Annotated in this window: 42 protein-coding genes, 1 tRNA gene and 9 pseudogenes; 31 read left to right on the forward strand and 21 right to left on the reverse strand. The window is 55.9% G+C overall.

Annotated features, from left to right (window positions below; genetic code table 11):
- On the forward strand, window positions 1-1,331 hold a 1,331-nt coding region (locus C444_RS09520; protein ID WP_004592534.1), incomplete at its 5' end, for an AMP-dependent synthetase/ligase.
- A 30-nt stretch (window positions 1,332-1,361) separates the two neighbouring features.
- Here C444_RS09520 and C444_RS09525 read toward each other — a convergent pair.
- The 6 genes from C444_RS09525 to C444_RS09550 all read right to left on the reverse strand — a co-directional run bounded on the left by C444_RS09525 (window position 1,362) and on the right by C444_RS09550 (window position 10,681).
- Window positions 1,362-1,754 (reverse strand): secondary thiamine-phosphate synthase enzyme YjbQ, encoded by a 393-nt coding sequence (locus C444_RS09525; RefSeq protein ID WP_004592536.1) that lies wholly within the window; start codon window positions 1,752-1,754, stop codon window positions 1,362-1,364.
- 38 nt (window positions 1,755-1,792) lie between these two features.
- Window positions 1,793-2,842: a DUF4097 family beta strand repeat-containing protein gene (locus C444_RS09530; RefSeq protein WP_152420800.1), complete on the reverse strand. Its 1,050-nt coding sequence runs from the start codon at window positions 2,840-2,842 to the stop codon at window positions 1,793-1,795.
- Window positions 2,843-2,983: 141 nt separating this feature from the next.
- Window positions 2,984-5,023: a SpoVR family protein gene (locus tag C444_RS09535; protein WP_004592539.1), complete on the reverse strand. Its 2,040-nt coding sequence runs from the start codon at window positions 5,021-5,023 to the stop codon at window positions 2,984-2,986.
- Window positions 5,020-6,336 carry a YeaH/YhbH family protein gene (locus C444_RS09540; RefSeq protein ID WP_004592540.1) on the reverse strand — a complete coding sequence of 439 codons (1,317 nt, stop codon included), beginning with the start codon at window positions 6,334-6,336 and terminating at the stop codon, window positions 5,020-5,022. Before C444_RS09540 ends, C444_RS09535 begins: the two co-directional genes overlap by 4 nt.
- Window positions 6,327-8,609, reverse strand: a complete 2,283-nt coding sequence (locus tag C444_RS09545) for a PrkA family serine protein kinase (protein ID WP_004592541.1) — start codon at window positions 8,607-8,609, stop codon at window positions 6,327-6,329. Before C444_RS09545 ends, C444_RS09540 begins: the two co-directional genes overlap by 10 nt.
- The gene (locus C444_RS09550) at window positions 8,609-10,681 is read right to left on the reverse strand and encodes a PrkA family serine protein kinase (RefSeq protein WP_004592542.1); all 2,073 of its coding nucleotides are present in this window, start codon (window positions 10,679-10,681) and stop codon (window positions 8,609-8,611) included. The genes C444_RS09545 and C444_RS09550 overlap by 1 nt, the downstream gene beginning before the upstream one ends.
- A 611-nt stretch (window positions 10,682-11,292) precedes the next feature.
- Between C444_RS09550 and C444_RS09555 the strand changes: the two genes are divergently transcribed.
- From C444_RS09555 to C444_RS09575, 5 genes and pseudogenes are all read left to right on the forward strand, one after another.
- Complete coding sequence (locus C444_RS09555) at window positions 11,293-11,670, forward strand: DUF5820 family protein (RefSeq protein WP_004592543.1); 378 nt, start codon at window positions 11,293-11,295, stop codon at window positions 11,668-11,670.
- A gap of 32 nt (window positions 11,671-11,702) precedes the next feature.
- Window positions 11,703-12,152 carry a UPF0179 family protein gene (locus tag C444_RS09560; RefSeq protein WP_004592545.1) on the forward strand — a complete coding sequence of 150 codons (450 nt, stop codon included), beginning with the start codon at window positions 11,703-11,705 and terminating at the stop codon, window positions 12,150-12,152.
- Between the two features lie 244 nt (window positions 12,153-12,396).
- The gene (locus C444_RS09565) at window positions 12,397-12,639 is read left to right on the forward strand and encodes a hypothetical protein (protein ID WP_004592546.1); all 243 of its coding nucleotides are present in this window, start codon (window positions 12,397-12,399) and stop codon (window positions 12,637-12,639) included.
- Window positions 12,636-14,566, forward strand: a pseudogene (locus C444_RS09570) (VirB4 family type IV secretion system protein). The gene C444_RS09565 and the pseudogene C444_RS09570 overlap by 4 nt, the downstream one beginning before the upstream one ends.
- A gap of 162 nt (window positions 14,567-14,728) precedes the next feature.
- Window positions 14,729-14,941: a hypothetical protein gene (locus C444_RS09575; RefSeq protein ID WP_152420801.1), complete on the forward strand. Its 213-nt coding sequence runs from the start codon at window positions 14,729-14,731 to the stop codon at window positions 14,939-14,941.
- Window positions 14,942-15,416: 475 nt separating this feature from the next.
- Here C444_RS09575 and C444_RS21215 read toward each other — a convergent pair whose 3' ends face one another.
- Entirely contained in the window at window positions 15,417-16,757 is a 1,341-nt protein-coding gene (locus C444_RS21215; RefSeq protein WP_004592548.1) for a sulfatase-like hydrolase/transferase, read from the reverse strand.
- A 324-nt stretch (window positions 16,758-17,081) separates the two neighbouring features.
- On the opposite strand from C444_RS21215, the pseudogene C444_RS21220 reads away from it, so the two are divergent.
- The 3 genes and pseudogenes from C444_RS21220 to C444_RS21805 form a co-directional block, all read left to right on the forward strand.
- A pseudogene (locus C444_RS21220) lies at window positions 17,082-17,860 on the forward strand (IS4 family transposase); the annotation flags it as partial.
- Between the two features lie 228 nt (window positions 17,861-18,088).
- A complete protein-coding gene (locus C444_RS09595; RefSeq protein ID WP_394324810.1) occupies window positions 18,089-18,322 on the forward strand; it encodes a hypothetical protein in 234 nt (77 codons plus the stop codon).
- Between the two features lie 103 nt (window positions 18,323-18,425).
- Window positions 18,426-19,346: an alkaline phosphatase family protein gene (locus C444_RS21805; RefSeq protein ID WP_004592552.1), complete on the forward strand. Its 921-nt coding sequence runs from the start codon at window positions 18,426-18,428 to the stop codon at window positions 19,344-19,346.
- 360 nt (window positions 19,347-19,706) lie between these two features.
- Here C444_RS21805 and C444_RS21810 read toward each other — a convergent pair.
- Window positions 19,707-19,852 (reverse strand): annotated as a pseudogene (locus C444_RS21810) (IS1595 family transposase); the annotation flags it as partial.
- Between C444_RS21810 and C444_RS21815 the strand changes: the two are divergent.
- The 4 genes and pseudogenes from C444_RS21815 to C444_RS09605 form a co-directional block, all read left to right on the forward strand.
- Window positions 19,827-19,976, forward strand: a pseudogene (locus C444_RS21815) (IS1595 family transposase); the annotation flags it as partial. The pseudogenes C444_RS21810 and C444_RS21815 sit on opposite strands and share 26 nt — an antisense overlap.
- 124 nt (window positions 19,977-20,100) lie before the next feature.
- On the forward strand, window positions 20,101-21,027 hold the full coding sequence (locus C444_RS21230) for a glycosyltransferase family 2 protein (protein ID WP_004592553.1): 927 nt from the start codon (window positions 20,101-20,103) through the stop codon (window positions 21,025-21,027).
- Between the two features lie 142 nt (window positions 21,028-21,169).
- Window positions 21,170-22,156 (forward strand): annotated as a pseudogene (locus C444_RS21235) (IS630 family transposase).
- Between the two features lie 3 nt (window positions 22,157-22,159).
- Window positions 22,160-23,201: pseudogene (locus C444_RS09605) on the forward strand (IS4 family transposase); the annotation flags it as partial.
- 15 nt (window positions 23,202-23,216) lie between these two features.
- Here C444_RS09605 and C444_RS09610 read toward each other — a convergent pair.
- Together C444_RS09610 and C444_RS21240 are read right to left on the reverse strand one after the other, a co-directional pair.
- Window positions 23,217-24,683: an oligosaccharide flippase family protein gene (locus C444_RS09610; RefSeq protein ID WP_080509697.1), complete on the reverse strand. Its 1,467-nt coding sequence runs from the start codon at window positions 24,681-24,683 to the stop codon at window positions 23,217-23,219.
- A gap of 8 nt (window positions 24,684-24,691) precedes the next feature.
- Window positions 24,692-24,916, reverse strand: a pseudogene (locus tag C444_RS21240) (nucleotidyltransferase family protein); the annotation flags it as partial.
- Between the two features lie 220 nt (window positions 24,917-25,136).
- On the opposite strand from C444_RS21240, the pseudogene C444_RS21245 reads away from it, so the two are divergent.
- Together C444_RS21245 and C444_RS09615 are read left to right on the forward strand one after the other, a co-directional pair.
- A pseudogene (locus tag C444_RS21245) lies at window positions 25,137-25,552 on the forward strand (IS1595 family transposase); the annotation flags it as partial.
- Between the two features lie 104 nt (window positions 25,553-25,656).
- Window positions 25,657-26,834: pseudogene (locus C444_RS09615) on the forward strand (ISH3 family transposase).
- A 233-nt stretch (window positions 26,835-27,067) separates the two neighbouring features.
- On the opposite strand, the gene C444_RS21250 reads toward C444_RS09615, so the two are convergent.
- Window positions 27,068-28,144, reverse strand: a complete 1,077-nt coding sequence (locus C444_RS21250; RefSeq protein ID WP_004592562.1) for a glycosyltransferase family 4 protein — start codon at window positions 28,142-28,144, stop codon at window positions 27,068-27,070.
- A 334-nt stretch (window positions 28,145-28,478) separates the two neighbouring features.
- On the opposite strand from C444_RS21250, the gene C444_RS21820 reads away from it, so the two are divergent.
- Entirely contained in the window at window positions 28,479-29,831 is a 1,353-nt protein-coding gene (locus C444_RS21820) for a hypothetical protein (protein WP_152420803.1), read from the forward strand.
- 74 nt (window positions 29,832-29,905) lie between these two features.
- Here C444_RS21820 and C444_RS09630 read toward each other — a convergent pair whose 3' ends face one another.
- The 4 genes from C444_RS09630 to C444_RS09645 all read right to left on the reverse strand — a co-directional run bounded on the left by C444_RS09630 (window position 29,906) and on the right by C444_RS09645 (window position 33,758).
- Window positions 29,906-30,985 (reverse strand): glycosyltransferase family 4 protein, encoded by a 1,080-nt coding sequence (locus tag C444_RS09630; RefSeq protein WP_004592564.1) that lies wholly within the window; start codon window positions 30,983-30,985, stop codon window positions 29,906-29,908.
- Window positions 30,986-30,989: 4 nt separating this feature from the next.
- Window positions 30,990-32,171: a glycosyltransferase family 4 protein gene (locus C444_RS09635; protein ID WP_004592566.1), complete on the reverse strand. Its 1,182-nt coding sequence runs from the start codon at window positions 32,169-32,171 to the stop codon at window positions 30,990-30,992.
- Window positions 32,168-33,430, reverse strand: a complete 1,263-nt coding sequence (locus C444_RS09640; RefSeq protein ID WP_004592569.1) for a sulfatase — start codon at window positions 33,428-33,430, stop codon at window positions 32,168-32,170. Before C444_RS09640 ends, C444_RS09635 begins: the two co-directional genes overlap by 4 nt.
- Window positions 33,431-33,521: 91 nt before the next feature.
- Window positions 33,522-33,758 (reverse strand): hypothetical protein, encoded by a 237-nt coding sequence (locus C444_RS09645; RefSeq protein ID WP_004592570.1) that lies wholly within the window; start codon window positions 33,756-33,758, stop codon window positions 33,522-33,524.
- Window positions 33,759-34,097: 339 nt separating this feature from the next.
- On the opposite strand from C444_RS09645, the gene C444_RS21255 reads away from it, so the two are divergent.
- From C444_RS21255 to C444_RS09670, 5 genes are all read left to right on the forward strand, one after another.
- Complete coding sequence (locus tag C444_RS21255) at window positions 34,098-35,069, forward strand: endonuclease I-EndH (RefSeq protein WP_004592571.1); 972 nt, start codon at window positions 34,098-34,100, stop codon at window positions 35,067-35,069.
- An 84-nt stretch (window positions 35,070-35,153) separates the two neighbouring features.
- Window positions 35,154-36,293: a glycosyltransferase family 4 protein gene (locus tag C444_RS09655; RefSeq protein WP_049909390.1), complete on the forward strand. Its 1,140-nt coding sequence runs from the start codon at window positions 35,154-35,156 to the stop codon at window positions 36,291-36,293.
- A 962-nt stretch (window positions 36,294-37,255) separates the two neighbouring features.
- Entirely contained in the window at window positions 37,256-38,518 is a 1,263-nt protein-coding gene (locus tag C444_RS09660) for an RNA-guided endonuclease InsQ/TnpB family protein (protein ID WP_004592573.1), read from the forward strand.
- Between the two features lie 578 nt (window positions 38,519-39,096).
- The gene (locus C444_RS09665; protein ID WP_004592574.1) at window positions 39,097-39,612 is read left to right on the forward strand and encodes a metal-dependent hydrolase; all 516 of its coding nucleotides are present in this window, start codon (window positions 39,097-39,099) and stop codon (window positions 39,610-39,612) included.
- A gap of 306 nt (window positions 39,613-39,918) precedes the next feature.
- Window positions 39,919-40,686: a LolA-like protein gene (locus C444_RS09670; RefSeq protein ID WP_004592575.1), complete on the forward strand. Its 768-nt coding sequence runs from the start codon at window positions 39,919-39,921 to the stop codon at window positions 40,684-40,686.
- 51 nt (window positions 40,687-40,737) lie between these two features.
- Here the strand turns inward: C444_RS09670 and C444_RS09675 are convergent, their stop codons facing one another.
- Complete coding sequence (locus C444_RS09675) at window positions 40,738-41,304, reverse strand: hypothetical protein (RefSeq protein WP_004592576.1); 567 nt, start codon at window positions 41,302-41,304, stop codon at window positions 40,738-40,740.
- Between the two features lie 234 nt (window positions 41,305-41,538).
- Here C444_RS09675 and C444_RS09680 point away from each other — a divergent pair, with 234 nt between their 5' ends.
- Window positions 41,539-41,799: a ubiquitin-like small modifier protein 1 gene (locus C444_RS09680; RefSeq protein ID WP_004592577.1), complete on the forward strand. Its 261-nt coding sequence runs from the start codon at window positions 41,539-41,541 to the stop codon at window positions 41,797-41,799.
- 21 nt (window positions 41,800-41,820) lie between these two features.
- Here C444_RS09680 and C444_RS09685 read toward each other — a convergent pair whose 3' ends face one another.
- Window positions 41,821-43,125 carry an acetamidase/formamidase family protein gene (locus C444_RS09685; protein WP_004592578.1) on the reverse strand — a complete coding sequence of 435 codons (1,305 nt, stop codon included), beginning with the start codon at window positions 43,123-43,125 and terminating at the stop codon, window positions 41,821-41,823.
- 278 nt (window positions 43,126-43,403) lie between these two features.
- Here C444_RS09685 and C444_RS09690 point away from each other — a divergent pair, with 278 nt between their 5' ends.
- The 5 genes from C444_RS09690 to C444_RS09710 are packed head-to-tail and all read left to right on the forward strand — an operon-like array spanning window position 43,404 to window position 49,797.
- Window positions 43,404-45,296, forward strand: coding sequence for an ABC transporter substrate-binding protein (locus tag C444_RS09690; protein ID WP_080509698.1), 1,893 nt, complete (start codon window positions 43,404-43,406; stop codon window positions 45,294-45,296).
- Window positions 45,293-46,261 (forward strand): ABC transporter permease, encoded by a 969-nt coding sequence (locus C444_RS09695; RefSeq protein ID WP_004592580.1) that lies wholly within the window; start codon window positions 45,293-45,295, stop codon window positions 46,259-46,261. Before C444_RS09690 ends, C444_RS09695 begins: the two co-directional genes overlap by 4 nt.
- A complete protein-coding gene (locus C444_RS09700; protein WP_004592581.1) occupies window positions 46,261-47,436 on the forward strand; it encodes an ABC transporter permease in 1,176 nt (391 codons plus the stop codon). Before C444_RS09695 ends, C444_RS09700 begins: the two co-directional genes overlap by 1 nt.
- Window positions 47,433-48,488, forward strand: coding sequence for an ABC transporter ATP-binding protein (locus C444_RS09705; protein WP_004592582.1), 1,056 nt, complete (start codon window positions 47,433-47,435; stop codon window positions 48,486-48,488). The genes C444_RS09700 and C444_RS09705 overlap by 4 nt, the downstream gene beginning before the upstream one ends.
- A complete protein-coding gene (locus C444_RS09710) occupies window positions 48,481-49,797 on the forward strand; it encodes an ABC transporter ATP-binding protein (RefSeq protein WP_004592583.1) in 1,317 nt (438 codons plus the stop codon). The genes C444_RS09705 and C444_RS09710 overlap by 8 nt, the downstream gene beginning before the upstream one ends.
- A 30-nt stretch (window positions 49,798-49,827) precedes the next feature.
- Here the strand turns inward: C444_RS09710 and C444_RS09715 are convergent, their stop codons facing one another.
- Window positions 49,828-50,616, reverse strand: coding sequence for a M14 family metallopeptidase (locus C444_RS09715; RefSeq protein WP_004592584.1), 789 nt, complete (start codon window positions 50,614-50,616; stop codon window positions 49,828-49,830).
- Between the two features lie 45 nt (window positions 50,617-50,661).
- Complete coding sequence (locus C444_RS09720; RefSeq protein WP_004592585.1) at window positions 50,662-51,144, reverse strand: DUF309 domain-containing protein; 483 nt, start codon at window positions 51,142-51,144, stop codon at window positions 50,662-50,664.
- Window positions 51,145-51,346: 202 nt separating this feature from the next.
- Here C444_RS09720 and C444_RS09725 point away from each other — a divergent pair.
- The 4 genes from C444_RS09725 (at window position 51,347) to C444_RS23050 (ending at window position 55,772) form a co-directional block, all read left to right on the forward strand.
- Window positions 51,347-51,430 (forward strand) — tRNA-Leu (locus C444_RS09725).
- A gap of 785 nt (window positions 51,431-52,215) precedes the next feature.
- On the forward strand, window positions 52,216-53,490 hold the full coding sequence (locus tag C444_RS09730; protein ID WP_004592586.1) for a hypothetical protein: 1,275 nt from the start codon (window positions 52,216-52,218) through the stop codon (window positions 53,488-53,490).
- A gap of 333 nt (window positions 53,491-53,823) precedes the next feature.
- Window positions 53,824-55,440 carry a PGF-CTERM sorting domain-containing protein gene (locus C444_RS09735; protein ID WP_239641284.1) on the forward strand — a complete coding sequence of 539 codons (1,617 nt, stop codon included), beginning with the start codon at window positions 53,824-53,826 and terminating at the stop codon, window positions 55,438-55,440.
- Window positions 55,441-55,631: 191 nt separating this feature from the next.
- Window positions 55,632-55,772, forward strand: coding sequence for a hypothetical protein (locus tag C444_RS23050; RefSeq protein WP_004592588.1), 141 nt, complete (start codon window positions 55,632-55,634; stop codon window positions 55,770-55,772).
- Window positions 55,773-55,899: 127 nt separating this feature from the next.
- Here C444_RS23050 and C444_RS09740 read toward each other — a convergent pair whose 3' ends face one another.
- Window positions 55,900-56,433, reverse strand: a complete 534-nt coding sequence (locus C444_RS09740) for a metal-dependent hydrolase (protein ID WP_239641285.1) — start codon at window positions 56,431-56,433, stop codon at window positions 55,900-55,902.
- Window positions 56,434-56,549: 116 nt separating this feature from the next.
- On the reverse strand, window positions 56,550-57,563 hold the full coding sequence (locus C444_RS09745) for a DUF1616 domain-containing protein (protein WP_004592590.1): 1,014 nt from the start codon (window positions 57,561-57,563) through the stop codon (window positions 56,550-56,552).
- Window positions 57,564-57,671 lie beyond the last annotated feature (108 nt).

A 57,671-nucleotide genomic window follows, 5' to 3' on the forward strand; every position in this document is an offset into this window, starting at 1 on the left:
CCTCCGGGACGACGGGCCAGCCGAAAGGGGTCCAGCTTACCCACCGCAACTTCCGGGCGAACGTCAATCAGACGCGCAGGCGAATCGGGCCACGACCCGACAAGCCTTCGGATTTGCCGACCGTTACCGCCGAGACGCGTTCGATAGCGTTCCTCCCGCTGGCACACGTGTTCGAACGCCTCGCGGGGCATTTCTTCATGTATGCATCCGGCGCGGCTGTGAGTTACGCTGAAAGCCCGGATACGCTGGCCGACGACCTCCAGACTGTCAAACCGATGACCGGGCTGAGCGTTCCCAGAGTCTACGAGCGGATTTTCGACAATATGCGAACGCAGGCCAGCGAGTCCCCGCTCAAAAAGCGGATTTTCGACTGGTCGATGGACGTGGCCCGCGACTACGCCCGCACTGACGACCCGGGGCCGGTACTCGGTCTCAAACACTCACTCGCAGACCGCCTCGTCTATAGCACCGTCAAAGAACGGCTCGGGGGAAACATCGAGTTCATGGTCAGTGGCGGCGGCAGCCTCTCGAAGGCGCTTTGTGAGACGTTCCTCGGGATGGGGCTAACGATACTCGAAGGGTACGGCCTCACGGAAACGTCGCCGGTCCTGACCGTGAACCCACCGGAGGACGTCCGGCCCGGAACCCTTGGTGCCCCGTTGCCTGACGTCGACGTTCACATCGATACCGGTGTCGTTGACGCAAGTGAGTTCGACGATATCACTGGCGACGTGGGCGAACTGCTCGTCGACGGCCCGAACGTCACAGCAGGGTACTGGAACGATCCTGACGCGACGGAGCGAGCCTTCACGGAAATCGACGGCATCCAGTGGTTCCGCACCGGCGACATCGTCGAACGAACCGACGACGACTTCCTCATTTATCATGACCGCCTCAAGGAACTGCTCGTCCTTTCGACGGGCAAAAACGTCGCGCCACAGCCCATCGAAGACCAGTTCGCGACGAGCGACCGGGTCGATCAGGTCATGGTCGTCGGCGACGACCAGAAGTTCATCGGCGCGATAATCGTCCCGAACTTCGAGGAACTCCGCCGGTGGGCCGACAGCGAGGGCGTCGCCCTCCCCGACGACCCCGAAGTACTGGTCGAGGACGAACGCGTCCACGCGTGGGTCCAGACCGCCGTGGACGCGGTCAACGAGGAACTGGAACGTGTCGAGCGGATCAAGTCGTTCGCGCTCGTCTCCCGGGAGTGGACCGCCGAAAACGACTTGCTCACCCCGTCGATGAAAAAGAAGCGCCGCAACATCCGCAGCGCGTACCGCGAGAGACTCGCCGAGATATACGGACAGCAGCAGGTCGAAGCGGCCTGACTGGTGGTCACCAGTAATGCTGTCGCCGCCTCAATCGGTGACGACCACGTCGACGGCTCGTTCTCGTGGTCCGTCACAGTCGACGAACAGCACGGACTGCCACGTCCCCATGTCGAGGTCGCCGTCGCGCACGGGAATCGTCTCGCTCGGGCCGACGAACATCGCCCGGACGTGTGAATCCGCGTTGCCGTCCAGTTCGTCATGGTCCCACCCGCTGTCCGGGATAAGGTCCCCGAGTGCGTCGCCGAGGTCACCCAGCAATCGCGGCTCGGCCTCGTTGACGGTGATGCCCGCCGTGGTGTGACGGACGAACACGGTACAGGTCCCTTCGGCGTCTTCTGGAATCGCATCTCGGACTCGCTCGGTGATGTCGACGACCGAAAGCCGGTCGTCAGTTGAGACAGTGAACCGATTCGTTGGCATATCTGCGCCTACAACTGGATGGGACACAAACGCACCGGTCAGGGCCCAGTCGCTGGGCCGTCGCTGGGAACGACGCGGACTCCGTTCGGCCGGTAAGCGATGGCGTCGTCGCCGTCGTCGATGGTCGCCCCGTCGACGTACAGGGTCGCGTCTGTTGTGCCGAGGTCAGCAGTGATCGCGCCGTTTCCGCTCTCCATCGACGAGTCGTTCGCGTGGATGTCTCCGTTGGATCTGAGTGTAACACTGCCGTCCGCAGAGAGTTCTGCACCCGTCATCGAAATTGGATCGTTGGGCGCTCTAAGTACAATATCTCCTTCAGCATTGACCGCTGTGCCGTCGACTGTGATACATCCGCCTTTCGCAGTTAGCGACACGCTCTCAGATTCGATCAGTCCGTTGACTATCGAGATGCCGTCGTTTGGCGCTTTGAGCTGGACCGCCCCTTCAGAGTTGAGTGTCGCTCTGTCAGCCAAGATATCCTCGCCTTTTGCAGTCACCGAAATACTCTCCGATTCGACTGAAGCACCAATTATCGAGATACCGTTATTCGGGGCACTGAGTTGGACTGAACCCTCGGATTCGACTGTCGTACCGTCCATCGAAACATCTCCATCTTTTGCAGTTACCGAAACGCTCTCTGATTCGACTGTGCCATCAGTCATCGAAACACCGCCGTTCGGGGCACTGAGTTGGACTGAACCCTCGGATTCGACTTCTGCGCCGTTGACCGAGATATCACCACTTTTCGCAGTTAGCGAAACACTTTCTGATTCGACTTTTCCGCTATACGTGATACTCCCCGCGGTGATTCCTACTTGGTCCTGTTCGATTGACTCCACAGTCTCGGGAATGACGAGGTTTGCCGATGGATCGTAAAAGCTGGCTAGTTCGTCCGCCGCGTACGTCGTCTCTCCCTCATCGTATCGGCCGTTGCCGTTCGCGTCGTTGTACGCGTCCCCATTTGGCGGGGCCGACGACCCGACATCGATCCGGATGGTTCCGGACGCGGTGGCGTCATCCGACAGCAGGCCGTAGGTGACGCCTGCTCCGGCCCCGGCAGTGACGACTAGCCAGGCAGTGACGAGCACAGCGAGTCCACCCGTTCGTATCCGGTTGTCCATTTCACCCGGAGCGCCGGCCGGCGCTCCACACCTGTCAGTGGATACAAACCCTGGATAAATAAGGCCACCTATCGTTTCACGGCGACAACCGCTCGGAGCGGTCCCTGTTCAGGCGAGCCACTCGTCGGGTTTGGTGTTGTAGTCGATGTCGGTCGCGGTGAGGTGTTCGACTTCCGACCAGTCCACGTCGGTGACGGTCACCTCGTCGCCGTCGTAGCGGATGCGCTTGCCGACCTCTTCGGGTTCGGGTTCGCGGTCGCGGCGCTTGGCGACCTCTACGTCGTGGTCGTCGAACTCCTTGACGATAGTCAGCAGGTTCACCGGCCGGCCCCAGAGTTCGAAGGTGCGTTTGAGGACCTCCTTGGCCTGGCCGATGTCGAGCATCACGCCGTTGTACTGGTGGGCCAACAGCAGTTCGTTGCGGTTCTGGTAGTTGCCGTCCTCGACGACGACAGTGGGCTTCCCGAAGTTCGTGAACTGCAACATCAGCTTCTTTTTCACGTCCTCGTGGTCCGTCGATGTCACCCGATAGTCGCCCGAGGCGTGGGTGTACTCGTAGGTGAAGTAGTCGTTGTCGTCGACGAACTCCTGGGTGAGGAACTCATCGAGGAAGGTCACGTCGTTGTGACTCTCGCGGATCTCACGCATGCGCTCCCAGCCGCGGGTGTAGTCTACGTCTGCAAGCGCTTCCTCGACGCTGTCGTAGCGCGAGTCGTCGAACATGTAGCGGGCGGTCCGTTCCAGTTCTTCCTGGCCGATCCGGGAGACGAAGCCGCGATACTGTGGCTTGACCAGTGAGTAGTGCCGGTGGGCCAGTCCCTCGTAGGTCAGGACCTTCCAGGGGTACTGTTCCACGTCGAACTCGCCGTCGCGGGCCGCCGCCAGGCCGTCGCTATCGACCCGCGGGTCCTCGGGATCGAGATCGTCGAGGTGACTCGGCACGTCGGTGAGCCACTCGGGCGGCAGCAGGTGTTCCTGTACGGTCTCGTAGTCGACGCTCTCGTCGAAGTTCCGCCAAGTGATACCCTCGACGCGGAGCAGGCGCTCGATGACCTCCCGGCGGTTCTCCGTGTTCTCGACGTACTCCCAGATCTCCAGGCCGAGGCTGTAGGGGTTCAGCCCGCCCGATCCGAGCACCTTCGACATGTGGTCCGAGTAGAGGATAAACTCGTCGTCGCCGGCGAACTGCTCGCCGGTCATCATCAGGGATTCCCAGTAGGAGGCCCACCCCTCATTCATCACTTTCGTCATTTTCTGCGGGGCAAAATAATAGGCCTCCCGACGAAGCAACTCCAGCAGTTCTTTCTGCCAGTCCTCCATCTCCGTGGCGCGCTCGGCGTCCTCGTCGTACTGCATGCCGTGTTTTCGGAGGAAGCCGAGCACGTCCTTCTCGGGTTCGGCGGGGAACGTGACGTTCTCGTCGTCGTCGCGCTGAGCGTCGAGCCACTCGTCGTCGAACACCTGGCGCTTGACCTCCTCGGAGAGGTCCAGATCGTCTAGCTGGTCGGTCACGTCGGCCCCCTCGATATCCTCGAACTCCTCCGGAACTGTTTCGACCGGACTGTAGGGGACGTGCTGGTCGATGTTGTCCTCCAGACAGAGGACGTGGTCGATGAACCGCTCGACCTCGGCCCGCTTGATGTCGGGGTCCTGCATGTACTCCTGGATGGTGTCGCCGTGGCGGGCGAGCATCCCCGCGGCGTCAGGGCCGCGACGTCGGTCCTCGCCGGAGGCATCGGTTGTCGTCCGGGAGGAGCCGTCGGTGAACATGCGGAACCACTCGTTGTTAGCGAAGAAGTCCGCGTGGGCCTCGACGTGGGTGATGACGGCCTTCTGGTCAGCCAGCGTGTTCGACTCCTGCAGGAAGGCGTGGGCCGGGTCGTCGTTGTTGACGATCTCGAAGGCCTTGCCGCCGAGGAACTGGCCCTGTTTCTGCTGGCGGTCGTACTGCATGCCCCAGCGCCAGTGCGGATAGCGCTGCTGGAACCCACCGTAGGCGATGAGTTCGTTCATCTCGTCGTAGTCGACGATCCAGTAGTTCACCGGGTAGGGCTTCAGCCCGAGCTTTCTGGCGAGGTTGCCAGCCTCCTCAACGGGTTCGTCGAGGTCATCGGCAATGCGTTGTTTCGCGAATCTATCGTTGTTCATTGGTCCTCCGTACTGAGTATGTCGTAGATGGCGTCCACCACATCCTCCGGCGAGGAGACGTACGCGACCGCGACGTTGTCGGCGTCGCGGAAGTTGCGTTCGACCTCCTCGGCGTGGGTGGCGTTGATGGCGTTCCCGCTCGGCTGGGTCTCCACGTAGGCGTGGAGGTTCGCCGGAATCTGCTTCATAAGCGGGATGACCTTCTCCTCGGTGTCGTTCGAGGAGTTCTCGCTGTCGCCCGCCGCGAACACGTAGCGGTTCCACTCGCTCCAGGGGTACTCTTCTTCGAGGATTTCCGCCGCGAGTTCGTACGCGCTGGAGATGCGGGTGCCACCGCCCGAGCGGATGCCGAAGAACTCGTCGCGCTCGACCTCCCAGGCGTCGGCGTCGTGGGCGATGTAGACGAACTCGGCGTTGTCGTACTTGCCCGTGAGATACCAGTCCAGCGGCGTGAACGTCCGCTCGACGAGTTCGCGTTTCTTCTGGCGCATCGACCCCGACACGTCCCGGATGTTCACGACGACGACGTTTTTCTCGCGCTCCTCGACGATCTCGGGGTAGCGGTAGCGTTCGTCCTCGCGGCGGAACGGAATCTGGTCGACACCTTCCCGACGGATGCGCTGTGAGGTCTCGACCTTCTCGACGTTGTCTTCCATCTCCTCGATGGAGTCCCAGACGGCTTTCTCGTCGCTGGGCAGGTCGTCGTAGGCATCGTCGATCCAGGCCTTCGAAACGGGGATGTTCCGCTCGCGGGCCCACTCGTAGACGGTGGCCGGCCCCCAGCCCTCGACTTTGAGCGCCTCGCGGACGTAATCCTCGTCGAAATCCATCGCGAGCTTCCGCTTGAGGCCTTTCTTGAACAGCCGCTCGAAGTCCAGCGTCGAGGAGGGACCGGTTCGGGTGATATCCGTGAAATCACCCTCTTTCTCCTCGATGACTTTCTTGCCCTTGGGTTCGAGGTCCAGTCCCAGTTGTTCGTCGAGTTCCTCGGCGAACTCCTCGGGGTCCATCTCGTAGTACTCGTGTTCGCCGCCTTCCTCGCCGGGTTCGCCGTCCTCGTCACCGTCGTCGTCGCCGGGCTGGGGCTGTGGCTGGCCGACCGGGTCGCCTTCCTCGGCACCCTCGCCCTGGCCGACCCCGCCCTGGTCGCGCTGGTCGTATTCGAACTCCGGGAGGTCGACGATCTTGATCGGGATACGGACCGAATCGCCCCGGGACTGGCCCAGGTCGCCGTACTGGATGAACTCGGCGAGGTCCTGTCGGCGCTCCTCGCCCACGTCGCGGTACCGTTCGAGGTCGTCTTTCAGTCCCATCTGTAACTCACCTGGCTCATGACGTGTCGGCTGGTCAGCTCGGCGGAGGCCTCGGTGTAGTCGAACATCTCGACCATGTTGTCCAGCGTCTTCGCCTTGAGGCGGGCCGTCTCGGTCCCGGACGGTGGGTTGTCCCACTGCCCAGGCTCGAAGTCTTCGTACGTGCGCTGGATGTCGTCCCAGTCGTAGCTGCCGAGGACCGTGTTGATGACCGGTATCTCCTTGGGGTTCACGTCGCCGACGCGGAACTCCTCGTCGCGGCGCTGCCACGCGTGGCGGTTCAGCGCCGTGATGATCTTTTCCGTCCGGAACTGCTCGACGGCGTGGTCGGGCTCGTTGCCGTCGTAGTTCTTCTCGTCGAACCGGCCCAGGTGCTCGATCTCGAACACCTTCATCTTCAGCGGGTCCGGGTCGACGAGCTCACCCCGTTCGTTCTCGATCTGGTCGTCCGATTCCCAGGCGTAGACGTGTTCGATGTACTCCTCGACTGTTTCTTCGTCGACGCGCTTGTCCCGCATCATCGCGTCGAGCACGTCCTGTTCCTGCTGGCCGAAGATGTAGTTCTTGACAGTCACGACGCGCTCCTCGTACTCCGTGGCCTCGCCGGTCGAGAACACGGGGGCATCTGCCAGCCCCTCGGCGACGGCGTTGAGCACGTCGCGGGGCATCAGCACGTGCTCGACCGGGAGGTCGGGGTGGTGCCGGTCCTGTGGCTCGTGCAGTAGGTCAGCGATGATATCGCGGACGTAGGTGACCGGGATGCCGTGGTCGCCGTCATCGGCGGTGGTCTCTAGGTCGTAGTCCTCGATGTCGACGCGTTCGTCGCCCTCCATCAGGTAGCCCCGGTCGAACAGTAGCGCCTTGTCCACGAGGTCCAGCCCGGTCGGGATTTCGGCGCTGTCCAGCCGCGAGACGACGGCGTACAGGGCCGCGGACTCGATGGTGTGTGGGGCCAGCTCTTTGTCGGTCGCCGTCTCGACTTCGTCCCGGACCGAGATAGTCAGGGGCTCCTGAATCCACGTCTCCAGTTCGTCCCACGTCTCGGGGTCCCAGACCTCTGTCTCGTTGGTCAGCTCACGGCGCAGGAGCTGGGCTTCAAGCGAGAGGTTCGTCAGGTACGTGAACTCGTGTTTGTCGAGCCGGCGTTTCAGCGCTTTCAGCGGGTCCTGGCCCTCGCGGTCAGCGTGTTTGTTCAGCTGGGCTTCCAGATCCGGGTTCGAGATAATGATGAGCTGCGTGTCCACGTCCATCCCGATGCCCTTGTCGAGCTTGACGTGGGACTCGTCGGGGACGTTCAGCAGCTTCTGGAGCAGGTCGGCGTGCTGGGCGGCGTCCTCGACGACGGTCAGCAGGCCGTTGCCCTGCGAGAGGACGCCGTCGTAGCTGAACGCCTGTGGGTTCTTGCGGCCCCGCGAATCGAGCTCCCGGAGCATCCCGTGCATCCACGAGCCGACGAGCCGTTCCTTGGGCGTCCCCTCGTCCTCGGAGTGGAGGATGCCGATACCGTGGCCCACGTCCACGACGAAGTTCTTCACCCGGAGGTGGGCCGGCTGGGTGACCGCCGAGAACAGGTCTGTCTCGCCCTGACGTCGGTACTGCTCTTCGAGAAAGTCGTAGGCCTCCCGCGAGAACGGGTCGAGCTGGCCGTCGACGCGGATCGGGATGTGGTCGTCCAGCCGCTCGTTGATCTCGGCGATCAGGTCCGCGCGAACGTCGTCGGGGAACACCGTCAGCGGGTGGGCCTGGACGGGACTCTCGTACCAGTCGTCCTCGTCCTCGACGGCCGCGTTCCCGTAGGTCATGCTGGTGGCGCTGCCGCCGGCTCCCGCGATGTTCCACTCGACGGTGTAGCGCCGCCCCTCGGGCGTCTTCGAGTACTCCCGCAGGCCGTTGATGAGACAGCGTTTCAGTTCGGACTTGCCAGTGGCTGTCGGCCCCTCCAGCCAGATGATCTTCTCGTCTTTGCCGCGACCCGCCGCAATCGAGCGGAGGTCGTCGACGAAGGCGTTCAGCACCTCGGTGTTGCCCAGGATGGCGTGTTCCCCGTCGTTGTGCGGGTCGTCAAAGAAGCGGTAGCGCTCCTTCTCCTCGCCCTCCTCGATGACCGTCCGTGTATCCGCCGCTTCGATGGCATCGAGCAGGTACTTCGAGGCATGCGCCGCGACCTGGGGCGTTTCGAGGACGGCGTCGACGTACTCCGCGAGGCTCATCGGGGCCTCGTAGGCGGCGTCGAGCGACTCGTCCGCGCGGTCGATGTACTCCTCGCCAGACATTACTCTTCCATCTCGCTTTTGGCGACCTCCGCACCGGCGAACTCGAGCACTTCCTTGGCTCCCTCTTCCGAGTAGCCCTGTTCCATGAGGGCGTCGATCCACTGGTTGCGCTCCTCGTCGTCCATCTCCGAACTGGAGACCAGCGCGGAGAAGTTGATGTTGTGTTTCTTGTCTTCCCAGAGTTTGCGTTCGAGCGCGCGGCGCAGGCGGTCGTTGTCCTGTGGGTTAAACGTATCACCCTCGCGGGCACGGCGGGACACCCAGTTGGACACTTCCTGTCGGAAATCGTCCTTGCGGTCCTCGGGGAGGTTCAGTTTCTCCTCGACGGAGCGCAGGAACTGCTCGTCTGGCTCCTGCTCGCGGCCGGTGAGTTCGTCCTCGACGGTCGCGTCGTCGATGTAGGCCATGACGTGGTCCATGTACTTCTCGCCCTGGCGCTGGATCTCGTCCATGTCGTAAGCCAGCGCGTGGCGCACGTCCTCGATGGCCCGCTCCTTGTACTCCTCGCGGACGAGTTCGAGGAAGCGGTAGTACTTGCTGAACGACTCCTCGTCGATGGAGCCGTGGTTCTCTAAGTTGCCTTCGAGGTGGTTGAACGTCGTCAGCGGCGAGAGGAAGTCGCGGCTGCGGTGCATCGAGTCCATGATGGCCTCGGCGATCTCGTCGCCGATGAACCGCGGGGAGACGCCGTCCATCCCCTCGCCGATGTCGGCCATCTTCTCGGCCTCCTCGCGGAGCTTCTTCACGTCGACGTCCTCGGCCTCGTCGATCTCGCCGTTGTAGGCCTTGGCCTTCTGGACGAGGTCGATGGACTCGTTGTCAGGCTCCTCGATGCGGGTGAGGACGCCGAACAGGCCCGCCATCTCAAGGGTGTGGGGCTCGACCTGGATGTCCGGCAGGTCGGCGTTGCGCAGCATCTTCTGGTAGATCTGGGCCTCGGCCGCGTACTGGAGGACGTACGGGAAGTCGATGCGCTTGGTCCGGTCGTTGAACGCCTCCATTTTCTCGTCGCCCTTCTTGTCCCGGTACTCAGGCATGTTCGTCCGGCCGACGATGACCTGGTCGATGTCGATGCGGGGGTTGTTCTTGGGCTTGATTGTCTGTTCTTGACTGGCATGGAGGAAGTCATAGAGGAACTCCCGCTGGAGTTTCAGCAGCTCCTCGCCCGAGAAGATGCCGCGGTTGGCGTTACAGAACGCTCCGGAGTAATCGAACGCTCGCGGGTCGCTCTCACCGTAGATGGCGATCTTCGAGTAGTTGACGTCGCCGGTGAGTTCCGTCTCGTCCTGGTTCTTCTTGTCCTTGGGCTCGAACGTCTCGATCCCGCGGCGCTGGTTCTCATCGGCGACGAAGCGGACGATCTCGACGTGGTTTTCGAGAACGGCCTGTAGGTCGTCGTCGTATTCGGCTAGCAGGCGGTCCATGTAGAACTCCGAGGCCGGGTCCAGCGACTGCTCGTTTCGAATAGTATAGGGCGCGTCGAGGGCCTCGTTGATATCCTCGATGACCTTGTCTCGCTGCTTCTGGGGGAGCAACACGAGCGGATCCTGGTTCATCGGCGACCGGACCACGTCGTCGGCGGGGTCCTGGTCGTGGATAACGTCACAGAGGTTCGTCCACCGGAACGTGTACATCCGGCCGTCGTCCCGGCTGGTGTAGTCCTCGAAGTACCGGCGGACCTGTCGGTCGAAGTCTGATTTCCCCGACCCCACAGGGCCTAACAGTAGTTTGATACGCTTTTCGGGACCGAGCCCGCGAGCGCCGGATTTGACCTTGTTGACGAACTCGTGGATCGCCTCGTGGATGACCCGTCCGTAGAAGGTGTTCTCGCCGTCGTTGAGCGGGTCCTCGCTCGCCAGTTCGTACTCGACGACGCCGGCCTCCTCGTCGTAGGAGGTGCCGTAGTAGTCGAACATGTCCGCGACGCGCTGGTGGGCGTTGCGGGCGATCTTCGGTTCGTCGTACAACTGTTGCAGATACCAGTCGAACGAGTTCGTCTTCCGGAGGTCCGCCGGTATCGTGTCACGGTACTCCTTGCTCAGCGCTTCGAGTGTCTCTTTGTTCTTGCTCATGCTCTCTCAGTAATTCGGCGTGGCTGCATTCGACCACCGACTGTTGCGGGCTGACCACGGGTCCGTGTGTCTACTCGGTGTCGATGCCGTCCGCTGCAGATGTGACCGCGTACGGCCGCTGAAGCACCCTTCGCTGCAGGGTGACGCGTGTACCCTTCCATGGCTGACCTGCCGGGCGGAACACGGGGACTGTTCCGTCCTGGCGTGGTAACGGAAGACAGTGCCGAACTGTTTCCGATACTATTTACCGTACGAGTCCTGTTCATATAAGAACTTTGCCCTACTCCGCGCATACCGCCGATAAATTCCGGTGTTCTGGTCAGCCGAATGCGGGGACGGCGGGCCACAACTATGTTAACAGATCTCATTAGTTTTTGATTGGTTTATATACTGTGTCGGTTGTCAACTGTTCTCTTCGGTGAGTCGGCCAGTATTTAGCGCTGGATTGATGTGAATCTGTTGGCGGATTGATTGGCGATTGAGAACTGGACACACAGTATGGTAACTTGACACATCGATGGTGCTGTCGTCCGAACGATTGCCTCCTTCCCGGCCTGGTGAACTTCGGGACGGACCAGCGGATTCTTGCCGGTCCGCGCCAATTCCGCGGTATGGACCTGTCGGGCCTCCCCGAAGACTGGACGGTGTGGAACGAGACCGACAAGAAACTCATCCTCGCGTATCGCCCGGACGTCTTCGACTCCGAGCAATTCCCAGCGCCGTGTCTCCCGACGATCTATCTCACGCGCGGGAAACGGACCCGCCGCCCCGGCGCTGACCGGACCGGAGAGCGCTGGTATGTCACCTTCTATCTGGAACCCGAAGTTGAGCGTGACGCCGATTCCTACGAGCACCGTGACGCTGCCGTTGAGGGCGCTGTGGCGCTGGCCTCCCGGTTCGCCAACGGCGAACTGGACTACCGCTCGCTGTACCAGGTACCCCGTGAGGCGTATCTGGACAAACTGGACGCCCTGACCAGGCGGACATGAGGCTTTACCGTGGCGACATTCTATAACTCGGTATGACCACTGTCACGCTCGTTGGGACGCGCCTCGCCGAGGTCGGCGCGGAGTTCGTCTACCGCGGCGAAGCCAGCGGCTGTGCTGACTGTCCCTACCGCGACCAATGCCTCAATCTGACGACCGGAAACCGCTACCGGATCACCAACGTCCGACAGAGCGGGCAAACGCTAGACTGTGCTATGCACGACACCGGCGTTCGAGCTGTCGAGGTCGAACCCGCGCCGATTCAGGCCAACGTCCCCTCGAAGGGGGCGTACGCTGGGAGTAAGGCGTCGCTGATGGGCCCCTGTCCACACACTGAGTGTCCCAGCCACCCCTACTGTGAGCCCGCTGGCGCTGAATTTGATGAGGAATATCGTATCTCTGAGATTGTTGGTGACCCGCCGCATGACTACTGTATGCTAGACCGGGATCTGACGTTGGTGGAATTGGAAGTTCCTCAGGAATAGCTTCGTGCCACCTCCATTCCCAGGCCAGAGATTCGTAGGGATACTAGATAGTCTATTCAGGGACCCTGGCTGAAAGTAACACTTTGTGCAGAGTCATATGATACTCTCTATGGTATTCAACTGTGGTGCATACCTGAAACAGATCTATGATTTCACTTCCAGCGGGTGTGGCACACCCCAGTATCGGTTGATTATTCAACAATAAAATCAATCAAATGATTACCTTCCGTGAATGATCTATGGGATGCACAAATCACCATCAATACCAGCACCTGAACGACAGCGTGAGGCGCTGTTCACGACACTCGAAGAGCGACTGTCTCGTGTTCAGTCCGGAATACGCGATATCGAGGGGTGTGAAGCGATGATCGTCGATGCAAGTGATGGGGCACAGGTCATCAGTGAGTTCTGGGCCTGCCAGACGCTGGAGTACGGTAACTTCGAAGAGATACTCCGGACACGTCCGCTTGTTGGGGATCGCCCATGACGTGGGATTGGCTTCCCTTCCGAGGTAAATCAGACACAGCATCAGGAGCGGAATCATCCGGGGATGACACGCCTGCATTCGATGTCGTCAACAGGGAGAGTGAACGGTCGCTGGATACACCTGCAGATATCCATCAGTCACTCGTCGCACCATCAGAGATCGAGCGAACACCGACGACGATACGAACCGGTGAGCGGTGGGCACGCACGTTCTGGATTGGCCAGTTTCCGGATGCACCGCGGGATGGGCTCTTCGAGAAGCTGTATTCGACGGCTGAGACGCGAACGACAGACATCTCGATGCACATCACACCCAGGGACACGCAGACGACGCTGGATTCGCTGGAGAACAAAATCGAGGATCTGGAAGCGGAAATGGCGTATCTCTCGGAGAAGCGCCGGGCAGGCGCACGGGGAGTCAGCAAGGACCTGCAGGACTACCAAGAGCTGTACGATGTGCTTCGGAACACATCGATGGAAGCGTTCGATGTGTCGATGTATCTCACCGAGCGAGGGAAGACAAACGAAGATGTCGCGTCCGAAACGGTTGCGAACGCGGCCAGACGAGCGCCAGCGAATCTAACGCCAGTGTCGCCGCGATGGGCACAACTGGACGCGCTCGTCTCAGCCAGCCCAGTCGGTGTGGACAAAATGAATCTTGAGCAGGATACACAGACGCCGATGCTGGGTGGCGCACTGGGAGCAATGTTCCCGTTCGTACCGGGAGCGATGGCCGAACACGGCATCGAATACGGGACGTACGCACTCAATGAGAGTCCCCTCCTGCTCGATCGATTTGCCAGGGAAACAGGCTACTGTGCGATGGTGATCGGCAAGCTCGGCGCTGGCAAGTCCTTCTCAACGAAACTGCAGTTACTCCGGCGGGCAATGCACGATCAGGACACGGTGCTTGTGATGCTGGATCCGCTTGAGGGGTTTGCGTCACTCAACGATGCACTCGGTGGTGAGCGTGTCACAGTCGGCGGGTCCCGGTCGTTCAATCCGCTGGAGATACAGCCCACACCGACGACTGTGTTAGATACGGTCCCGGATCTGGATCCATGGGCCGAGCAAATCGCGTGGGTTCTCACGTTCTTCGAGACGTTCTTCGAACAGGTGGCAGGGAACCCCCTCGGTGATCGAAAGCAGACACTTCGCCGGTGTGTTCAGGAGGCCTACGAGCAACAGGGCATTACCCGGGACCCAGCGACACACGACCAGCCATCACCAACGGTCCGTGACGTGATTAACGTTCTTGAACAACTGCTAGACGATCCGGCGACGTTTGGCTACGTCACAGCTGGTGAACAGGAGAACGTCCGGACGGATGCAGAATCACTGTTGATCGACCTGCGTCCGTCCTTCAGGGAAGGTGGCGACCTCGCGAACCTTGCAGAACCTACTGAGTTCGATATCACATCCGATGTCGTGTATCTGGATCTCCACCAAGAGGAGGGGACACGCGGGCGGTCCGAAACGAGTCTGATGATGCAGGTGTTGTTCAACGCGGTGTATGAACGCGCCAAACAAACGGACAAACGGGTGGTGTTCGCTATCGACGAAGCTCACTACCTGATGAATGACGCAACTTCGCTGGATTTCCTCGAAACGGCTGTCCGTCACAGTCGGCATTACGATATCTCCCTGCAGTTCATCACCCAGACCGGTGGTGAGTTCGCACTCACGCCGGAGACCCGGACGATTGCAACCTCTGTTCAATGACGATCATCCACCGCGTTGATGAGGCGGCTCAGCAACTGGCTGAGTGGTTCAACCTCAGCGACCGAGAGATCGACTGGGTACAGTCTGCAAAAGCCGGGAATGGCGCTGATGGCTACTCCGAAGCGCTGCTTGGAGTCGACGAAGAGGGCTGGTTCCCGATTCGAGTGCGAGCGAGTGAGTACGAGGTGGATGTCATCGGAGACTAGCGGTTGAACGTTGTGTTCTAGACCATATGGTCCGAGCAAAATTTGAGTTAGCAGGGCGTGTAGCGAACGCCAGCCCAGATAGTCCAGTTCACAAAAAGCATTCGTGAGCGGGTGTGTGCAGCTCCACGGAAGACCCAGTTGCAGACACTCGTGGACGCACCGGTGGTTCGCGATCGGGCGGTGGACCGGGTCGTGACGGTCCTCGGTGAGACTAGCATCGACGTGGAAACAGGGATCGAACTGGTGAGCGTCGGCGAACGGTTGCCAGACGTGGCCGATACAGTCCCCATCGGTCCGGGCACGGCACGAATGACTGTGGCTGGGGCGGCCGTCTGCGCGGCGGATCGGCTCACGCCAGGGAAGGTGCTTACATAGGCAGACGTGGTGACGGCGGTCAGCGAAACCGTGCCGACCTCGAAACACAAGATTGCGCGCTACTCCAGGCGGTATACGAGGCGGGCGAAACCCACCTCAATCAGACTGACTTAGTCACCGGGCTGGTGGCGAGCGACTAGCGGGGCCTTGCCCCGTTCGTTTCAACCACGGCCCCGCGACCCCACCACCCCACCCTCCGCTCCGTGCTCGCTTCGCTGCGCGCGCAGCCACAACCTCACTGTTCGGTGCTGTGTAGACCTTCATTGGTGAGATTGTTTTGGTTGCACACATAACCAGACATAACTGTAAGTTAAAAATATAATTTAATAGATAGCTACTTGCAACCGACGTTTTGAGCACAACGTTTCAAACAGGGGTGTGTTGTTGTACCCCCTCTATTGAGAAAGAATTTGGTCTATTCATGTCTGCACCTACACCAAATAAGAATCTACGGGACTTCTGAACCAATAAAAATCTAGCGATAACCAAGCGCTTCGAGTTGATCCTGAACCATTGCGGAGGCATCAGTCTCGATATCCATATTATCCCAGCTGTCCGGAAGATTACTCAGTAATGAGTTGATGGTATCGTCCGAAAGAGTTTCGAACGTCTCTCCTCCGTTCTCATGAACCGTTGCATCAAGGGTCACGTTATCCGTTTCAGAGCGGATGACTTTTGCATCACCTTGATAGACTGCTTTTCGTTCGGTTCCATATCGAGTGGCTTCGCAGATCGTGTATCGGTCTTCCGGAATTTTATTGAACCAATTGAAACCTCCGAATTCTGGTTCATCGATCCCTAATCCTGCACAAATTGTATTTGGAATGTCTCTTCCGTTCGGTAGTCCTCCTTGGAACTGAGACTCGAAGTTTGGATGGTTTAGTGCAACAGGGACGCGTGCTACTTCATCAAAGGGAGTGCCACCATGTCCAACGCCATAGTTTGGGCGGGAATCGGCGAACTGCTGATCTCGCTCCGGATGTTCCCACATTGCTTCGCCGTGGTCTCCGATGATTACGAGAAGAGTGTCGTCGACTACGTTTTCGACCAGAGGCTCAAGTGCATCCTCTACGTAATCCAGTGCTGCACGGTAAAGACGAAGGCGGTGTTCACGCCATCCTGGCGGAGCATCACTGTAATTATTCGTATACTTTACAAGTTCGTTCAGTCCATCAAGCGACATATCCACATCGTGAGATTGTACGTATTTGTTTGGTGGATCAATCGGGGCATGGAGGTCACCAAGTTGTAGGTAACCATAGGTTCGTTCTCGATTCTGACGCCACAACTTGTAGTCTGAAAGTACTGTTTCAACGTCCGCATCACCATACACCCGATGGCTTTCAAACCACCCACGAAGGGCAAGAAACGGTGTAATAAAACTACTACCTAGATACGTATTGTATCCGGCACTCTCCAGAACAGCAGGAAGCGTAGGGGACCCGGTGAACTGTTTAGGGAGAGCAAACGAACTATCATCTGGATGATCGTGAGCGACGGCACCATGTTCATGCGGAAGCTGTCCGGTTTGCATTGAGGTCACCGAAGGAAACGTCCATGTACCTGGTGCGATCGATCGTTCGAAATGTAATGGAGCCACATCTGGAACGAAATCAGGGCGTAAAGCATCGATAGCAACTATGAGAACGTGATCTGGTGCATTTGGATTCGGATCGGAAGAGACTGAGAGATGATTTTGATGCTCCCGATCAGCTTGAACCGAAAGATATCGATAGTACAGTGGGCCAAGAAGTGCTTTGAGATCAACCGGGGCTTTTTTTTGGGCTTTATGAGCCAACTTGGTAATATTTGGCATTCATCTCCGATGTATTCTTGAGGAACTATTGGCTTTACTGATGAATATGCCTGATATCGATATCCCTCTTGTTGACATTCTCTGTAATCAGACATTGTATAAAAGTCTCTCAATCTATGAACTTAGTGTGACTGAACGGTAGTATTATAAGGTAACCGTCTTTAGCTAAGAGACTATACGCGTGACAGCAGCGGCTTACCGAGGCTTCTTTTCGAGAGGAATTAGCAGGTGACGGCTGTGCACACCAAAACCTCCTCATCAAGAATTATGCGTCGGTTCACTACACCCTCTCCCTCCGAGTTCCTTGAAGAGTACGCCGAGGAACTCGGCGTGGTCGCTGTTTTCGACGCTGTTGACGCTGATATCGACCGACTCAGGGACATTCTGATCGCTGATGTAAAGATGTTGTGGCTGCGCGAGTGCCTCTCTGATGAGTCCCAAGCCCGCCACAAGGAGCAGGCTGGAGGGAAGCTCCACCTGCTCCACAACGCCACTGAAAGAGGGTTGGACAGATCGACGTTCCAGATGAGAAAACGCACTATAGTACGCTGTTCAAGACAGGATCGTGGCTGCAAGGACGGCTGCTTCTGTTTGACCGCGCGTAGTTCAAGTACCGCCGCTTTGCGTTGATCGGCGAGAACCACGGCTACTTCATAAGTCGGCCGGAGGATAACTCGAACCCGGTGACAACGGTGGAATTTCGGGAATGGCGCGGCCGCGCCATTCCATTGGACGGCAAGCAGATCGACGATGTGGGTGATGACCTCTTGCGGAAGCACATCGACGTAGAGGTCGAAGCCGAGTTCAAACGTGGGCTGTACAATGGAACGTGGTCGCTAGATACGAAGCAGTTCTGCGTCGTCGGCGTCCGCAACGAGGGCGCGGACGACTACCATCTGTACATCACGTACCTGCCGACAGAAGAGTTCCTCCCGGCAGACCCAGCAACGCTGTATTGGTGTCGATGGGGGGTAGAAACGCTGTTCCGTGAACTGAAAACGCAGTATGAACTGGACGAATTCGACACAAGCAACCGTGATGTCGTAGAAACTTTGCTGTGCGCGGCGTTGCTGTCACTGCTGGTGGGTCGTGAGCTGTTGGATTATTCGTCTTTGGCTAACATCAATAGTAATCTTCAGGATTAGTATTATAACTACAGGTACTGAGAAAACTAGTTTCGTCGGTCGAAACGCTGTTCATCGTCGAATCCCGCGATGAGAAAAGCTAAAATCGGCGGTTTTCAGCGTGCTGATGTGGTGTGTGGGCGAAATTTGACCGAAAATTACGGTCTAACAATATTACTGTGAGTGCTAGCTAAAGACGAATGGCTGTTGGATTTGGTCACCGAACAGGCCGACGATGAAATCGTGTTTCCGCCGGAACGCTGGGTGGCGACCTTTCGGTCACACGCCCAACTCATCCTCCACGAACTCGGTGAGTATCTCGGCTACTCACCACCGCCGTTGCTGGAGCGACTGATCGAGGACGCTCAGAAGATCCACCAGCAACGACCGATACTACAAGAGACGCTCGCTACCGCTACACAACTGAGGTGTGAGTCTTAGCTAAAGACGAGTGGTTCTATAACCTACCACGAGGACCTCTACAACGTAGATTAAATGACTTGATAGCGACAATTAAAGTAAGATTGGGTCTAGAACTGCTACCATGGGAACTAGACAATGGATGGCAGAATCTTATAACCGAATTCGGCGAAACGGAATTAAAGGTGCCAAACATTCTTTTCGGCCAGTAAAAAATAAGATTTTATCGTTTAGTGACCCTCTGTTCTCTTCTGGAGATTCAATCTATGAGATGGACTGGGATCTGCTAATTGTCATGGACGCTTGTCGGCTTGATCTGATGCAGGAAGTCGCAGCAGATTACGATTGGATTGAGCAAATTGAATCAATCCGTTCAGTTAACAGCACAACCACCGCATGGATGCGAGATACGTTTACCGAGGACCGACGCAGACAGATGGCTGAGACTGCGTATATTTGTGGAAATCCATTCAGCGAAAGTAAACTTGATTCTCGTGATTTTTCGGTGTTAGAAGAAGTTTGGAAGTCCGCTTGGACGGATCCCGGAACAGTCCCACCAGAAGCAATCACTGATGAGACAATCCGAATAATGCGAGAAACAGATCATGATTATGTAATTGCCCACTATATGCAACCTCACTGTCCCTTTTTGTCAAAGCCAAAACTGAGTCGTGGAAAGGAACTGGATAAGTTCGGGAATCAGGACTGGAGGGACGTTTGGGAACAACTTGAAGACGGTGATCTGAACCGAAATGAAGTTTGGGAGGGATACCGGGATAACCTTCACTATGGCTTAGATGAAGTTGAAGAACTGCTCAGGAATGTGGACGCCGACAAAGTCATTATTACCTCTGATCACGGAAACGCGGTCGGTGAATGGACTGTCTATGGTCACCCACCAGATCTACCCTTAACATGCCTTCGTTCAGTACCTTGGATTGAGACTAGTGCTACAGATGATGAGACGAGAGAAATCGGTGATTGGGACTCTCATTCTATTGATACAAATCGCGAAGAACAGTTGTCGGCACTTGGGTATCGATAGTGTAGAAGAGCTTGTCGCATTCGTCTCTAGCTAATACTCACAGTAATACTGTTGGACCGTGATTTTTGCTCGAATTTCGGATATACACCATAGCAAAAAGCTGAAACCACCCATTTTATTTTTGCTCATCGCAGTATTTCACACGGAACAACACCTTGACTGATGGAACTGATCCGTCTGATACTTTTGATTGTAATTATAATAACGCGAATTACTATCGGTATTATGTAAAGACGAACGGAGCCTGTCATACAATAGTTCTCAACAGGCATAATTCACGGTCTCTAGCTTGAACAGAACCAGCAAATAGCGAAACCACGGGATTAAGTGCAAACGATCATGTGAAGCACACTGTTGATGTCAGAGAGTTGCTTTGACAGGGTATTTGAGTCTTCTCGACCAGGCTTCCTGAGGTGTTCGTTGCGTAGTTGAAAGGTGCGGAGATACTGTGTCAACTTGTCCTTCGAGACACTTCGATGCGGCGACATCCACGTCAACGCCTGCGAGAGCCACCGCGGAGTGTCAAAAGACAAGCAAACGCCGTATCTTAGAGCCTTTCATCTCCGTCGCGAACTCTACAGAAAACCAAGTAACGAAGCGCTCAAACATGCTTTCAACGCCGTCCTCTGAAAATCAACAACGTGCTTCACAAGAGCGATGTCTACTTGTTCTCCTGACTAATAACGGACTTGAAATTGATCTAACGGCAAAATGCATGAGATTAATTTACTGTTAGTCTAATTGGATAGATAACATGGCAGAAGTACCCATTAGCGTTGTGATTCCAGTATATAATAGAGCAGATGTAATCCCAAGAGCGATCAACAGTGTGTTACAGCAAACTTACGAAAACTTCGAATTAATAATCGTAGATGATGCATCTACTGATAATTTGGAAGATGTCGTTGGTCGATATCACGATTCACGTGTTAGTTATATCTGTCACGAAACGAACCGCGGAGGTAGTGCGGCACGAAACACTGGTATTGACCACGCCTCTGGCAAATACATCGCTTTCTTGGATTCAGATGACGAGTGGAAATCGAAAAAATTGGAGAAACAGTTTGCAGAAATAGAGTCACGTCCTCCCGAATGGATAGCTGCCTACTGTGGATTTGATGAGGAACGTCAAGGTATTACCAGTACAATACGAGAATTACTCTATCAACGTTTATTCACCGAAGCCGGACAACACTATTGCAGAGAAGGGGGAGAAGAACTCATACCGGATATTTTAATGATGCAAGCTAGAGTAGGTGGTGCATCTACATTATTTGTTGATTCAACCGCGATCGAACGAATTGATGGTTTTGATGAGAGTATGCAAAGACATCAGGACTGGGAATTTCTCATCCGCTTATTAAGACAAGGAAAAATGGCTTATGTTGATGAAAAGCTTGTCACTAAACATAGATATGATTCACCCTCGTTAGAGTCTGTAATAGATGGAAAAAACAAATTTCTAAAGAAATTTTCAGATGAGATTAGGGAGGTAGAGGCTCGCGGCACTAATATAAAGAGGCCCCATGACAAGCATTTAATGAAAACTTTTGCAAGAAATGGCGATTTTTCCCAGTCGTACAAGTATTATAAGAAACTTAATCCGCTTCGAACTAAAGAGTATATCGGATTAATGGAGTCTGTGTCCAAAGGAATTTATCAGAGAATAAGAACGTTATGAACTCACTTGGCTTGGTTAGTCAAAGCATCATCACCGTGATATAGTATTTAAACGCTCTGGTGAACTATTGAACGGTATCCGCTTCGACCACTAGATCTATACTTTCACTTGAACCTCCTCATGTATAGAGTGTTTTCACGGTATGGACTACTTGGAGAACGTCACTGTTGATGAACTCGAAGAAATTTTAGCCGAAGTTGACGAGAAGAAGCCAGTACAGAGAGTTCCCGCTGGTATCGCATACAAGGACGTGTCGAGCAGCAGAAAATTGCGGAGCGACATGATGTCCATCCAAACACGGTTCGCAACTGGCTAATACGACTCGAATCAGAGCCGCTCGAGGAGGTTATCTACAATGATCCTCACCCCGGCCAGTCACACAACCTCGACGAACCTGAACACGACTGATTCACCGAAGCGTTCCACGGATCTTCCCAAGAGGTTGGACTTGATGCGTGTGCGTGGACAGTTCCACTGGCCCAGCAGTATCTCAAACACGAGTTCGATTGAGTACTGCCGTCGTCACGTCAGTCGATTTATGTTCAAGGCCGGGCTGTCTTCTAGGAAAACTTGGCCGGAGTATGCTGAATCTGACGAACGAGCGCAAGAAGCGTTCCGTGAAGGTTTCAAAAAAGACGGACGATCTGGACGACGACTACACAATCATAGCGATCGACCAGACGCGCCAAGAGATCACGATAGATCTTGTCCACACATGGTTCTCAGAAGAAGAGCGCCCGACACTGCCGGTGTCGGACGCGCGGGAGAGTCTCAAACTGCTGGGCGGTGACATCTTCTTCCTGAAGTGTGAAGACAACTTTATGACTGACATCGCGATATGGTTACTGGACGCACTCCAAACCGAATTCGGCGAGAAAATCTGCGTTGTCTTGGACAACGCATCATATTTCGCAGCGAACGATGTCCACGACTCCGTTGAGGAGACATCGGTCTGTGCCACCTTCCGTGGGGTTCACCTGAGCTGAACCCCGCGGAAGGATGCTGGCAGAAACTCGATCAACGGCTTAGCAACCAACTCTTTGAAGAACTTGATGAAGTGAGAGAAGCCGTCTTCGATACGCCTGCATCCATAGAAACGTTAAATATATATAATTATCTCTGTCCGTGAATATACGATCGGTTCACACCGCCCTCGCAGCACTGTTGAGCGACCCCCTCGAGCACGCTCTCTAGGAGGTCGTAGTTCCTAATACGGTCACGCTACAGTTCGAGCAGTTCCAAGCGGTGCTGATCGCCGATGCAACCTGAAAACGGTTGCATCGGCTTTTCGATGTGTTTCTGCGACTCACCCGAATTAATTCGGCGCGAAACTCCATGCCGTCCAAAACACGATCAAGTAGGCGATCAAGGACTTCCAGCTAACCGATGAATGCACCTACGAGAGCAGCTAACTCGCACTGGGAGTTGGCTACGAGACCGGCTTTACTGTTCAATCTGGGCTTCTACAGCTTCCGTCGGTTCGCACTGGTTGATGACAACGAGGGCTTTTTCTTGACGCGGCTGAAGTCGAACGCAAATCCGTTGATCGTCGGAGAGCGCCGGAAATGGCGCGGGCGCGCCATTTCCTTACCGGAGCGTCGTCTTCTGGATGTTTTGGACGATCCTACTCGGGAGATCATCGACGTAACCGCGGAAATAGATTTCAAGCGGCGGGCATACGCTGGGAAGCAAGTGGACCGGTGCGATGGGGTTCCGCATCGTTGGTGTTCTCGTTGCGGACACCGACGACTACCATCTGAACGTCACGAATCTGCCCGAGTTCACGCCAAGGCAGGTCGCGGCGCTGTACGGGTTGCGGTGGAAAGTAGAGTTGCTGTTTCGAGAGTCGAAATCGCTGTACGGTCTTGAGAAGTTCCAGGCAAGCGATCCAGTAATCGCGGAGCTGCTGTGGTGGCGGCTCTGTTGACCGTCAGCAGAGCCTTGCTGGGCATGTTTCAAGACCGGTTTCCCGAAATAGGGTTTCTGCGAGAACACCGGGCGAAGACCTTTCGATCTGTCGCCCAACTCATCCTCGAAGATCTAGCCCAGTCGCTCGGGTACCCGCCTCCGAACTTGGTTGAATTTATGTTTTGTGATGCCGTCAACCAGAGAAATCACGCCTCATACTGAGCAAACGAGTTGCTGATGCCATCATGAGGCCGTCTAGTGCTTAGCCGAACACCGATGATTCAACGGCGTAGGTATTTTGATACTCGACTCAGATACGGTTTGGCTGGCTGAATTGGTATATTTCCAGCCAGTAGGTTGATACTTATAAAAAGTATCAATCCCAATGGTGGGAACAGAATCAATGAAGCCCACGGCGAGACACTTACTAATCGGACAATTCCAACGAAAAAGGCGGCGAAGATTAGTTGCGTCATTACAAGTTTGCTGGCCCAGTCTAAAGAGACTAGCTTGAATTGTGAATATTTCCATAAAATAATATTCCCAACAAACATAAGTATGTATGAAATCCCTGTCCCAATTCCAGCGCCTATAATCCCATACTGAGGGATAAGTAGGGTGTTCAATAATATGTTAGCGATTAGTACAGCAAACGTAATGAGTTCTGTATATTTTACCCATCCCGTTGCTTGGAACACTGGAGTAACTACTCGAGTAATGCCAAAAAAGAATGTCCCGAAGACAAGTATCTGCAAAGTTGTGGCTGCATCAACATACTCCGGCCCAAAATAGACGGTAAGGAACGGTTCTGCGAGTACAACCAGTCCTACCCCAAATAGGGTTAGTGAGAGTACGGCATACTTTACTCCGGTTTGGATATTCTGGTTAATCTCGTCAATCTTATTAGAACTCCAGAGGCTAGCAGTATGCTGGAGGAAGGCGATTTGGATCGCAAATGGAACGAACCATATCATCTCGGCGGGCGTTATTGCGCTCTGGTAGAGTGCAGTGAACGTACTCCCCTTAAAATGTTCAACTAAAAGGATATCGCTCTTATAAAGCAACACTGCACTAAGCCCGCCAATCAATTGATAACCGCCGTAAGATGCAATGTCTTGACCGTACGTCACAATAGCACCCTGTTCTGGGAATCTGTAAGAAGAATACTTTGCAAGTACAAGGACACCTAAAATGCTAAGTAGCAGAAAAGATGCAGCATAGGCGGTAACAACGCCAAGTACGTCGTAGCCAGCATATGCAAGTAGTAATGCACCGACTGTGTAAACCAACCGACGTGCGACGTTCAAGGCCTCACCAGCAGATTCCCTCTGCAGTCCATGGAGAGCACCCTTGATTATTTCGAAGATGTTAATAAAGAGTATCGCACCCGTGAGAACCTGTACATACGACGTGTATCGGGTTGGCACAATCTCTAGGCGAATGCTCAAAAGTAAGAGCCCTGTAGCGAGCAGCCCATAAATCACGCTAAGTAGCAACGAGGTAGAGATAATCGACTCCACTTCTCTTGGATTGTCAGTGTATTCAGCAACTGTTTTTCTAGTCGCATCAAATAGTCCACCTTTCGACACAAGCGATACGATAGTAAACCCAGCTAACACACTCGCATACAGACCATACTGTGCCTGAGAGATAATTCGAACGAGAATCGGTGTGAACACTAGACTGATTAGTATCATGGCAAATCTGCCTGAAAAAATAGACAGTATCGACCGAAGGAGCGAGGTCATGGTCTTTAGTAGGTGATTGAGATCTCGTCGACCTTATTACTGTAGTGCTGGAAGATATCATCTTTGAGGTAGCCACAGATAATACTGAATTCGCCGGCACCCAACTCGGCAAGTTTTTCCAGACAGCGGGTTAGAATCGGCTTTCCGCTGACTTCGACCATGCCTTTGGGTTTGTCTTCGGCGAGCGGCCGAAATCTTGTGCCTTCCCCAGCGGCTAAGATGACAGCTTTCATTCGTAACTTTAGTGTCGAAATGCACTGACATAATGTCTTTGATGCATCCGTCTTTAGCCAGGAGAAGAACCACCTGACAGCGACGGCTTATCGAGGCCTCTTTTCGAGAGCCATGAGGGGGCAACTGCTGTGCACACAGAAGCCTTCTCATCGAGAATCATGCGTCGGCTTACTACACTGTTTCTCTCCGAGTTCCTCGAAGGGCACGCCGAGTTTTGAGTCGCGCTCGCATGGCTTGTCCACGCGCGAACGCGGTTTGCATAGCGGCGACAAGCCACCCATTTTTATTATCGCTGACCGTGGCACCAAATAGCGGTATGTGATCCCGGCGAAAACTGCAGCGAATCGACGATTCGACTCCTGCTGGCGGTCGGCCAGCAGGAGTCGCTCACCGTCTATACCGACGGCTTTCAAGCATATAATCCGCTAGAGGACGACGATGAGTTCGACCGCGAATACGTCGTCCACACCGACGGAGAATACGCCGACGGCGAAGTACGCGTCAACACCTGCGAGAACTACGCGTCGCAAGTCCGACAGTGGCTCTCGCCCTACCGAGGTATCTCCAAAGACAAGTTGACACAGTATTTGGGAGCCTTTCAGCTATGAAATAAACTGTTTCGGAAGCCCGACTGAGACGCTCTCAAGCACGCTGTTCGAGCGACCCTGTGAAATCAACAATGTGCTACGCATGAGCGTTCATAATGTCAGTACTTCACAAAGCTGGTTAGTTGAGAGGTCTGCTTGCTGAAGGTGTATCTAAGACCAAACAAGCAGGCGGTGAAATCTACGAAGAATAGCTTCTTAATTTCCTCGTCAACACGCTTGGCGCGGAAGTTCCACTCGGCTCGGCGCTAATGCTGAAATCGACAATAAGGATATCTACGGGATCCTCGTCGGCGCTTGCGCCGATGGGACTTCGGTATCTAAACTCTGTGAGACCAGTGAAGACTTCCACCACTAAAACACGACACTGTACCACCTCCACGAGAAGTTCGACCTAACGTCGGTTGAACAAGTCGGGAACGCACTCCTGAAAAAGGATGTTCTAGAGAGTCTTCCCGAGCAGGCGGAGGTCGTCGCAGACCTCCACCTGCGGCCCTACTACGGTAACGAGGATGAGACAATTGGCCTCTACCACTCAGAAGCAAAGCGTGGAACCACCGCATTCCACGCCTACACGACACTATACGCGCGTGTGAAAAGTAACGATACACTCTGGAGGTGCGCCGTCTCGTTGACGGTGACACCGCCAGCAGTGTCCTCGCTAAGTTTCTTGGTCTCCTCGACGGCCTTGACGCTGAGGTCAAGGCCGTCTATCTTGACCGAGAATTCTACGATAGCAAGTGTCTCACGCTCCTCCACGCTCACAACTACGCGTATGCGATGCTCACCGTCCAGTGGGATAAACAATTAAGCAGGAACTCTCGGAAGAATGGATCCGCGTCATCCAACATGAGTTGACAGGGAAACTCGACAGTCATAGCTGTACCGCCAAGTTTCCCATCTATATCGACCGTACCTATCAAAACGGACTGTACGGCGAGCACGGAGTGGCGCGTCACGGCTACGCCGCTGACGCGCCGTTCATTGAAACACGACAAGATGCTCGATACCACCACGCGAAGCGCTTCGGTATCGAGGCCAGCTACCGACTCTCCGAACAAAGTATCGTGACGACCACGACACAGAATCAGGTTATACGGCTGTTGTACGTCGTGGTGAGCCTACTCTTGCAGAATATTTAGCGGTATCTCCATTGGGAGTATGTGGCGATGCCCCGCCGTGGCGGGAATCGCCTCTGGTCCTGTCGTTCGAGGAGTTCATCAATATGCTGTGTCGTGCAGCGTGGACGGCCCTCGCAGTGCGTCGGACCGTCCCCGCGGACCGGCCACCGGATGACCGATTCTACCGGTAATCACTAGGCAGGAACGTCGACTTGTGAGTGGCAACGCTGCCGCGTCGGCGGGTGATCGCCGCCGACAGTGGCACTCCCCCTTTGATAGCGTTCTTCGACCACTATCGACGACTCATCTCAATAGAACAGGTGATTCAGGTCCGGTTAACTGGCGATACTTTGTGAGGTACTGAGTATAGTTCAAGACGAACGAAATTATAAAACCTCCTCAGGGCCACAATTCACTCCAAGACTTAGGATGATATGTGGTTTTGAACCGCCTCATTAATTGCTTTTGCTGTCCTCTCCCAACTATATTGTTCAGCATACTTCTGAGATGAACGACTCAGTTGTTGTTGATATTCTCTGTCCTCTAGGATTTCAATACTTGTTTGAACCATCTCTCCACTATCACATCGAAAACCGTTGACTCCGTTTTCAATGGAATCAGTAAATCCAGGGATGTCGGATGAGATAACTGGTGTGCCTGCAGCATTAGCTTCCAGTACGACCAGAGGAAAAGCTTCGGATCGACTCGGCATTAATTGGATCCACGACCGCTGCATTAACTCGGTTTTCTTTTCCTCTGAAACGTATCCGTGATACGTAGTGGTTTCCGATTCTGCTGCATGTTGCCGAGCCAGATCATCCATATCTCCTGTTCCACAGATGTGGAAATCAACGTCAAAAGATGTTTGTTGCTGAACTTGTCGATGTACTTCGATTGCGATATCGGTCCCTTTCTGTGCACCAAGTCGTCCTAAATGTAGAAGCGTCGGTTTGTGAAATTCTTCAACGTCTCCAGCGAATTGTTTATAATCAACACCGCCATTAACTACACGGCTAATCTTCTGCGGTGTTTGGAATTCAATTTTCTTCTTCTGATTTTCGCTAACTGCTATCTGTCTACCTTTGGGGAGTCTCATCGCCAGCCATTCGAGACCGAATTTGAGCTTATTTTTGATTCCTCCTTTGAGCGAATCACGTCCTCCAAAAAGATGATAAATATCAACACGGTCTTTTGACTGGAACAGCGGATAGAGCTGTGAAGCGCCGTTGACGATTAAGACGTCATCCGAAACTTGTTCCCGACAATATCGGTATGCGATAAATGACTGGTTGATATAAGCTACATCATCTGTACGAACGCCACAACGAATCACCCGAACCCCGTTAATTGTCTCTTCGTCTGGGAGAGATTCGCCTTTCGAGCAGAAGAGTGTGATGTCGTGTGACTCGGTAAGTCGGAACAATATCTCCTTCAGATATGTTTCTGCCCCTCCGGCAGACGGGTGTGTCCAGTCCATCCGACTGATAGCTGTAATTTTCATGCGCTAAGTAGTACTACGGTACCTTTTATCAATCAAATTGTCGGACTGAATAGGTTCTAGCAAAGAACGTTTGGAATCTCCTATAGATAAACATCAGATTCAAGCCAGCACACAGTATTATAGTCAATAATGCGTCAGAGAGTACTGCTAGTTTTATACCTTATTGTTTTATCGGTAACGGTTCTTGGAGGCTTTTCTCGATTGCCTATGACCCGATTCCACATTTTTTTNTTTTTTTCTCCTATCTGTTATATATCTAATCCCAATAATCCATGCACTAAAAGTTAAACCCGGGATACAAACTGCTATCTTATATGTTGTAGTAACCCCCGCAGTGCCAATACTTCTCATTATTGACCCAGTCGAGATTGGCATGTGGGGATACGATCCATATACTTACTCGTTACCCGCACTACATCAATTCGCAGCTGGTCAAGTCACCTCAATCATTCAATCAGGATCATATCCTGCGACATATGCACTTACTAGTTTCGTCTCTACTCTTACCGGGAACTCACTGGAAGGAACCGCTAAATATATACCATTTACAACAGGGCTCATCCCTTTGTTCCTCTTTGTAGCGTGTCGACGACAGGTTGGAACATCGAATGCACTCGTAATTGCTGTTATTGCAGCTTCCACCCGAACCCTTCTAGGGTTTGAGACCAAATTTGTTGACGAAATACTCGCAGTTACGCTGTCTTTTTTCTTATTCTTCCTACTACCGAGATGCAAGACCAAAAGTCAACGTCTCATTGCGCTTGGTGTTCTTGGTGTGGTCGCATATGCACATCATGCTACAGCACTTTTCTTGCTAATCGGTCTTGTATGCTGGCGGATAGGCATTCCAATCACGCAATATGTTGGAGACCACCTATTTACTAATCATCTTCAAGTACGGCTAGAAAAGACACAGTTCAGGCCCAAATGGAACACCATCCTCATTCTCATAATGTTTGTATTGACACTACCCCTTTATGCAGGTGAAGGATTCTTCAGTTTGATCCTGAGCAGTATGTTAGAATCTCTTTCAGGGAATACATCTAGTTTAACTGGAGGAGGTATAGATACTGGTTCTAGCGGGTTTTTCTCCCTGCTATCCACATCATTAACAGCAAGTCTGATAGCTCTCACTATTTACTCCCTGTGGCGGATTATTAACACCAAAAACGAGGGGTGGGAAGTGGGCTGGTTTGTGTTTGTAGGTATTTTAGGTGTTTTGTATGCGTCCACGCTCGTACTTGGCAGAGTCCTCCCACTGGATCCGATTCGGTTATTAATATTTATCGTTCCACTCTTGGGAGCGGTCGCTATATCCAAGCTGCCTCAAGATCAAGCGAGCCGGCATACAATTGGTGTAATTCTAATAGCAGTATTACTCATCATACCGAACTTGGCCAGTATACCACCAAATCTATTAATTACAGATATTAGTCATAAACCTCCAATCGGAGAGGGACACTATACTGCACAACAGTGGTCTGCCTCGGAATGGGCAAGTACGTATGATAGGCGGATAATTCGCGTTCATGAAAAAGGGCTTTGGAGTGCGACAGGGAATACATATAGCGTTAGACGAGATATCTGTAGTAATACTACTTTCGTGGAAAGAGATGGGTTATCAATCAAAGATTCTCCCTTAAATAAAATATATACAACTGGTGGAGTTAGGCTAAACAGATGTTAGATGGATTTCACCATATTACAACATTAAACCTAACAGAAACCACAATCTATGGAAGAATGACAAGGGATATGTGATTAGTCCCGATTTACTTTCTCACATAGTTTCTCTCTGAATTCATCGTAGTCCTCATTAACAACCGGATATGCCCCATCAAGTGAGTTTACCGCAGGAATCGACTCGAAGGCTACGATCTCTAAATCGAAGTAACTCGCCTCAGAGAGCGGAAGCCCCCATCCCTCCGAAAGTGAACAGGTAGCGTAGACGTTGCTCCTATTATAAATCCCCGCGAGTGTCTTATCGTCAACAAAACCCGTCAGGACGACATCATCGTCCGCCAGTTCTCGGACACGGTCGGAGTACTCTGGCATACTCTCTTCACCGACAAGGAGGAGTTTACACTCGGCCTCCCCTTCCGTGGCCGCTTGGAATGCTTCTATTAGTCTATGGATGTTCTTGCGTGGAGAAATCCGTCCAACATGGAGTACGATGGTATCATGAGGTGTGAGGCCAAATTGTTCGTTAATTTTCTTCTCATCTGCAACGTCTCCAAATCGTGACTCAGTGATCGTGTTTGGAACGACGACTGCCTCACGTCCAGTCTTCGCCTCAATATACTCTCCCGATTCCTCGCTCACCGCACAGAGGTAATCGGCCTTTCTGACGGCATAGTTTTGTGTTTCGAGGTGATGCTGGACCCGTGCCCAGGCGTGGGCCAACCCTTCGAAGAGTTCGTCTGACGACCCTGACGGATGCGACCAGTAAACATAAGGGACGTTGTGAATCACCTTGGCCATATGCCCAAGCGTCGAGAACGGAAATCGATGTGTGATAATCAAATCAAAACGATTTGCCGACCGGACGAAGTTGAGAGCACTGGGACTGGCGAGCGTAAGTAGCTTATCGACCTCTTTGTACGGGCTTGTCTCGAAATGACCGAGGGCGTGGAGGGAGACGTCTTCTGGTGGCTTTCTTGTCCCCTCTAGCGTGAATATATCGATGTCGTAACCTCCATTTCGTAACTCGATAGCTTGCTGTTCAATCACCCGTGCGACGCCACCAATATCGCTATACGATGTCCCGCAAATGGCGACTCGAGATATATCATCCTCAAGGGTTCTAACGAAGTCAGTAATAGAGTCACGTGTAACAGTCATACAATCAAGCCTTCTCCTCCGTTCTCGCCCGTGTGAATGCAGAGTAGACGTGTTCAGTCTTCTGGATCACTCGATCCCACGAACGTGACTCTCTTTCTTGAATTGATATTTTCATTTCCTCTCGCATCTGATCGTCCTGTATCATCTCTTCGATTGTATCCGCTAACGAATCTTCGTTTCGCTCCACCACGCATCCATCTACACCGTCATCAACCGCCGTAGGAATTCCACCAGCATCCGCGCCGATCACCGGCGTCCCACAGGCTATCGCTTCAAGCAACACAAGTCCGAATCCCTCATATTTTGACGGGAGAATAAATACGTCGGCAGAAGAGTACAGCTCTGGGAGATCAGCCTCGTCAACGTACCCGAGGAAACGCACCTGTTCTTGAATTTCTAACTCCTGTGCCAACTTACGGAGTCGATCTTCATGCCGACCGGTACCGGCGATTAGAAACTCTACTCCGTCGGATTCTACTCGCGCGAGTGCCCGCAATGCTAGGGCAAGTCCTTTCCGAGCGCCGAGTCGTCCAATGTAGAGTAACGACATATTCTCTGAATCAGCAGCTGGATGCCGCTCTTGGCGGGGATAGAACCGGTCCGTGTCCACGCCGTGGGGAATCATCTCAACACCGTCCTCACTAAGCCGGTAGCTCGTCGTCAGCTGTTCGTAAGCGTGATCGCTGATCGCAATCACTTTATCAGCGGCACGACTCGCCACGTAGTCCATCACGACGTTCATCGGATGGAAAAAGTACTTCAGTAAGTAGTCTGCGGGCGTCTCTAGCGCGACCGCCTTTGCCTCCCCGATTGACGTCCCGTGACTTGTCAATACTACGGGCGTCCTAATGTCATCGAATGCTGTCACTGCGATTGTTGAGGCAGGCATCATCGTACCGTGAACGATATCGTATGCCTCGAAATCTATTTTCCGTCGTGCTGTGTAGCTAAACCACAGCGTCTCAAACGTGACAAGCTTGCGCCGTGCACCACAGATCCGATATACTGATACGTTCTCGTGAACATCCACTTCCTCGTCCGGGCTGTCGACCCACTGGGTGTACACGTCGACATCGTGTCCGCGCTCACCAAGCCCATTCGCGAGCTCGTACGCATACGTCTCCGCGCCACCCACTCCGGGTGGGAACTGCTTCGAGAGTAAACAGACCCGTAACGAATCGCTCATTTGTATCCCAACGCATCGAGTCGCCGTTCGATCTCTTCGTCAACCTCATCGTCAATCCCCACCGATTCTCCATTCTCGACGCGGACCCGTCCGTTGACGTGCTCCTCTAACTCCCCGCTCAACGATGAGTCCGTACACTCTCCAAACTCAATAGCTCCCGTCTCCCGATCACGCTCACAGAAGCAGGCACCTGCTCGGGTCCGAAGGGCGTAACGACGAATGTGATTATCTTCGTCCTCACCGCGGGCTTGGAGAAACACTGTACGGTCACCTTCTAATTGGTCTAGCAACGACACACGCTCGGAATCGATATCCTGCCCGATAATCTGCTTGAATGTACTCACGATGTCTAATGTGCTTACCGGCGTTTCTACCGTCCTATCCGCCTTCTCGGGCTCCCGAACGAACAGAGGAACGCGCGTTATTTCATCGTGGAGATACCGCGGGTGCTCATAGTATCCATGTTCACCGAACGCATCCCCATGATCAGCCGTAACTACGATTAGCGAATCCTCCAGCAAATCTCTGTTTTGGAGTTCCTCCAGAAACTCACCGATATGCTTGTCGTTGTAACGAATCTCAGCATCGTACAGGTCAATCAACAACTGACGTTCCTCGTCGGTAATCGAGTCCGGCTCATCAATGGCACGCTGATACAGCGACTGGGCATCGCGGCCGGCCAATTTCCTATCTGCATACAGTGTTGCGTACTCCTCTGGTGGCTCATACGGTCCATGGGTGTCCATATAGTGATTCCAGAGAAAGAACGGTTCATCTGCACCCAGCGAATCAATCCACGACAGCGACCGCTCATTGATTTCTTCGGCACGGGCATAATGGCGATTTCGTAGCTTATCTAGTGCCCGTTGGGCTAGAGCGACAAGTTTGTGCTGGCCGAAATGAAGATCATCATCGAACTCATCGAAGCCCTGATCGAATCCATATGCTCTCGAAACGAACGGATTGGAATGGAATCCACCGGTCTCGAACCCGGCCTCCGAAAGCTGGGTGGCTACTGTCTCTGTCGCAAGCCGGTAGCTATCGTTGATCGCCACATCAGGGTATTCGCCGGTCAACAGTGCCGGCACGGCCTCGCGTGTGTGAGAACTCGCACTGTATGCGTTCTCGAACCGAATGCTCTCCTTTGCGAACTCGTCCAGTACGGGTGATGTCTCGCGGTGGTACCCATAACAGGAGAGGTGGTCCGCTCGGAGTGCGTCCGCAGAAAGCAAGATTATGTTCCGCGGGGAAGCAGTCATGTATCCGACCCTTTTTCGGGATATGATTTTATTCTTCCGAAGCTAGTAATTACTGCACCCTACTCGTCAGGTGACTGAATGTCAAGGGGCATTAGCTCCGTGGGTCGTCAACGAACTCGTACAGACCGCCTTTGTTTAGTTGTTTGATCCAGCCAGCAGCTGTGAGGTTTCGAAGCGCATACTCCACTTGTCCCTTGTCAAGATCGGAGTGCTGACGGAGGTAGAGCGGGTTGACGCGTCCCCATGGGTTGTCGTCGGTGCGTCCTTGTTTGAACAAGGTGAGGATCACTTCCTCCCGATCATTGGGTTCGTAATTTTGATTGACCATCAGTGACAGGCATCTACGACCCAAAGGACAAAATGCTCTGTGATTGTCCCAGTATATTGCTAAGTGTTTTATTCCGCAAAAGATAAGTGTTTGTCGTCTGTCTAGTAGAACAAGAAGCGTGGTCTGCTCTAGAAATGGGGCCGGTGCTGGAACACCGACCGCCGCGCTTCGCCAGGACAGACGAAGCATGAGAACTACAGAGAGATTAGCACAAGAACCTGTCGTACAGATCACCTGCCAATTCGGGCCGGAATGCCCAGAAGGTAGATTCTACAGTATAATTAAAGCCACTGAAGATATTGCTAACAGCGGTGGTCAACCGCTGGAGGTGGGCCAATAATGTCGGAACGGTTTGAGTGGCTTGATGAACACACAGATGAAATCATAGATCGGTACGAGTCGGGACAATCGCTTCGCGAGATTGCTAATGTCTTCGACGTCTCTCCGCCAACAATCCAGCGACGACTTCACGAACACGATACTGAAATGCGAAACGGAGGGCCCAGATACATTCAGCTTGAAGACTGTGTTGGCGAACTCGTCAAACAGTATGTAGAGCATGACGACGACATCCAGACGATTGCTGATCGATATAAAACGTCAGTTACTGCAATTCAGCACTATTTGGAAAATGCCGATATCCCATGTGCACCACCGAGCCCACAACGGACCGATGTCAGATATACTCCTGCACAAATATCGATTATTCAGGGAGAACTCTTAGGCGATGGCTGTCTCCATCGGCAAGAACCTGGAAATTGCTTCTTCCAACTTTCGACGACAACGCGGGCCCACGCAGAACGGCTTATACAAATGCTTCCCGACCGACTGTTCCCTGATGCGCAGCCGAACGTTTACACTCGTTCGAATGCACTCGGTGAAGAAGCGTACACATCTTGGACAATCAGTTCGCGTCCACAGCCAGCTTTTGAGCGTATGTATGAGAGCTGGTATGAAGAGCGCACAGGCAATAATTCTAAGACTGTCCCTGAAAATTTCACTTTGAATCGAACGGCATTCCTCCATTGGTACTGGGGAGATGGGAACTGTTCAATCCGTGATAGAGGTGCACCACGAGTCAGCTTTGCAACCCATGGGTTTACAGAAAGCGGTGTCGCCTTGCTTCAGTCAGAAGTCGATAGGCTTGGGTACGACAACTACACTGTCACACAGGAAGGAGTCGACAATGGTTCAGGTCAATATATCAGACTCAGGGATTACGATGCACGAAAATTCCTTGAGGATTTCAGACGGGTAAATCATCTTCCTCAATATGACTACAAATTTCCAGTTCCCGAACCTGATACCTGATTCGGCCTGATTTGGGTCTGTCTATTTTCTCCACCGAAACGTAGTATTCAAGAAGGTTCTATTAGAAGGGATATTCACATAGTGATGGATATCTGTTTTGTAAGTAATGTGATTTATCCGTTCATCACCGGGGGTGCCGAAAAGCGCATCCACGAAATCGGCACTCGCCTCGCCGACAAAGGCCATAAGGTCACCATCTATGGTCGCCACTACTGGGACGGCCCACCGGAGACCACACACGAGGGGATGACCCTGCGCGCAGTCGCGCCTGAAGCAGAACTCTACGAAGACGACCGGCGGTCCATCACTGAGGCTATCGATTTCGCAGTTCGCGCACTGCCCCCGCTCCGTAAACGCCTCACCAACGATGAACACGACCTTGCGATCGCTAGTGTCTTCCCGTATTTTCCAGTGCTCGCAACGAAGCTTGCTAGCCTTGGGACTAGCACGCCCGTCGTCACAACCTGGCATGAGGTCTGGGGCGAGTACTGGGAGGAGTACCTCGGAGTGCTCGCTCCGGGTGGGAAGATCACCGAGCAACTGACCGCCAGGACGCCCCAGCATCCGATCGCAGTGTCTGGTATCACTGCGGACAACCTCGCTGCAATCGGTCCGGCTCGCGAGCACATTGAGGTCGTGCCCAACGGGCTCGACACCGAGCAAGTACGGACTGCCACACAGCCCGACAAGGGGTACGATATCGTCTTCGCCGGTCGGCTGATCGAGCACAAGAACGTTGATATTCTGCTGGAGGCTTTTGACCGGGTCGCCGACAAGCATGCTGTCACGCTCGGTATCATCGGCGACGGGCCTGAGCGTGACCGCCTCGACAGGAAACGCGACTCACTGACCCACGCCGACCGCGTTTCGATGCTGGGATTTCTCGACGACTACGAGGACGTGCTCGGGCATATGCGCGCTGCGGACATTTTCGCGTCTCCCTCGACCAGAGAGGGATTCGGAATTACATTCGTTGAAGCAATGGCTGCTGACTGTACCGTGATCGCTGCGGAGCACCCGGATTCGGCGGCAGGCGAAGTTATCGGTGACGCGGGCTTTCTCGTGGACCCAACTGTTGACTCGCTCACAGAGAGACTTGACGCCGCCCTCGGCGGCGAGCGCCCATCGGCTAACCCTGTCGAACGTGCGGAACAATACGACTGGGATGCAGTAGCTGATCAGGCCGAAACCGTCTATCGGCAGGCAATAGATGGATCGTGGTAAACTGAGCCATAGCGACACCGGAACTGCACTCTGTCCACACCTAGGTTTTTTATATCGAATGAGCGCTCACATATCGGATTCCGAGTTTGTTAGGGAGTATACTGATAGAAAAACAGCAGTAGAAGCCTTTCCATACTAACTTCGACTCTGGTAATGACACACCCAATTCCAAGTTAGTTCAGGATACTACTGACCGACACGAGGTCTGTTATAGACTAGAATCGAAAGAGACACACTTGGCTTCGAGTTAGTGCTGACCTGATATCTGATCTGCTGGCAGCTCTGATTGCGTACAACCGTACTTGATTAGGAGCCAGACATGAACTTAGCCGAGTTCGAACTAACTTGCAAGTAGGTGTGTGTCTCAGACTCCGACAACAATTGTCTGTGTTACCAGAACACACTGAAAATCCTGTGTCTGTCACTCCCGGAGTCACATGCATCCCAAATGCCCAGAACATTTGATACGGTGACGTGTGTCTATGGGTGGGCTACAACATGCGCTTCTTGCTGAAAATCAGCTCAGGCAGTAAGCATTGAATGACTACCCGAAGGTCCACAGTTGCCGTTCGGCTCATGATGTGGCGCTGATTAGCACCCCTCTGTCAGCCATAGTCAGTTGTCAGTACACTCGGTACGTGGTGTGTGCCTGGGAAAGCTATTCGCAGACCACTGTAAGGCAGCAGTTAGGTCGCATACTTTGTTTAGTCCGCAGTTTCACGGCTTTTGTCTCGGTCCGGTCAACCGTCAGATTTTATTACGTCCGAATCCGGCCCATCCGACGTTCATCAAAGTCCCTTTGAGATTCTGAGCTTACAGTGGTAGCGAGGAGAAAGCCCACCCCTTCAGGGGTGGGAAGAATCCGACAATTCGGAACCAATCCACACCCATAGCCACGGCTGGATATTCCACGTAGAGCAGTAATCCGAACAATTATATATTCAAAATTACTATGCTTACGTGTGTCGAATCAGGTCGTTACTCGGACACTCAAAGCGAGTCTCATCAACCACTCGCAAGTCTCTGACGACCTCGATTCGCATGGCTTCGCCGCCAGCAAACTCTGGAACATCGGGCGGTGGACAATCTCTCGCGTGTGGGACGCTATCGGTCACATTCCAGGTGCCGATGAACTCTGTTCGTACCTCAAAAATCACGAACACTATGCGGATCTGCATTCGCAGTCCAGCCAACGAGTTTTCCAAGAGCTCGGTGAGGCGTTCGTCTCGTGGTACAAGCAGGACGATCCCGACGCGAACCCGCCCGGCTACCGCAAACACGGCGACGAACACCCACGCTCGACCGTGACGTGGAAGAATCAGGGCTTCAAGATAGATACAAACTACAACCGCGTTCGCCTCTCCAAGGGGACGAACATGAAAGAATCGCGGTACGCCGCCGACTACATCCTCTGCGAGTACACGATTCAAACAGACGAGCAAACACTCGAAGATGTTGAAAGCGTCCAGACTGTGCGCTCTGTCTGGACTGGTGAACAGTGGGAACTGCATTTCGTCTGTGAGATACAGATTGACCACCCTGAATCACCCGGCGAGAAGACCGCAGGTATCGACCTTGGCATCTGCAACACGGCAGCCCTCTCTGTCGGTGACGAGACGCTACTGTATCCGGGCAACGCCCTGAAAGAAGATGCTCACTATTTCCGCCAGAAGGAATACGATACAGAGGGTGAGAACGGCCCGAGCGACCACGCAAAGTGGGCACGTCAAAAGAAGTCCCGACGACAAGCTCATTTCTTGCACGCCCTGTCGAGAGACATTGTTGAACAGTGTGCAGAGCGTGATGTCGGCAGGATAGCGGTTGGCCACCCGAAGAACATCCGTGATGACTCTGATTGGGGACGCCACGGTAACAAGCGGTTGCACGATTGGGCCTTCGAGACGCTTCTTAGTCACATCGAGTACAAGGCTGAAGAACTCGGCATTAGCGTGGAGCGCGTCGATGAAGCAGCGTTGAAGACCTCACAAACGTGCTGTGAGTGCGGCAAGGAAGCTGACTCGAACCGTGTGGAACGTGGCTTGTACATCTGTGAGGGCTGCGACTTGGTCGCCAATAGTGACTTGAACGCGGCGGAGAATATGCGAGCGACGGTAACTCCAAGTCCGTCACAGGATAGGAGTAACGGCTGTTTGGCACAGCCATCGGTACGCCTGTTCGACAAATCCACGGGCAGAGTACGCCCACAAGAACAGGTTGTCTCGTAAACCAGAATATCCCAACGTGGGAATCCCACGACTTCAGCCGTGGGAGGATGTCAAACTCGGTGTGAGGTGTGTCTGAGACGAGCAGTTGTCACCCAAGTACTGGCAACTAGCCAGTACACTCGGTGTCGGGTGTGTCCGGGACAGGCTTCCCGTCGGTCATAGAGCGACCTGCACACGTTACATCAAATGTATCTCCGCAAGACCCACCCCAGAGCATCACCCACGGCGGTAGCTGCGTAGCCTCTCTGGCAATTACCCTCGAAAGAGAGACACCGTTCCAAACACGGACCAACTGCTACCAAAGACACTGGACACAGTGGGGTGGGAGAGGCAGACTTTAATATCGGGACAACACAGCCAAAGCGACTGCATTCCCAACGACACTGGACACGGTGGGGTGTGTCCCAGCGATAGCGGCACAGAAATCAGGTCTCCATGCAACAACCCGAAACAACACTCACAGCGTTCTCTGTGAGGCGAGCGGTGTGGACTGCGTACCTAGACGCAATGGCATACGCAAAACCGAATCCCACACAAGGCATTTCTTCGCACACGACCTCAGCACTACCACCCAGAGAATGGTCCTCCCGAGCGAGCACTTCATCATCGCCCTCCTCCCTGTCGCAGTATACGCACTCCTCCGGGACAGACAGCTCCCGTCGCTCCAGCTGGTCGCGGTTACGTTCTTCGGCAGCCAGTTCCCGGATCTCATCGACAAGCCGCTAGCGTACGAACTCCATCTCATCCCCTCCGGTCGGGTGTTTATGCACTCGCTCCCGTTCGCAATTCCGCTCTCGATTGTCGTCATCGCGTACGCAGTCCGAACGGACCGGGCCCGACTTGGGACGGCGTTTGCGTTCGCCCACCTCTCACATCTGGTAGCCGATAATCAACAAATCCTGCCGCCGAACCTGTACGTCTCGTCGGACCTACTCTGGCCGCTCCAGCCGCCCGTCGCACGCTCGCCAGTCCCACAGTGGGTCGGCGAGGGCGCGGTGAATCTGCATCTCTGGACTGGGTTTTCGGTGCTCGTCCTCACGCTGGTGGCGTACGTGCTAGTCGTGGACCTGCAAGCCCAACTCGACAGTAGATAGCGGTGTCGGCACCACGCTAGAGCCAGAGTACTGCATGTCAGGTCGGAAATCAGGATTCTTCGGAAACAATTACCAGACCTACAGCAGTCCCAAGCGGAGCGGCCTGTTCGCTCGCATTCTGTGCTTGTTTCTCCACCTACTTGCGACCTATGCGCGTAAACGGGAAACTGGAGTTACTGACGACGCAGTGACCATATTCTACCGGGAGCTTGCCCTATGGTGTAGCGAGGGCGCTGTTTTCAGCTGTTGGGCTGTCACGAATCGGACCCATGAGGTTTTAGACGGACGGGCGAGCGAGAACACTGTATGCGACGATTGGTCCTCGCCGTATGTCTCGTTTCCCTCCTTGCCGGGTGTGGTACGTTCCTGGGTGAGAGTCCGCCGCCGAGCGACGAACGAGCGGTCGCGGCCGTCGAGGAGGCGAACAGCACCGTCGCCGCCATCGAAGCGTACCGATTCGAGATGGAGATGCATGTGACAGCGTCGGATGGTGAGCAATCGCGGACCGTGAGAGTCGACGGCGATGGTGCGGTAAACGTCTCCGCAAAACGGATGCAAGCGACGACACGGACGCAAGACCAAACGGTCGAATCCTATGTCGACCGGTACAGAGCGTACCAGGGCTGTCAGGACCCTTGGGGTGGCTACGCCATCGAGAACGTCTCGCGCTCCGAGCCGTGGGCGACCACGACGCCGCTCCATCGGCAAGTACTGCTCTTCGACCGCTCGAACGTCTACTGGCGGGGCAACACGACGCTCGACGGCAACCGGACTGTTCTCGTTACGGCATCCCCGAGCGCCGAGACCATCGAGTCACTGATGAATCGCCGACAGGCTGGCGACATGGAGCTCAACCGCGGCTCGCTTGAGAACGCGACAGCGCGACTCTGGCTCGATCCAGAAACGAACCGGCCAGTAAAATCGGAACTCACAATAAAAATCTCACAACGGGGAGCGACCGCAACCGCGACAATTACGCTCAGATACACTGACTACGACGAACCGACTGAAATATCGATCCCACCGGAGGTGTACGACGACACCTACGAACTCGGCTGTCCCGGTGCGAACTGAACCCACTCACCAGTAGCAGTGAGACACCGCTCAATAGCAGGCGCAGATGGCTCAGTCCGCCCAGTCCTCGTACAGCCCACGTCCGACGACACCGAGGCCGACGAGCGTGATGAGGTTGAGGAGGAGGCCGCCGACGACTGGAATCGCAAAGGGGACGGCCAGTAACAGTCCGCCGGCGACGCCATCTATCGCGCTAACGGTTCCGTCATCGCCGATAACGGAGTTCCCGACCCAGACGGCAGTAATGCCGGTACCGATGATACCAAGCACGCCGATGAGAAGCAGTCCGGGGATCGAGACCAGCGCGCCGATAACTGTCAGGGCGAGTATCACCAGCCCGATTGGGACGAAAATGCCGACGAGGACACCCCAGCCGATTGCGCCGCCGAGGTCGTCTTGAATCTCCCGTACGGCGTTTGTCGTGTACTTCGGATTGATAGCGGCGGCTGCGGCGCCCAGGATTGCCAGAATGGCGAACCCGACACCGAAGCGGATGACGACGCTAAGAGCTGGGCTCACACCCCCACCCGGGGCTGTAGGCTGTGCTGTTGCGACCCCGGCGAGTCCGAGTACAGCGAGCAGACTCCCGAGGCTACTGACGGCTTGCTTGGAGGGCATAGTAGCAGTTGTTCGGTTTCAACTGTGGTTGTAAACCTCTTCTGTATGTTTGCAATCTGTCATCGCAGCCGGCTACTCTACGTTTGATTCCGGCTCGGGTTGTAACAGTATTGCTGCAAACCGGGGCGGAGTATCCGATGTGCTCGGGCTGTCTTGTCGGCGAATCCGTGTATATCCAGCAGCGACATTGAAGGAGGACGTATCTTTTTGCTGCCTGCGGTCTGACTGGCCGGTGTGGAAGTGACCGTGTACGGGCCGCTCCGGGCGGCAACAAGGGCGAAGACGGCCGATGTCCCAGTCGATGGTGACACTGTCGGAGCTGTGATTACGGCCTTCGTCGACGCGTACCCGCGGGCGGAGTCACAACTGGTCGATGCGGACGGTGCCCTCCGACCGAGTGTGCGGGTGATGGTCGACGGCGCCAGTGCTGACCGTGACGAGCAGGTCCCGCCTGGCGCATCGGTTGAACTTTTTCCGGCGATGCGCGGTGGGTGACCACCCACGGACGCTGTGCTGTTAGATATCGTACTGTTCGCGGACGGTATCGGCGAGTCCCCGTTCTTCCAGCAGGTCCATCGGGGCGAGCATCGAGAGCTGTACGACACCGGGTAGTCGAGCAATTTCGACGCCGCCAGTGAACGTACACCTCGCTCGGACCTCACCCTCTGACATATCGAAGAGCGTCCCGGCGCGTGCGAACGCGTTCTCGGTGGCGTCGTTGATTGTGGCACCGGACCCGATTATCTGGAGCGGCGCTGCATCGACGACGTCGTCGACATGATGTTCGGCGGCGAGGGCCTCGCCCGCCTCCCGCTCGGCGTCCGTGTACGGCTGCGCGATATCCGGCAGGTCCGACTCGTTCGGGAGCAGGAGCGGGCCGTCGATGTCGAGGTCCTTGATAACGCTGACTTCGAGTTCAGTGCGACCGCTCACGTCGGTCGTGTGAAGCGAGAGTTCGCCGTCGCCCTGGTTGGCGTGCAGGTCCCCGACGTAGAGGCCCGCGCCATCTATCTCGACGGGACAGATGAGCGTCGCGCCGGGCCGGACATCGTTCGAGTCCATGTGGCCGTCTGTTCGGGCGTCCAGTGCCGATTCGTCGGCGAGGCCCCAGTCGTGGTCGGCGCCGATGAGGAACTGGCCGAAGTCGCCGGCGTTGTGTGAATCGGGGAACTCGACCGACGGCGTCGTGCCGATGTTCCCGATGAACGGTCGGAGGTGTCCGAGCGTTCCCGGGATTTCGTCGGGCTTGTACAGCAAAATCGGGTGTTGCCGGGAGTGGTCAGGCAGTGCCATCGCCTCGTCGGCGTGCTCCGCGAGGTCCGCCGCACCATCGGGGCCGACCGTGAGCCCAACTGAGCGGTCCTCGTCGAAGGCAACGGTGTACCCGAACTCGAAGCCAAAGGACGAGGCGTTAGCCCCACACTCCGCACACCGAATCGCGTCTTCGCCGGTTCCCTCGACGACGCTGTCGGGCCACTCGGTCCCGCACTCCGGGCATCGGTGGTCGACGAACGGGTCGCTCCCGAAAGCGCCCTCGCGTTCGGCCATGCTGCCCGTGCTTGTTGCGACACTCGTCACCTCGACGTCTTTGATGTGGACGACGAGCGCGTCACCGGGTTCGGCGTTCTCGACCCGGATCGGCCGTGTCACCTCGTGGCCGCCACGGAATTCGGGGGTGATCATTGGTCCCCAGCACGCGGGAGGCGTGTGCGTGTGTACGGTCCCGCCGTCGGCCACCGTGCCGGCCCATTCCTGATCCGGTCCGACGAGTCCAAGCGTAAAACGGTCAACGTCGAGCTCCTGCTGGATTTGCTCTGACATACAATCTCAAGCACGGTCTATACGAGAATAAATTATGGTGTGGGTGCGAGTGGCTCTAGCGTCGTCTCTGCTCTCGGAAGCATCCCGTGCTGTCACCTCACTCTGATGGCTAGATTGTATCAAATGAGTCAGTCCGTTCGACAGAACAAAGCTCCAGTAACGAGAAAAATCATCCCACTAAATACCGTTATATTATATATCCGCGTTTATTGATAAAGGTGAATTGATTCCTAAAGTAGCAGTGATACTTATTCATATCGGATACTTCTTGATAGTCAATGTCACCCACGGATAAGTATCAGGGTGGGCTTTACCGACCGAACAGGCGAGACTTGTTGCACGTGCTCGGCGTCGGCGGGGCCACGGCACTCGCGGGGTGTGACGGGTTCCTTGGCGGGGGCACGGAGCAGACGGATCGTGACGGCGATGATGATAGCGGGGGCACAGACGCGGCCGACGCGGCGGAAAATCCGAGTTCACGGACGGTATCTGGTTCGTACACGTCCGTCGCCGGGTCGGACGCGAACTCGCTGAACTGGTTGTACGTCAACGACACGGCATCCGGCGCGTACATCGACCTCACGCTGGACAGCGCCTGGGCGGTCGACAACGACCAGAACGTCTTCCCGCTGTGGGCGGAACCGTCGACGGAGGACGGACAGACCTACCGGATCACGCTCCGGGACAATCTCCAGTGGGGCGGTGGCTACGGGCAGATGACCGCCGAAGACTGGGTGTATATGATCACGAACGTTTTCCAGGGCGAAGACAACTGGGCGGGGTACACGAACGCCGGAGACTGGTTCCGGCAGGGCGAACCGATTCCGGTAGCGCAGGTGGACACGCTCACCTTCGAGATCAGACTTCCGGAAGTCGACCCGACGTTCCCGCTCAAGCCGATTATGTGGGGCCAGTTGTGTCTCCCGAAGGGCATTTTGGAGAAGTACGTTCCAGACAAGGACGCGGAGGGGCTTCGACAGGACGAGGAAATCAACACACTCCAGTACACCGGCAACCTGGGGCCGTATACGTACGAGGAGTGGGAACGCGAGTCCCAGTACGTCACTGTTCGAAACGACGACTACTATCTCCGCGACGTCGACGAACTGGGCGAGCAATGGGACAACGTCCCGTATTTCGAATCGTATACGGTCCAAGTAATTCCCGAAGAGTCCTCGCGACTCAACGCGCTCCGGAACGGCGAGGTGACCATCGCGGGAATACCACCACGAAACGCACAGGGATTCCAAGAAAACGAGGACATCGACGTCTACGTACAGCCACAACCGTTCGTTCAGGCGCTGAAATACAACATGCGCGCGAACGGCTGGGAACTGTTTCGGGAGATCCCGGTACGTCAGGCGTTCGCCTGTGCCATCGACAAGACGACACTCGCGGAGAACCTCTATCGGGGCTTCGCGGACCCGGCCTACACGATGCAACCGCGGTTCTCGAAGTGGTACGCCGAGGAGGAAATACAGGAATACACGTTCGGGACTGGCGACCTCCAGGGGTCGGAGCCGGCGCGAACGCGGATGGAACAGGGCATCGAGGGAACGGAGTACGAATACGACGGGGAAACACTACTCAATCCCGACGGTGACCCTGTTACGCTGTCGCTGTACGCTAGCTCGGCCAGCAACACGAATCAGACCCTGGCGGAACTAGTCGGCCAGCAGGTCGAGTCCAATCTGGGAATCAGTATCGGGATCGAGACGATTCCCGGGAACACGTTTCAGCAACAGTACGCGTCTAACTCGCCGCCGGAGGGCGAAAACGTTTCCTGGAGCTCCGGAACGTTCAACGGCGGGCCGCGAGATGTCTCCGTCAGTCAGGAACCGTGGGATATGTCGGTCGTACTGGGGTTCAATACGTATCCCAGAACGCCGAGTTCGAGCGTGACGTTCTTCCGGGAACGAGGGAACGCCAACTACACGGGCTACGTGCCGGAATCAAATATCCCGGAACTGTACGCGGAGGCATCCCGAACCGTCGACGAGACCGAGCGTCGGGAGCTGTTCGGCCAGGTGTTCCGGCAGATCGCCCGGGAGCAGCCATTCGGGTTCCTGCTGATGGAGTCTGACATCACGGGGGCACAGGACCCCCTCGTCGGGCCGAGCGACACCTTCGCCAGTGGGTGGGACTACCAGCGATACTATTTCGATAGATGAGGTGGTACGTCGCCCGCCGGTTGCTCTGGGCGGTCGTCGCCACGTTCATCATCCTCTCGATCACCTGGGCGCTGCTGCTGGTGACACAGGAACAGACGCTCGCCTCGATTCAGTTCCAGGCGGCCGTCTCGGGCGGTGACGCGGAGGCCGCACGGGAAGCCTACGAACAGCGGCGGGGGTTAGACCGACCGCTGTGGCGACAGTACATCGACTACATGACGAACATGGCGACGTTTAATTGGGGGTACAGCACCTCTCGGGGCCAGCCCGTGACTGCAGCCATCATGGACGCGCTGCCGTACACGGTCATGTACTCGGTTCCCTGGAGCGTGCTGACCGTCGTCTTCGGGCTATCAGTCGGGCTGTACTCGGCAACCCACCAGTACTCGAAGTTCGACTACGCGGCGACGTTCGTCGCGTTCTTCGGCTACGCTATCCCAAACTTCTGGTTCGGGATCATCCTGCTGGTCATCTTCGGCGTCCATCTCGACCTCGTCCCCATCGTGTTCGACCCTGATGTCCCCGTGTTCAGTCTGGCCAACGCCAGACAGCTCGTTCTCCCAGTGTTCGTCCTCACCACGGGCTCGATTGCTAGTCTCGCGCGCTACTCCCGCGCGGAGGCGCTGGAATATGTACAGGCGACGTTCACGAAGACGGCGAAGGCCAAAGGTGCCTCTGAGCGACGGATACTGCTCAGACACGTCTTCCGGCCGGCCGCTGTCCCGCTGTCGACCATCCTTGTGGCCGACCTGCTGGGGTTGTTCATCGCCAGTTCGTATCTCGTCGAGGTGGTGTTTGGCATCCCCGGGCTCGGGCAGTTGAGCTTCCGTGCGATACAGAACCAGGACACGCCGCTCGTGCTCGCAACGACGCTGATCGGCGTATTCATCGCCATCGTTGGGAACCTGCTTCAGGACATCGCATACACTGTCCTCGACCCGCGAATCGACTACGGTGATCGCTGATGAGTTCGGATACGCCCCGCCGTCAGTTCGAGGACATCGACTGGGATGCCGACCGGGGGGTCGGGCTCACCCGCCAAACGACGGGGTTCCTCGCGTCGCTGCTCGTGTTCGCGGCCCTGTTCGCCTACGATTACCTCCGTCCGTCACCCCTCTTCGACCCGAACCCCGTGTTGCGAGATGGCTGGGACATCACGCAGTTAGACTGGCTGTTCACGCTGTCGCTGCTGCTGTTTGGCTTCTATATTCTCGTCCCGCTGTGGACGAATCGGCGGATGGCCGCACACTACTGGCGGGAGTTCCGGAAGAACCGTGCCGCCGTTGTCAGCCTTGGCTATCTGGTGTTCCTGTTCACCCTCGGGCTGGTCGGCCCGTTGCTGGTCGGGAAACCGTCGGTTGAACTGATACAGAGCTACCAGCCGCCGGTCTACGTGGCCGTCGACAGCTCGGTCCCGCTGCAGTGCGCCGGTCGGGTAGCCAACGGGCAGTGCCACGGCAGTTGGACGTTCCCCCTCGGGACGACCGGTGAGGGCAAGGACATCCTCGCCCTGGTCGTCTTGGGGATGCGGGTCTCCATCCGAATCGGCCTGATCACGTCGTTTCTCATCATCAGCATCGGTGCAACCGTCGGGACCGTTGCCGCCTATCTCGGCGGCCTGGTCGACGAAGTCCTAATGCGGTACGTCGATATCCAGCAGGTGTTTCCATCGTTCCTGCTGTATATCCTCCTCATCTATCTGTTCGGCGGGAGCCTGCTGATGTTCATTCTGGTGTTCGGGCTGCTCAGCTGGGGTGGCACCGCGCGACTGGTTCGGAGCGCGGCGCTCCAGCGGTCCGAAAACGAGTACGTTGAGGTGGCTCGCTGTGCCGGCGCGGATGCGCGACACGTCATCCGCCGACACATCCTCCCCAACGTCTCTGGGACGGTTATCACGAACCTGACGCTGTTGATTCCGGGCCTCATCCTGTTCGAAGCCGGGCTGGCGTTTCTCTCGCTCGGTGACCCGACGATCCCTTCCTGGGGACAGACAATCGCGGCCGGGCGGTCCGACCTCGGGTCGGCGTGGTGGGTTTCAACGATCCCTGGCGTCTTTCTCTTTCTCAGCATTTTGGCGTTCAACTTCGTCGGTGATGCGCTGCGGGACGCGCTGGACCCGCGCTCGGAGGGGAACACATGAGCGACCAGCGCCAGGCCTCGACGAGTCCGTCACGTAGCGCCCCGCTCCTGTCTGTTCGAGACCTCACCGTCGAGTTCGGGACGGACGCGGGTCGGCTCCGGGCCGTCGACAGCGTTTCCTTCGATATCGACCGGGGCGAGACAGTCTGTATCGTCGGCGAGAGCGGGAGCGGCAAGACGGTGACTGCGGAGACGCTGACTCGACTGATTCCGATGCCCCCTGGCCGAATCGTCGACGGATCGGTCACGTTCGATGACCGCGACCTGGTGACGCTCTCGAAGCGGCAGTTGCGGGCGGTCCGCGGGAACCGCATTGCCCACGTGTTCCAGAACCCACAGGACGCGCTGAACCACTGTTACACGGTCGGGTGGCAGGTGCGTGAAGCCATCCAATTACACGAAGACATCGGGAACGCCGAGGCCAAAGAGCGTGCGGTGACGCTGCTCGACCGGGTCGACATCCCCGACGCGTCAAGCCACTACGACGCATATCCCCACGAACTGTCCGGTGGGATGAAACAGCGAGTCGCCGTCGCGATGGCGCTCGCGGCGAATCCCGACCTCTTGATCGCTGACGAACCGACGACCGCGTTGGACGTGACCATCCAGGCCCAGTTGCTGGACCTCCTCAAGCGGCTCCAGTCGGAGTTCGGGATGTCGATACTGCTTATCACGCACGACTTGGGAGTCGTCGCCGAGGTGGCCGACCGGGTTGTCGTGCTGTACGCGGGGGCTGTCATGGAACGCGGGAGCGTCTACGACGTGTTCGAGTCGCCGGCCCACCCGTACACGCAAGCCCTGTTCGACTGTCTCCCCGGACGCGGAACAGATCTTGACACGATTCCGGGCACGCTTCCCGATCTTCACGACGTATCGGCCGGCTGTCGGTTCGCCGACCGCTGTGCGTACGCCCGGGACGCCTGTCTCACTGGCGACCAGCCGCCGCTCTACGACCTCGGTGACCGACAAGCAGCGTCCTGTATCCACTACGGCCCGAACGGCGACCCGGCCATAGTGGAGAACGGACACAAAGGTGAGCGCACCGATGAGTGAGCCGCCGCTGCTGGCGGTCGAAAATCTCTGTAAGCACTTCCCGGTCACCGAGGGTATCCTCAAGCGGGAGGTCGGCCGGGTCAAAGCTGTCGACGGCATCGACCTGACGGTCGACCACGGGGAGACAGTCGGTATCGTCGGCGAATCCGGCTGTGGGAAATCGACCGCCGCCCGGGCGCTGTTGCGGTTGGTCGAACCGACGTCTGGGTCTATTCGGTTCGACGGCCGGGAGGTGACGGCGTTCGATGACGACGAACTCAAAGCCTTCCGGCGGAAGGCGCAGATGATCTTTCAGGACCCCAGCGCCAGTTTCGACCCGCGGATGTCCATTGGGGATTCGGTCGCGGAACCGCTGATAATCCACGGCGTGACGGACCGAGAACTACGACGCGAGGTAGTGTCGGACCTGCTGGAACGGGTTGGCCTCTCCGCGGACGACATTGACAGGTACCCCCACGAGTTCTCCGGGGGGCAGAAACAACGAATCGCGCTCGCCAGGGCGCTCGTGTTGAACCCGGATCTGCTGATCGCCGACGAACCGACGAGTGCGCTGGACGTCTCTGTCCAGTCCGACATCCTCTCGCTGCTCCGGGACCTCCAGTCGGAGTTCGACCTCAGCGTCATCGTCATCAGCCACGACATGAGCGTGATCCGGGAAATCTGCGACCGTATCGCGGTGATGTACCTCGGCGAAATCGTCGAGACGGCGCCGACCGAGCGACTGTTCGACGCGCCGTCACACCCCTATACTGAAGTGCTCGTCTCGTCGATACCGACGCTCGACCCACGAGCGCGTGGCGACCGCATCATCCTCTCCGGTGACGTCCCGTCGGCAGTAGACCCGCCGAATGGTTGTTGCTTCCACACGCGGTGTCCGAAGGTCATCCCACCTGATGCGTACGATTTCGAGCAGTCCGTTTGGCGGGCAGTACTCGATTTCAGGCACCGACTCGATAAAGAGGGAATCGACCACGAAACCGTCCGGGAGTTCGTCGCTGCCGAGACCGGCGTCGCAGTTGAGGAAGTCACAGACCGCCAGACTCGACAGGCGATACGCGATGAGTTCGACATGCCCGAGACGCTCGCCGATAGCCGGGCAGACCGGGTTGTCGAAGACGCACTCGACCTCGTACTTGATGGCGAGGCCGACCGCGCACACGCACTCCTCGTCGAGGCGTTTCCGACAGTGTGTGCCCGAGAGGAACCGCCATCGGTGTTGGTCACGGACGGTCACCGCGCTGCCTGTCACTTAGCCGATACCGATGGCAGGCGACAGTCTAGAGGGGATTCAGCAACGCCAGAAGACTGAACTGCACCGAAAATGCCGCTGTAACGCAGCTCAGTCGAGAATACCGATCTGGTCTGCGGTAAAGCCGAACACGTCCTCGTAGCCGTAGGCTGAGAGCAACACCGGGTGGAAGGGCTCCTCCGCGACGACGGTTTCGTCGTCGGCCGCCGCCACGGGGTCACCCTCTGGCACTGGTTCGAAGTTCTGGACGAACACCTCGTACTGTTCTGCTGCCGCCTTCGGAATCGGCTCGCCGAGCTGGAACACCGGCAGTGCCGTCTCTCGCTGTAGCGGTGATTCAGCGGTAACGCCGGTGGCGGCGAGAAACTCCCGGGTGACCTGCTCCGCGTTCTCTGCGGCCTCCGCGGAACCCTGGTAGCCACACTCAACTTCGATGACGGAGTCCACCGTCGCGAACAATCGCCCCTCGTTTGCGCCTTTCGTCTGGACGACGGCGTCCACGGAGAGCGCACTACAGAGTTCCTCCATCTCCGGCGTGAGCTCGTCGACGAGGGCGAACATCCCGTCGTAGGATTGCGTGGAGTGCAGCGAAAGCACGGTACAGTCGTGTAGTTCTGCGGCGAGAGCCGCGGCCAACCGCTCCTCGTGGGACTCGCTGTCAGCGTCACCTGGGAACGACCGGTTGAGGTCCGTATCGAGATATCGCTCGTTTGCGTCGAGGGCGGCCTCGTTCGCGATGATGAACTTGACCGGTCGCTCGACCGCCGGCGGGTCGGCAAGGACGGCTTCGATGCCGTCCCGACCGCACGGTTCGTCGCCATGGATGCTCCCCACGACGGCCACCTCTGGAACCCCGTCCCCAAGTTGCTCGATTCGCATCTACCCGTGCTAACGCTTCCAGCCTTTAGAATTATCCGGATTCGGTCACTGTTCGAGCGACTCCGCGAACTCGATGTCTTCCGGGCGACACGTCGGGTACTCGCCGTCGAGACGGATCTGCCAGCCGTGTAGCGCCGACGGGTCCGACAGCGCGTTCGTGACCGTCGTTCGCACATCGAGGAGGTCGACGCCGTAGTAGTCGTTGGGGACGCCACGGAAGTACTGCAGCGACGTGCGAAACAGCGACCGCATCCCGTCGTCGTCCTCGAAGTCAAAGTGCTTGTACGCGCCGGCGGCGACTTGCACCATCCCATGCAGAAATTTGCTCTCGGTGTTCCCGCGGCCGTAATTGTACCATTCGTCCTCGAAACAGTCGTGTGATTCGTGGAACTCGCCGGAGTTGTACAACCGGACGCCGTGGACCACGGCCCGCCTGAGTGTCTCGTGTTCCCACCGGCCGTCGGCCCGCCACCCAGATGGGTTTCCGTCGGGGGGCTCGACGGTCGGGTCGCGCGTGTGGTCGTCCATGCCTACGCTATTGGTTCACGGTGGGTCAAACCACCGGTCTGTCGGCTCCAGTGGCCATTAAAAGTCAATACACACCTGATCACACGGCAGCGCGGCCAGTGCGCAAACGCTTCCAATTGTTGATCTAGTATCCCACCGGCTCTGAGTCGCTTCCGTACGACATTTATACCGTACCACCATGTGTACCGAATGCAATACGCGTGCGAGGGTAGCCAAGCCAGGAAACGGCGGCGGACTCAAGATCCGCTCCCGTAGGGGTCCAAGGGTTCAAATCCCTTCCCTCGCATCGTATAGGGGCCGCACAACGCGGCGCCGAAGGATGCACACGGAAGGGTTTGAACGAGAGAAGGCGGGGCGGTTGCCCGTCTCCGCGTAGTTCAAATCCCTTCCCTCGCACTGTTGGACCGACACGGTCCCTCGCAAACAGTGAGCGGCCTTCGTCACGGTCGCGAGTACGCCATCGACCCCGATGGTGTCTCGCTGCGAAGACGACGGCCGACCGGTGCCGGAAGACTCGCACGGAGCGATCTTCCCTCGCAATTCTCCGAACCGATGTGCCAGAGACGTGTCTCAGCGATACTGTTCACCACGTTCTGCTCCCACTATGCTCTGTCCCGGCTGGATTCCGCGGAGCGTCCGCCATGTCACAATCGGCTGAAAACAGGTCGGTGTCATGCTTCCGAGTATTCGGTGGGGTTGGGTAGAATCGCGGTGCACACATTTGGGCAACCCTCGGTGACTAGCCTATAACACTGCCCGATGAAGCCGGCTCTCTAATAAAGTGAGCCAGATTAGTTCAGTAAGTATCCCTCTAAATATGGGATACAGTTACTGCGGTATTATATAGGATATTTTAGCATCGGTTAATTACCATCTTATCTGTAAGTACGTATCATAAAAACATAGATATAGAAAAACAATCAGTTATACTTCAGTTCAGGTACTATCTTATCCCAGATGCCTTCTGAATGGTTCTGATTAGTATCACTGCACAAGAAATATACCAGAGCCGTCAGTAATGTTTCAGTAATGGTAAAAACACCAATAATAAAGGTGACTGTCATCTTCGTCATGACAGTCGCGTTGGTACTCGCTGGTCCGTTATCAGTGACGACCACTGTTGGGGCAACCCCAGTTGCTGAGAGCCAGTCGATATCGGTGACCGAAAACGTCGACGTGTGGGAGCGGTCCCCGCTCACGCTTCGAACGACGTCAGAGGGACCGACCACGATAGTGGCACCGCGGACGTTCATCAACGTCGAAGCAGCTGCGACTGGCGACTTACCGCTCAACAAGCGGACGGTGACGATCCATGAACGTAACGAGTCGATAAACATGTCCTTCGAATCAAGGGTCGGCGCTGGAACGAGAGCACTTGCCGGCGACGAGGCGCAACTGCTGGCTGTCAAGTTGGATAAAGCACCGACTACGGCAGGGGCAAACGCCAGCAATATTTCTAGCGCTTCCCTCGAAAATGTCCTCGCAAATAACTCGGACATTACGTCATCGGAGCTACTCGATGACGCGGAAGGCGTCGGCACGATAGACGAGGATGGTGAACTGCAGGCGTCCTACACCCCCGAATCAGGCGGCGCATACGGCTTCGTTCTGGTGACTGTCGACGAGGGTGATGACGGGCTATCGGTGTCGGACGGCAACGTCTCCGTCAACGGGAACGTGACTGTCGTCGGCGTCGAACAGGCCGTGGTGCAGGACAACGCCTCGAACGTCGAGCGGACCCAGAACCCGGTCAACCCCGGTGACAACGTCACGCTGGCTGTCGATACTGAGATGGAAGACGAAAACGCTACCCACGCGGTCCTGCTGGTTCGACAGGGAGAACTCCAGCGACAGTCGAGTACAGTGACTGTGTCGGGCGAACTGAACGAGAGCTTCTCCGCTGACCAGGTCACCATCGAGAATTCCTTCGATGCCGTCAGCGGTGTCGGCACGGTCGGGAGCAACACTGGACTGGGGAGTTTCAACCTTTCCGAGAACCAGTTGATACCTGCGATCGGGGTGCAGGGGCTGTTCGGCACGGTGGTTTCCGAAGCCGAATCGGACGCTGACGGAGACGTTATCCATGCCTCTGCAACGATTGTCAGCGGTGACGCTGATGCCAACGTGACGGTCCAGACCCTGGATTCCTGGCCAAACGGTGCGTATCAGTACGTCTACGTCGCAGTCGGTAACGAAACCGGGACTATCAACTCGGACACCGGTACGGTGGCAGTGAGTCCGGGCGGCGGCCCTGATAACGGTGGTAGCCCGGGCAACGGTGGCGGTCCTCCGGCCAACGGTAACGGACCGAATGATACCGGAGACGACGAAGGGGACGCGGAATAACTGATCGGGGCGGCCTCCGCTGGTTGAGGCCACCGAGCACAGTACCTTTTTGTGCGCCGACGTGTGCGGACTCCACTCAATGGCACGGCCGGATATTGGCTAGTTGATGTTAAACCAACCTGGGCCCGCTGTCGAGTACTTACTATCAAAAACACGTCAATTCGGACCGTTTTCACAAATACGAATGAGGTAAATTACCAAGACACGCTCCATGATTCGTGCTGTAAAATCCCCAGACGGTGTCTACGTGTTTTGTAACCTTGATATGATACTGTGACACGTCGAATGTCACTGCATAAGAATTATACCATATCCCTCCGAAAAAATTCAGTAATGTATAAAACAACAAAAGGAAAACGAACTGTAATTTGTGCGATTACAGTGCTGCTGGTGTTAGCCGCTCCCTTGTCGGTAACGTCGGCAGCGGCAACGCCAGTCGATGAAGAGCAAACGAGAGCCGTGACGGAAAACGTGGATGTCTGGGAACGGTCGCTGCTCCCACTTCGGACGTCCTCCACCGGCCCAACGACGATAGCAGCCCCGGAGACGTATATCAACATCGAGTCTGCCCAGACCGGTGACGTTCCCCTCAACAGAGAAGAGTACACGATTCACGAAACGGGCGAATCAGTGGACCTGACGTTCGAATCAACGACCGGTGCTGGAACGACGGGACTTGCCGGCGATGAGGCGCAACTACTCGCTGTCAGACTCTCCGAGAGTCCATCTTCGGCCGGGTTTAGTGAGGGAAGTGTCAGAACCGATCTAGCTAGTATCTTTAGAAATAACTCTAACGCCAACTCGGTTGAATTGCTAGACGACGCGGAGGGTGTCGGTTCGATAGATGACAACGGAATGCTCGAAACGTCGTACACACCTGAATCGGGTGGTGCCTACGGCTTTATCTTGGTCACTGTCGATGACGGACAGGGCCTGTCCGTTTCGGACAACAATGTTTCGGCCGATGGGAATGTGACCGTCGTCGGCGTCGAACAGACGCTGGTTCAGGAAAGCGCGTCTACAGTCGATGCGCCCTCCGACAATATCACCGCTGGCGATAACGTCTCGCTCGATATCGAGACCGAACTGGACGACGATTCTGTCACGCACGCCGTGCTGGTACTCGACGAAGACGAACTCCAACAGCGGACGAGCACTGTCCGTGTGACCGGCGAAATCGGTGAGAACTTCTCGGAAGACCAGGTCACGGTCGAGAACTCCTTCGACGGCGTCAACGGCGTCTCGTCAACCGATGATGACGCCACCTTCACCGATATGGACACGACGACGGCAGGAGCGATGCCGTCGGCGGGATTGGTCGGTTTGTTCGGATTCGTTCTCTCCGAAGCATCACCGGATTCGACTGGTGATGATGTGATGCATGCCTCGGCGACGACGGTATCTGATGCCCCCGATACTACCGTCGATGTCGAAACGCTCGATTCCTGGCCAAACGGGACGTACACGTACGTACACATCGCCATTGGCGAAGACTCAGACGAAATCAACTCCGCCACCGGAACGGTCACACTGTCACAGTCGAACGAGACAGATTCCGGCGACGATGGCGACGATGATGGCAGTGACAGCGATGACGATAGCGACGACAACGACTCTGACGACGATAACGACAACGACAACAATTCCGACGATAACGACAACGACAACAATTCCGACGACAACGACTCCGATAACGAGAGTACTGAAGCGGACACAGAGGACGAAGCTACGACTGACACCGACACAGACGACGGCACCGAGACTGAAGGCGTAGCGGCACCGACGGAAACAGCTACGACTGCAGGAGGTGGGGCACAGCAACCCGATGAGACAGCCACAACTGGAACGGAGGGCCCGGTCGAAACCACGAACTCGAGTGGTCCCGGTTTCACCGTCCTCATCGCAGTACTAGCACTGCTAGGTGCCGGGTTCCTGGCACGACGGGACTAACGAACTCGATAGTTTACGCAGCGGTTCGGTTATTCTCTGACGCGATTTCTTTCTCCACTGTATACCCAGCCGAAGTCTACGTTTCCCGATTGGCTGAACTATCATGCCACTAGCGGTTGCAGATACAATGTTGCTGAAAGGGGTATTTTTATATTATTTTGCAAATAATATGTCTGTGTAAGGTACATACAATGGGGGACTACGCAAAGCCATCCCGTGCGGCGAAAATCAAGTGCATCAAGTGTAACTCACCGGTCGTGTTCACCGTTGACGAAGAGTATATCTGTGTCAACTGCGGCGAAGCGCCGATTGAATCGGCGACCCCAAGTTGAGACAGGCGTTTCAGCTTCACGCCGCAATCCCCATGTGCGGGAACAGTTTCCATATCTGACGAATAGCTCGAAATCCGCCGCTTGAGACCCACTGCTTCAGCGGCAACGACCGTTGGCCACGAACGCTTTACCGTTGTGGTATTTCGGCTGGGCCCTGCTCGTATCTCTGGTACACCGTCACGAGACTGTAGCTGATGGCCAGTCCGAAGACGATCAGGGGGACGGCAAGCGAGAGCAAACTGTCGGGCGAATGCGCCGCAAACGACGGCGTTCTATCGGGGCTTGCCGACAACAGTGGCCAGAACAGGTTCGGAAAGAAGTAGTAGTCCGTCCCGAGCCGCACAATCGGATAGAAGTCGCCGGCGATGTGTGAGAGATAGCCGGCGGAAAACACCGCTGCGTACTGCCCGTAGCCCCGGTGGACCGCCAGCAATACAACAATAGTGAGGACGGGTAGCGAGACGACCAGTGAGTGGGCCAGCATACGCCCACTCGGAAGAATAGCGAACGTCCACGCGAGCGGCTTGTCGATTACGTCAGGGAGTTGCGTCGCAACAAGCAGGAGCAGTACCATCGGCCCAGACGGGAGGTGACGCCACCGAACCACCGTATATACCGTCAGCGGAACGGCTGCGAGGAGGAAATGGCCTGCGGGGTACACCGTGAAACGAATGGTCCGAGAAAACAAAAGCTGTTCGCCGGGTTCGGTGTTCAGAGAGCAGGCGCGGGACAGCCCCGTTTTACCGGGGGTAGCTCTGCCCGCTACGAGAACGCGGGTCAGCCGGTTACGTTCACCCAGAGATGGACTTCCCGGTACGCGGTCGATTGGGCCACGGTCTCAGGTGGTGAACCGCGGTACAGCAGGTACTGGAGCCGAAGTCTCTCCCCGGTCATTTCGGGCGTCACTTCGTGCTGACGGTGCCAGGTCTCGTTGTGCCCCAGCGTCGGCTGGAAACGCCGTAGTTCCGACCGTTCCCGAACCCGAGTCTTGTTGCCGACGCGTTCGACGCGTTGTAACTCGGCGATAACGGTGTACTCCGTCCGTTCGTGTTCTTGATTCCCAATACCGACGATCAGCGAGCGACCGTCGCCCTGTTGAAACTCCGTCGGATAGCCGTCAGCGACGAGTTCGCCGTCCTCGTCTTCGGTCAGCAGGTAGAACTCGCTGAACCGCTCGCCGTCCTTTGGTACCGTGACCGCGTAGCCGACGCTGGCAGCCGCAAGCAGGATGCTCAGCACCAACAGCACGTTCAGGACCGCGTCCGTCCGTGAGGCCGGCGAGAACAATTCCTCACGTCCGGCACTGAGCCACGCACGATACGGGACGCGAAACCGTTCATCGGCGGGCAACGCCCAGCGTCGAACAGCCGCGACAGCGGTCAACACGAGCGTCAGCCCGCTAAGTGACACGAGAATCGGAAGCAGGCGGATGCCCCACGGCGTGAAATTCAACACCAGACCGACCAAGGGAACGAGAGCGATACTGAGTCCGAACGAGAGCGCGACCCGTTCGATACCGTCGATTCCGTCGGTTCGTGGATCCGAACCGGTCTCATCGTCAGCCGTGGGACCGTTCCCGGCCTCCGGAAACAGCGCTGCGATGAACGCATAGCCGGGAATGAAAAGGACAAACACAAGTCCGGCGATGATGCGGACTGGCGTGTCGGAGATGACCGGCAGCAGGGCAGCTAGATTCGTCAGAATCACCACGCCGATAACGCCTGCCAGATCGGCCGGGAGGTGGCGGAGTTGACGTGGCAAGAGTAGTTTCCACGTCTTGGTTTCAGCCATTGGCAATGAGTCATGTCGGCACGGTAAAAAAATAGCTGATTGCGTCGTTCGCTGTCACAGTCCATGATTGTGACTGACTCCGGTGAGTCAACCGAACGCATTTTATCA

The organism is Haloarcula japonica DSM 6131 (assembly GCF_000336635.1).
GTDB classification, from domain to species: domain Archaea; phylum Halobacteriota; class Halobacteria; order Halobacteriales; family Haloarculaceae; genus Haloarcula; species Haloarcula japonica.

What these genes read in the sequence shown, in the direction of transcription:
- C444_RS09525 (WP_004592536.1), bottom strand. Translation starts at nt 1,754, where the DNA reads ATGCCAACGAATCGGTTCACTGTCTCAACTGACGACCGGCTTTCGGTC.
- C444_RS09535 (WP_004592539.1), bottom strand. Translation starts at nt 5,023, where the DNA reads ATGAACAACGATAGATTCGCGAAACAACGCATTGCCGATGACCTCGAC.
- C444_RS09540 (WP_004592540.1), bottom strand. Translation starts at nt 6,336, where the DNA reads ATGGGACTGAAAGACGACCTCGAACGGTACCGCGACGTGGGCGAGGAG.
- C444_RS09545 (WP_004592541.1), bottom strand. Translation starts at nt 8,609, where the DNA reads ATGTCTGGCGAGGAGTACATCGACCGCGCGGACGAGTCGCTCGACGCC.
- C444_RS09550 (WP_004592542.1), bottom strand. Translation starts at nt 10,681, where the DNA reads ATGAGCAAGAACAAAGAGACACTCGAAGCGCTGAGCAAGGAGTACCGT.
- C444_RS09555 (WP_004592543.1), top strand. Translation starts at nt 11,293, where the DNA reads ATGGACCTGTCGGGCCTCCCCGAAGACTGGACGGTGTGGAACGAGACC.
- C444_RS09560 (WP_004592545.1), top strand. Translation starts at nt 11,703, where the DNA reads ATGACCACTGTCACGCTCGTTGGGACGCGCCTCGCCGAGGTCGGCGCG.
- C444_RS09565 (WP_004592546.1), top strand. Translation starts at nt 12,397, where the DNA reads ATGCACAAATCACCATCAATACCAGCACCTGAACGACAGCGTGAGGCG.
- C444_RS21215 (WP_004592548.1), bottom strand. Translation starts at nt 16,757, where the DNA reads ATGCCAAATATTACCAAGTTGGCTCATAAAGCCCAAAAAAAAGCCCCG.
- C444_RS21805 (WP_004592552.1), top strand. Translation starts at nt 18,426, where the DNA reads ATGGGAACTAGACAATGGATGGCAGAATCTTATAACCGAATTCGGCGA.
- C444_RS21230 (WP_004592553.1), top strand. Translation starts at nt 20,101, where the DNA reads ATGGCAGAAGTACCCATTAGCGTTGTGATTCCAGTATATAATAGAGCA.
- C444_RS09610 (WP_080509697.1), bottom strand. Translation starts at nt 24,683, where the DNA reads ATGACCTCGCTCCTTCGGTCGATACTGTCTATTTTTTCAGGCAGATTT.
- C444_RS21250 (WP_004592562.1), bottom strand. Translation starts at nt 28,144, where the DNA reads ATGAAAATTACAGCTATCAGTCGGATGGACTGGACACACCCGTCTGCC.
- C444_RS09630 (WP_004592564.1), bottom strand. Translation starts at nt 30,985, where the DNA reads ATGACTGTTACACGTGACTCTATTACTGACTTCGTTAGAACCCTTGAG.
- C444_RS09635 (WP_004592566.1), bottom strand. Translation starts at nt 32,171, where the DNA reads ATGAGCGATTCGTTACGGGTCTGTTTACTCTCGAAGCAGTTCCCACCC.
- C444_RS09640 (WP_004592569.1), bottom strand. Translation starts at nt 33,430, where the DNA reads ATGACTGCTTCCCCGCGGAACATAATCTTGCTTTCTGCGGACGCACTC.
- C444_RS09645 (WP_004592570.1), bottom strand. Translation starts at nt 33,758, where the DNA reads ATGGTCAATCAAAATTACGAACCCAATGATCGGGAGGAAGTGATCCTC.
- C444_RS21255 (WP_004592571.1), top strand. Translation starts at nt 34,098, where the DNA reads ATGTCGGAACGGTTTGAGTGGCTTGATGAACACACAGATGAAATCATA.
- C444_RS09655 (WP_049909390.1), top strand. Translation starts at nt 35,154, where the DNA reads ATGGATATCTGTTTTGTAAGTAATGTGATTTATCCGTTCATCACCGGG.
- C444_RS09665 (WP_004592574.1), top strand. Translation starts at nt 39,097, where the DNA reads ATGGTCCTCCCGAGCGAGCACTTCATCATCGCCCTCCTCCCTGTCGCA.
- C444_RS09670 (WP_004592575.1), top strand. Translation starts at nt 39,919, where the DNA reads ATGCGACGATTGGTCCTCGCCGTATGTCTCGTTTCCCTCCTTGCCGGG.
- C444_RS09675 (WP_004592576.1), bottom strand. Translation starts at nt 41,304, where the DNA reads ATGCCCTCCAAGCAAGCCGTCAGTAGCCTCGGGAGTCTGCTCGCTGTA.
- C444_RS09685 (WP_004592578.1), bottom strand. Translation starts at nt 43,125, where the DNA reads ATGTCAGAGCAAATCCAGCAGGAGCTCGACGTTGACCGTTTTACGCTT.
- C444_RS09690 (WP_080509698.1), top strand. Translation starts at nt 43,404, where the DNA reads ATGTCACCCACGGATAAGTATCAGGGTGGGCTTTACCGACCGAACAGG.
- C444_RS09695 (WP_004592580.1), top strand. Translation starts at nt 45,293, where the DNA reads ATGAGGTGGTACGTCGCCCGCCGGTTGCTCTGGGCGGTCGTCGCCACG.
- C444_RS09700 (WP_004592581.1), top strand. Translation starts at nt 46,261, where the DNA reads ATGAGTTCGGATACGCCCCGCCGTCAGTTCGAGGACATCGACTGGGAT.
- C444_RS09705 (WP_004592582.1), top strand. Translation starts at nt 47,433, where the DNA reads ATGAGCGACCAGCGCCAGGCCTCGACGAGTCCGTCACGTAGCGCCCCG.
- C444_RS09710 (WP_004592583.1), top strand. Translation starts at nt 48,481, where the DNA reads ATGAGTGAGCCGCCGCTGCTGGCGGTCGAAAATCTCTGTAAGCACTTC.
- C444_RS09715 (WP_004592584.1), bottom strand. Translation starts at nt 50,616, where the DNA reads ATGCGAATCGAGCAACTTGGGGACGGGGTTCCAGAGGTGGCCGTCGTG.
- C444_RS09720 (WP_004592585.1), bottom strand. Translation starts at nt 51,144, where the DNA reads ATGGACGACCACACGCGCGACCCGACCGTCGAGCCCCCCGACGGAAAC.
- C444_RS09730 (WP_004592586.1), top strand. Translation starts at nt 52,216, where the DNA reads ATGACAGTCGCGTTGGTACTCGCTGGTCCGTTATCAGTGACGACCACT.
- C444_RS09735 (WP_239641284.1), top strand. Translation starts at nt 53,824, where the DNA reads ATGTATAAAACAACAAAAGGAAAACGAACTGTAATTTGTGCGATTACA.
- C444_RS23050 (WP_004592588.1), top strand. Translation starts at nt 55,632, where the DNA reads ATGGGGGACTACGCAAAGCCATCCCGTGCGGCGAAAATCAAGTGCATC.
- C444_RS09745 (WP_004592590.1), bottom strand. Translation starts at nt 57,563, where the DNA reads ATGGCTGAAACCAAGACGTGGAAACTACTCTTGCCACGTCAACTCCGC.